This is a genomic window from Thauera sp. 27 (assembly GCF_000310125.2).
Taxonomy (GTDB): domain Bacteria; phylum Pseudomonadota; class Gammaproteobacteria; order Burkholderiales; family Rhodocyclaceae; genus Thauera; species Thauera mechernichensis.
On the sequence record NZ_AMXB01000030.1, the window covers coordinates 1 to 57,671 of the forward strand.

The 57,671-nt window shown below is 56.6% G+C and carries 54 protein-coding genes; 45 read left to right on the top strand and 9 right to left on the bottom strand.

Annotated elements, in window-relative coordinates; all coding sequences use genetic code 11:
* The 3 genes from B447_RS15440 to B447_RS15450 form a co-directional block, all read right to left on the bottom strand.
* Positions 1–375, bottom strand: a 375-nt coding sequence (locus tag B447_RS15440; RefSeq protein WP_037982955.1) for a helix-turn-helix domain-containing protein, incomplete at its 3' end; no start/stop codon positions are given.
* 104 nt (positions 376–479) lie between these two features.
* Complete coding sequence (locus tag B447_RS15445) at positions 480–2,264, bottom strand: ATP-dependent helicase (RefSeq protein WP_002942422.1); 1,785 nt, start codon at positions 2,262–2,264, stop codon at positions 480–482.
* Positions 2,264–3,010 carry a hypothetical protein gene (locus tag B447_RS15450; RefSeq protein ID WP_157384700.1) on the bottom strand — a complete coding sequence of 249 codons (747 nt, stop codon included), beginning with the start codon at positions 3,008–3,010 and terminating at the stop codon, positions 2,264–2,266. Before B447_RS15450 ends, B447_RS15445 begins: the two co-directional genes overlap by 1 nt.
* A gap of 875 nt (positions 3,011–3,885) precedes the next feature.
* On the opposite strand from B447_RS15450, the gene B447_RS22610 reads away from it, so the two are divergent.
* From B447_RS22610 to B447_RS15510, 14 genes are all read left to right on the top strand, one after another.
* The gene (locus tag B447_RS22610) at positions 3,886–4,029 is read left to right on the top strand and encodes a hypothetical protein (RefSeq protein WP_157384701.1); all 144 of its coding nucleotides are present in this window, start codon (positions 3,886–3,888) and stop codon (positions 4,027–4,029) included.
* A gap of 227 nt (positions 4,030–4,256) precedes the next feature.
* Positions 4,257–4,505, top strand: coding sequence for a hypothetical protein (locus tag B447_RS15455; protein ID WP_002942425.1), 249 nt, complete (start codon positions 4,257–4,259; stop codon positions 4,503–4,505).
* Entirely contained in the window at positions 4,502–5,053 is a 552-nt protein-coding gene (locus tag B447_RS15460) for a hypothetical protein (RefSeq protein ID WP_002942432.1), read from the top strand. The genes B447_RS15455 and B447_RS15460 overlap by 4 nt, the downstream gene beginning before the upstream one ends.
* A 56-nt stretch (positions 5,054–5,109) precedes the next feature.
* A complete protein-coding gene (locus B447_RS15465; RefSeq protein WP_002942433.1) occupies positions 5,110–6,036 on the top strand; it encodes an AAA family ATPase in 927 nt (308 codons plus the stop codon).
* Positions 6,037–6,047: 11 nt separating this feature from the next.
* Complete coding sequence (locus tag B447_RS15470; protein WP_002942434.1) at positions 6,048–6,782, top strand: hypothetical protein; 735 nt, start codon at positions 6,048–6,050, stop codon at positions 6,780–6,782.
* A gap of 47 nt (positions 6,783–6,829) precedes the next feature.
* A complete protein-coding gene (locus B447_RS15475) occupies positions 6,830–7,687 on the top strand; it encodes a hypothetical protein (RefSeq protein ID WP_002942435.1) in 858 nt (285 codons plus the stop codon).
* Positions 7,688–7,742: 55 nt separating this feature from the next.
* Positions 7,743–8,282 carry a single-stranded DNA-binding protein gene (gene ssb / locus B447_RS15480; protein WP_002942439.1) on the top strand — a complete coding sequence of 180 codons (540 nt, stop codon included), beginning with the start codon at positions 7,743–7,745 and terminating at the stop codon, positions 8,280–8,282.
* A gap of 74 nt (positions 8,283–8,356) precedes the next feature.
* Positions 8,357–8,575 carry a hypothetical protein gene (locus B447_RS15485; protein ID WP_002942442.1) on the top strand — a complete coding sequence of 73 codons (219 nt, stop codon included), beginning with the start codon at positions 8,357–8,359 and terminating at the stop codon, positions 8,573–8,575.
* A 10-nt stretch (positions 8,576–8,585) separates the two neighbouring features.
* Complete coding sequence (locus B447_RS22230) at positions 8,586–8,909, top strand: KTSC domain-containing protein (RefSeq protein ID WP_002942444.1); 324 nt, start codon at positions 8,586–8,588, stop codon at positions 8,907–8,909.
* 278 nt (positions 8,910–9,187) lie between these two features.
* The gene (locus tag B447_RS22615) at positions 9,188–9,343 is read left to right on the top strand and encodes a hypothetical protein (protein ID WP_157384702.1); all 156 of its coding nucleotides are present in this window, start codon (positions 9,188–9,190) and stop codon (positions 9,341–9,343) included.
* 367 nt (positions 9,344–9,710) lie between these two features.
* On the top strand, positions 9,711–12,563 hold the full coding sequence (locus B447_RS15495) for an adenosylcobalamin-dependent ribonucleoside-diphosphate reductase (RefSeq protein WP_002942454.1): 2,853 nt from the start codon (positions 9,711–9,713) through the stop codon (positions 12,561–12,563).
* Between the two features lie 362 nt (positions 12,564–12,925).
* On the top strand, positions 12,926–14,041 hold the full coding sequence (locus B447_RS15500; protein ID WP_051018828.1) for a DUF3150 domain-containing protein: 1,116 nt from the start codon (positions 12,926–12,928) through the stop codon (positions 14,039–14,041).
* Positions 14,042–14,061: 20 nt separating this feature from the next.
* Positions 14,062–15,843, top strand: coding sequence for a cobaltochelatase CobT-related protein (locus tag B447_RS15505; RefSeq protein WP_002942461.1), 1,782 nt, complete (start codon positions 14,062–14,064; stop codon positions 15,841–15,843).
* A gap of 281 nt (positions 15,844–16,124) precedes the next feature.
* A complete protein-coding gene (locus tag B447_RS15510) occupies positions 16,125–17,165 on the top strand; it encodes a DUF7146 domain-containing protein (RefSeq protein ID WP_002942463.1) in 1,041 nt (346 codons plus the stop codon).
* Between the two features lie 203 nt (positions 17,166–17,368).
* Here B447_RS15510 and B447_RS15515 read toward each other — a convergent pair whose 3' ends face one another.
* Both B447_RS15515 and B447_RS15520 read right to left on the bottom strand, forming a co-directional pair.
* Positions 17,369–18,166 (bottom strand): hypothetical protein, encoded by a 798-nt coding sequence (locus tag B447_RS15515; protein WP_002942465.1) that lies wholly within the window; start codon positions 18,164–18,166, stop codon positions 17,369–17,371.
* Positions 18,167–18,223: 57 nt separating this feature from the next.
* Complete coding sequence (locus B447_RS15520) at positions 18,224–18,868, bottom strand: S24 family peptidase (RefSeq protein ID WP_002942467.1); 645 nt, start codon at positions 18,866–18,868, stop codon at positions 18,224–18,226.
* A gap of 277 nt (positions 18,869–19,145) precedes the next feature.
* On the opposite strand from B447_RS15520, the gene B447_RS15525 reads away from it, so the two are divergent.
* The 12 genes from B447_RS15525 (at position 19,146) to B447_RS15575 (ending at position 31,649) form a co-directional block, all read left to right on the top strand.
* A complete protein-coding gene (locus B447_RS15525; protein WP_002942468.1) occupies positions 19,146–19,436 on the top strand; it encodes a flagellar transcriptional regulator FlhD in 291 nt (96 codons plus the stop codon).
* 2 nt (positions 19,437–19,438) lie between these two features.
* Positions 19,439–20,086, top strand: coding sequence for a FlhC family transcriptional regulator (locus B447_RS15530; RefSeq protein WP_002942469.1), 648 nt, complete (start codon positions 19,439–19,441; stop codon positions 20,084–20,086).
* 224 nt (positions 20,087–20,310) lie between these two features.
* On the top strand, positions 20,311–22,005 hold the full coding sequence (gene mobH, locus B447_RS21900; protein ID WP_002942470.1) for a MobH family relaxase: 1,695 nt from the start codon (positions 20,311–20,313) through the stop codon (positions 22,003–22,005).
* The gene (gene traD / locus B447_RS15540) at positions 22,002–23,891 is read left to right on the top strand and encodes a conjugative transfer system coupling protein TraD (RefSeq protein WP_002942471.1); all 1,890 of its coding nucleotides are present in this window, start codon (positions 22,002–22,004) and stop codon (positions 23,889–23,891) included. Before mobH ends, traD begins: the two co-directional genes overlap by 4 nt.
* Before the next feature lie 7 nt (positions 23,892–23,898).
* The gene (locus B447_RS15545; protein ID WP_002942472.1) at positions 23,899–24,483 is read left to right on the top strand and encodes a hypothetical protein; all 585 of its coding nucleotides are present in this window, start codon (positions 23,899–23,901) and stop codon (positions 24,481–24,483) included.
* Positions 24,473–25,111 carry a DUF4400 domain-containing protein gene (locus tag B447_RS15550; protein WP_002942478.1) on the top strand — a complete coding sequence of 213 codons (639 nt, stop codon included), beginning with the start codon at positions 24,473–24,475 and terminating at the stop codon, positions 25,109–25,111. Before B447_RS15545 ends, B447_RS15550 begins: the two co-directional genes overlap by 11 nt.
* A gap of 98 nt (positions 25,112–25,209) precedes the next feature.
* Positions 25,210–26,205, top strand: a complete 996-nt coding sequence (locus B447_RS15555; RefSeq protein WP_002942479.1) for a CpaF family protein — start codon at positions 25,210–25,212, stop codon at positions 26,203–26,205.
* A 54-nt stretch (positions 26,206–26,259) separates the two neighbouring features.
* Positions 26,260–26,634 carry a TrbC/VirB2 family protein gene (locus B447_RS22235; RefSeq protein ID WP_083491475.1) on the top strand — a complete coding sequence of 125 codons (375 nt, stop codon included), beginning with the start codon at positions 26,260–26,262 and terminating at the stop codon, positions 26,632–26,634.
* A gap of 33 nt (positions 26,635–26,667) precedes the next feature.
* Entirely contained in the window at positions 26,668–26,985 is a 318-nt protein-coding gene (locus B447_RS15560) for a VirB3 family type IV secretion system protein (protein ID WP_037982962.1), read from the top strand.
* Positions 26,919–29,471: a VirB4 family type IV secretion system protein gene (locus B447_RS15565; protein ID WP_083491476.1), complete on the top strand. Its 2,553-nt coding sequence runs from the start codon at positions 26,919–26,921 to the stop codon at positions 29,469–29,471. The genes B447_RS15560 and B447_RS15565 overlap by 67 nt, the downstream gene beginning before the upstream one ends.
* Entirely contained in the window at positions 29,461–30,237 is a 777-nt protein-coding gene (locus tag B447_RS15570; protein ID WP_002942490.1) for a hypothetical protein, read from the top strand. Before B447_RS15565 ends, B447_RS15570 begins: the two co-directional genes overlap by 11 nt.
* A complete protein-coding gene (locus B447_RS15575; RefSeq protein WP_083491477.1) occupies positions 30,234–31,649 on the top strand; it encodes a type IV secretion system protein in 1,416 nt (471 codons plus the stop codon). The genes B447_RS15570 and B447_RS15575 overlap by 4 nt, the downstream gene beginning before the upstream one ends.
* Positions 31,650–32,077: 428 nt before the next feature.
* Here the strand turns inward: B447_RS15575 and B447_RS15580 are convergent, their stop codons facing one another.
* Entirely contained in the window at positions 32,078–33,115 is a 1,038-nt protein-coding gene (locus B447_RS15580) for an IS5 family transposase (RefSeq protein ID WP_002942493.1), read from the bottom strand.
* Positions 33,116–33,631: 516 nt separating this feature from the next.
* Between B447_RS15580 and B447_RS15585 the strand changes: the two genes are divergently transcribed.
* From B447_RS15585 to B447_RS15660, 17 genes are all read left to right on the top strand, one after another.
* Positions 33,632–35,623, top strand: coding sequence for an AAA family ATPase (locus B447_RS15585; RefSeq protein WP_054967141.1), 1,992 nt, complete (start codon positions 33,632–33,634; stop codon positions 35,621–35,623).
* A 313-nt stretch (positions 35,624–35,936) separates the two neighbouring features.
* A complete protein-coding gene (locus tag B447_RS22240) occupies positions 35,937–36,644 on the top strand; it encodes a type IV secretion system protein (RefSeq protein WP_157384703.1) in 708 nt (235 codons plus the stop codon).
* The gene (locus B447_RS15595) at positions 36,641–37,462 is read left to right on the top strand and encodes a TrbG/VirB9 family P-type conjugative transfer protein (RefSeq protein ID WP_083491479.1); all 822 of its coding nucleotides are present in this window, start codon (positions 36,641–36,643) and stop codon (positions 37,460–37,462) included. The genes B447_RS22240 and B447_RS15595 overlap by 4 nt, the downstream gene beginning before the upstream one ends.
* Positions 37,462–38,811: a TrbI/VirB10 family protein gene (locus B447_RS22245; protein ID WP_083491480.1), complete on the top strand. Its 1,350-nt coding sequence runs from the start codon at positions 37,462–37,464 to the stop codon at positions 38,809–38,811. Before B447_RS15595 ends, B447_RS22245 begins: the two co-directional genes overlap by 1 nt.
* Positions 38,812–38,889: 78 nt before the next feature.
* Entirely contained in the window at positions 38,890–39,942 is a 1,053-nt protein-coding gene (locus B447_RS22620; protein WP_157384704.1) for a TrbG/VirB9 family P-type conjugative transfer protein, read from the top strand.
* Between the two features lie 20 nt (positions 39,943–39,962).
* Positions 39,963–40,661, top strand: a complete 699-nt coding sequence (locus B447_RS21910) for a toxin co-regulated pilus biosynthesis Q family protein (RefSeq protein ID WP_051018831.1) — start codon at positions 39,963–39,965, stop codon at positions 40,659–40,661.
* 3 nt (positions 40,662–40,664) lie between these two features.
* On the top strand, positions 40,665–42,311 hold the full coding sequence (gene pilN, locus B447_RS15620) for a PilN family type IVB pilus formation outer membrane protein (protein ID WP_002942506.1): 1,647 nt from the start codon (positions 40,665–40,667) through the stop codon (positions 42,309–42,311).
* A gap of 10 nt (positions 42,312–42,321) precedes the next feature.
* Positions 42,322–43,626, top strand: coding sequence for a type 4b pilus protein PilO2 (gene pilO2 / locus B447_RS15625; RefSeq protein WP_083491481.1), 1,305 nt, complete (start codon positions 42,322–42,324; stop codon positions 43,624–43,626).
* A complete protein-coding gene (locus B447_RS15630) occupies positions 43,616–44,089 on the top strand; it encodes a hypothetical protein (RefSeq protein ID WP_157384705.1) in 474 nt (157 codons plus the stop codon). Before pilO2 ends, B447_RS15630 begins: the two co-directional genes overlap by 11 nt.
* Positions 44,090–44,105: 16 nt before the next feature.
* Positions 44,106–45,857, top strand: a complete 1,752-nt coding sequence (locus tag B447_RS15635) for a GspE/PulE family protein (protein ID WP_198291820.1) — start codon at positions 44,106–44,108, stop codon at positions 45,855–45,857.
* Positions 45,844–46,923: a type II secretion system F family protein gene (locus B447_RS15640; RefSeq protein ID WP_037982963.1), complete on the top strand. Its 1,080-nt coding sequence runs from the start codon at positions 45,844–45,846 to the stop codon at positions 46,921–46,923. Before B447_RS15635 ends, B447_RS15640 begins: the two co-directional genes overlap by 14 nt.
* A gap of 66 nt (positions 46,924–46,989) precedes the next feature.
* Positions 46,990–47,538: a type 4 pilus major pilin gene (locus B447_RS15645; protein ID WP_002942515.1), complete on the top strand. Its 549-nt coding sequence runs from the start codon at positions 46,990–46,992 to the stop codon at positions 47,536–47,538.
* A gap of 236 nt (positions 47,539–47,774) precedes the next feature.
* Complete coding sequence (locus B447_RS15650; RefSeq protein ID WP_002942518.1) at positions 47,775–48,749, top strand: ATPase, T2SS/T4P/T4SS family; 975 nt, start codon at positions 47,775–47,777, stop codon at positions 48,747–48,749.
* A complete protein-coding gene (gene pilM, locus B447_RS23055) occupies positions 48,749–49,231 on the top strand; it encodes a type IV pilus biogenesis protein PilM (protein WP_083491482.1) in 483 nt (160 codons plus the stop codon). The genes B447_RS15650 and pilM overlap by 1 nt, the downstream gene beginning before the upstream one ends.
* Entirely contained in the window at positions 49,228–49,626 is a 399-nt protein-coding gene (locus tag B447_RS22625) for a hypothetical protein (RefSeq protein WP_157384707.1), read from the top strand. Before pilM ends, B447_RS22625 begins: the two co-directional genes overlap by 4 nt.
* Positions 49,623–50,732, top strand: a complete 1,110-nt coding sequence (locus tag B447_RS15655) for a type IV pilus twitching motility protein PilT (RefSeq protein ID WP_002942522.1) — start codon at positions 49,623–49,625, stop codon at positions 50,730–50,732. Before B447_RS22625 ends, B447_RS15655 begins: the two co-directional genes overlap by 4 nt.
* A 136-nt stretch (positions 50,733–50,868) precedes the next feature.
* On the top strand, positions 50,869–51,837 hold the full coding sequence (locus tag B447_RS15660; RefSeq protein WP_002942525.1) for a recombination directionality factor: 969 nt from the start codon (positions 50,869–50,871) through the stop codon (positions 51,835–51,837).
* 108 nt (positions 51,838–51,945) lie between these two features.
* Here B447_RS15660 and B447_RS15665 read toward each other — a convergent pair whose 3' ends face one another.
* The 3 genes from B447_RS15665 to B447_RS15675 all read right to left on the bottom strand — a co-directional run bounded on the left by B447_RS15665 (position 51,946) and on the right by B447_RS15675 (position 56,266).
* Positions 51,946–53,118, bottom strand: a complete 1,173-nt coding sequence (locus B447_RS15665) for a hypothetical protein (protein ID WP_002942528.1) — start codon at positions 53,116–53,118, stop codon at positions 51,946–51,948.
* A gap of 85 nt (positions 53,119–53,203) precedes the next feature.
* Positions 53,204–55,111 carry a hypothetical protein gene (locus B447_RS22630; protein WP_157384708.1) on the bottom strand — a complete coding sequence of 636 codons (1,908 nt, stop codon included), beginning with the start codon at positions 55,109–55,111 and terminating at the stop codon, positions 53,204–53,206.
* A 348-nt stretch (positions 55,112–55,459) separates the two neighbouring features.
* Positions 55,460–56,266 (bottom strand): KilA-N domain-containing protein, encoded by an 807-nt coding sequence (locus B447_RS15675; protein ID WP_002942530.1) that lies wholly within the window; start codon positions 56,264–56,266, stop codon positions 55,460–55,462.
* An 11-nt stretch (positions 56,267–56,277) separates the two neighbouring features.
* On the opposite strand from B447_RS15675, the gene B447_RS15680 reads away from it, so the two are divergent.
* Together B447_RS15680 and B447_RS22755 are read left to right on the top strand one after the other, a co-directional pair.
* Positions 56,278–56,829, top strand: a complete 552-nt coding sequence (locus B447_RS15680; protein WP_002942532.1) for a recombinase family protein — start codon at positions 56,278–56,280, stop codon at positions 56,827–56,829.
* Positions 56,830–56,940: 111 nt separating this feature from the next.
* On the top strand, positions 56,941–57,081 hold the full coding sequence (locus B447_RS22755; RefSeq protein WP_198291821.1) for a hypothetical protein: 141 nt from the start codon (positions 56,941–56,943) through the stop codon (positions 57,079–57,081).
* Positions 57,082–57,671 lie beyond the last annotated feature (590 nt).

The following is a 57,671-nucleotide window of genomic DNA, read 5'->3' on the forward strand; positions in this document are numbered from 1 at the left end:
CGAGAAGCACTTCACATCGGTCTCGCGCAGACCGATCGGGTCGCCGCGGCGCTTGAACTTCGGGTAGCCGCCTTCCTTCGTGAAAAAGCGCTGGAAGGCGCCATCGAGCGCACGCACCACGTTCTGCAGCACGTGCACCGGCACCTCGGCGAGATAAGCCGTTTCAGTGGCTTTGCGCCAGGCGGTGACCCACTTGGCCATGGTGACGTAACCGGCATACTTCGCACCCCGCTCGCGCCGAGCCTGCTGCTCGGCCAGGGCGAGATTCCACACCTTGCGGCTACACCCCGCCCAGCGCCGCAGCACCGCCTCGGCCTTGCGGTTACTCCGAAGCCGATACCGGTACGCACGATGGAAGCCCGTTCCCTCACTCATGCGATCAGGCTCACACATCCAATCCGGATTTCAAGCCCCAGTTCGCCTGCGGCGAACGCGCTATCCTTCCTCCCCGTGAACGGCGAGGTTTGACGCGCATTTGATCAGGGCGGGCTGGCGTTCGGGAAATGGCCCGATTCGAGCACGAAGGGGGAGGGTTCTTCGGCCATCACCGAGGACATCAGTAGGTGGTTCTTCGCCCGCGTCATGGCGACATACATGAGGCGCCGCTCTTCCTCGTGGTCGGGGGATTTCGGACTGGGGCAGGTGGTCGATTCGGTGCCCACGATCCACACCTTGTCGAACTCCAGGCCTTTCGAGCCGTGCATTGTCTGAAGCTGCACGCCTTGCGGGCGCTCCTTGCTGTCCGACACGGACGTGATGGCATTGACCCGCATCGAGATCGTGCCATTCAGCTTGCACAGGGTGTTTCCTGCCGAGACGATGCGCTCTTTCTGCCCTTCACCATCTTCAAGACCGGCGAACCAACTCGCCACGGCGCGGATCGCGAAGTTGAACCGACCTTCAAGGATCTGTGATCGCCATGCCTTGATGCGCGAGCAGAAGTCGAGGATGAAGGCGCCTTCGTCGGCCATCATCTTCTCCGTCGAAAGGGGCGTGCCTTCGAGGAGGGAATCGAACCGGCCGTGCAACTGCTCGTGAAGTGCCTTGATCGCCTCGGTCGCCTTGGACCTTCCGACCTTCATCATGAGCCCGTGGTTCAGGGCGTGGTCGATACCGCCCGTGTTCCCACCGTCCAGCGCGGACAGCAGGCTCAAGAGGAGCGACTGCGGAGCACGCGACCAGAACGATTCCTTGGGCGGCCGATAATATTGGATGCCCCTGGCCTGCAGCTCTTCCTCGATCGGGTCGAGCAGGCGACGGTTGCGCGCAAGCACCGCCCAAGAGCCCGTGGGAACCGTGAAGCGGAAGAGGGGGTTGTTGTTCTTGAGCGGGAGCGCGTCGGCCTGGATGGCTTCAGCCACCATCTGCGCTTCATCGTCACGCCCCGCAGCGCGCACCGCCTTCACCGAGCCTCCCGGGCCGCGTCCTGCCACGAGCGCCTTGTCGATGCGCGCCGTGTTGTGCTGGATCAGCCTATCCGCAGAAGAGAGCACCTCCGAGTAGCAGCGGTAGTTCACCCCGAGGGTAATCCGCTCGGCGCCGGTGGCATCCATGAAGGACTGCATTCCGCCGTAGCCCAGCGCGCCGCGCCAGCCATAGATCGACTGGTCGTCGTCGCCCACGACGGTGATGTTGCTGCCAGCGCGCGCATGCTCGAGCACCCATTCGAGCTGGATGTTGTCCGTGTCCTGAAACTCGTCGACGAGCATGAACTTCACCGGGTAGGCCCGGATTTCGCCCGTCTTCATCATCTTGACCGAGTCACGGATGACATCGTATAGGTCGCAGACGTTGTGGCTGGCGAGAAGTTTGGCGTAGGCCAGATAGACAGGGTGATCCTGCTCGGGTGCCTTGCCAAGGGCGCCCTTGGCCTTCTCAATGATCGCAGTCGCTTCCTCATACTCCATGCCGGGCTCGCCCAGCGCGATTGCGCGGCGCAGGAAGGTGACCTGCTCGTATGGGGTAGCGACCTTGCTGAGCTTATTGTGGTTGCGCAGCTGTCGTATCGCAAGGGAGTGGAAGGTGCCGATCCGGCACGCGCTCTTGAAGAGCGGCTCTCCGATCTCCTGAGTCACGCGGTGGGAGAGTTCGCCGGCGGCATCCCGTGTGAATGTTACGGCACAGATGCGTGCCTTTTCATGCCGCTTGAGCAACGCGCCGATCTTGGTCGTAATGACCCGAGTCTTGCCAGAACCCGGGCAGGCCACCACGAGGCAGTGATCATCGGTGTCGACGACGCGTTGCTGATCTGGGTTGAGTTGCATCAGGCAGCCAGGGCGGTCGCCTCTTCTTCGGCCTTCTCAGCCACCGACTCGGCAATCGCTTCGGCCTCGTCAGCCGGCAGCATCGGTACGATTCCGATGTCGTCGTCGCCGTCGGCTTCAACCGTCTCGCCCGCCTTGGCTTCGGACAGGGCCTTGTTGGCGCCGGGGAGAACCGTGCCGGTGGCCTTGGCTCGGGCTTCAGCTTCGACAACCTTCTCCTGCAAATAGACGCGCATCTTGCGGGTGGTCGAGGTGATGCCGCGCAGCGTGTTCTTCAGGTCGAGTTCGGCCTTGGACTTCTCGCTATCGGTGATCTCGCCTTCCAGCCACAGCGTGCTCACCAGGCGCAGGAACTCGTCGGCTTGCTGAAGCACGCGCAGGTACTTGCCCTGTGCCGGCACGATCACGCGGGCCACAACAGCTTCGTTCTGGTTGAACTCGGCCGTCTGCTCGATCCCGGCTTCGGTCATCACGGCACGCATGGCGCGGATCTTCGACTCGAGGTTCTTGCTGGAGGTCTGTAGGCGCTTGTAGATGCCGTCCTCGGCGTCCGACATCTTCTTCTCACCCAGCAGGATGCGGCCGAATACCGTGATGTAGTGGCAGTTGCGGCCGATCTGCTCGAAAGAGCGGCGGTACGAGTGGCGAACGGTGGGCGAGCCCAGCGTGATTGCCTTCTCGGCAACCGGACCGTCGAAACGCTTCATCCAGTCCGACTTCGCGTCGGTAAGAACCTTGTGAGCCATGTCGCTCTCCATGAGTGAGTGAGCCTCCATCATCACTGCAGAGCGAAAACCAGGTTTGCTCGTAAAACATGCGTTTTCGGCTGTTATACGAGGGCGTTCCCGTGTCCTTGTCTGACTTTTAGCAATTGCTTGACAGTCGAAAACGACGCGACATACCATGCAATCGCGCTGTACATGAGCAGTGCGGAGTAGCTGGAACTCATTCCATTTCGAGCCATGCAAGTGTAGCTACGACGGTAGCTCGTCTCCCCTACAAGTACGTCTGTACAACCGCGGGCATCCCCATCGAGAGCGATGCTCGCGGATCCTCAAAGCACGGTAGAGGCGGTTGCGCCATTCAGGGTTTGCACGAAGTCTGAATCGCTCAACGGTTTCCCTGTGCAGAGGATTGTCCTCGCACTTCGACTCCATTGCGGAGTCATGCGGACCATAGGGGGTCTGCCTGTCAACGACGCCATTGCGGCGCACCCGGGTCTCGAGCCCAAATCAAGGCACATCCTTGTGCCAGCACCTCCAGTGCCTCATCCCCACGTTGGGATTTCCGATTGAGCATGTATGCGTAAGACCGTGGATTCGCTCTCCTTGAGTAATACGGCAGCATGCTCCGTGAGCCCTGCGTCCGTTCCGACTTCAGTCGGCGGCTCTTGTTCATTCAGAACAAGAGAAAGGGAATTCAAGCCGGTGCCAGCGCAACCGTTCCGATAGACCGCAAGGCGGTTATCACAGGTTGGCTGGCACCCAGTACCCGCGCTCGGCGCAGGTCAGTTTACGACCCTATGGGATCCCATGCCCATAGGGGCATGGTGTCTCCTGGGGTCTCCCCTGCCGCGAAAGTGGCTTCCAACGGGCTACGGCCCACCACGAAGGAGATCATCATGTTCAAGACCGCTTTGGTCCTCGCCGCACTTGTCGGCGCCATCCAAGTCGCAGCCGGTACCGCCGGTGGTGCCAGCGCTACCGACGCCGTTGCTTCGGCAGCACAGAACCGTGCAGCTCAGATCGAGGCTGCTCTCAACTAACCGAACGCCCCCTTCGGGGGGCGATTTGGCTTCCAAGCCCTCTTCCGCTAACCGACTCGACATCGGATACCGAAAGCGGGTTTTTGTGGCAGCGAGCTGGCGCAGCCGCACGGGTAACCGTAGATCCAGCACTTCACAAGTCTTGTCGTTCTGACACGACATCCATCAACCCACCGGGGCTCTTCTCCGGTCGGGGAAGAGGTCTCCGGGAATTCTGGAGAACCAAGATGGGCATCCTTCTCGATATCGCGATTTGGCGCCAAGGGCGGCAGATCGATCGGGAGGTCGTCATCAATCGTCCTGATGGCATCCAGACGCATGTCTGGGGCCTGGGCGATGAGGTCGGCGTCATCGAAAAAAAGCAGGGTGGCGCGTTTCTCCGCTTTCGGGTGGAGGAGGGCAAGCCCTTCGGGCGAGTGGTCGGCGTCATCAAGCGCCAGATCAAGCGTCAGGCCAATCAGGGGGTGAAGCAATGATCTCCCTGGTTGAGCGCTTCAGCTTCACAGAGCAACTCCCCCTCTTCGAGCTGATCGAGAACGCCGGCGTATCTCCGATTACCCAGCCACGGCTGCGTGCTCGGCGAAACAAGGGCGATGAGGATCTCCTCAAATGGCTCGACATTCCGATGTTCGATGCCAAGGGAGAGCCGACAGCCGAAGCGGCCATCGCCGACGAGCTTATCGACGCCCCCGAGGCGGTCGATGTGTTCGCCGACGAGAATGCCGTAAGGACCGAATGGACCAACGAAGGGGTAATTCAACTTCACTCCGTTCTGCTTGAGCAGAGCCTTCGTGCCCTCGCGGGCCGAGGCAATCCCATGCAGAAAATGGAGATCCTCGACTGGATCTTCGAGCCCGACTACGTCGGAACGGTCCAGCGCGAAGGGCGTGAGAAGCCGGTCTTCAACGACCGGATCCCATTCACGTTCGCATTCTGCTGCCGCATCGAGCGTATGAACCCGGACACCATTCGGGACTTCCTGCTCTCAGTCATGCCGGCTTCAGTTCGCTATCGCTATCAATAACCCTCGGGGAGCGCTTCCCTGTGGGGGAGGCTTCCCGATTCATCTGGAGAAAGATGATGAATCACCAAGAAGTCCGTGAGTTTTGCGAAGCACGGGGGATCATGGCACTGGCGCAGCCGACGCAATACACCCCCAAAGTCAAGCCTGACTTCTCGTTCCGCAAGGAGCATGTGGTCGAGTTGGTCGGTTTCTGGTGCATGGGCGAGATCGGGATGATGCTGCGCGGCCCGAGCGGTTGCGGCAAGACGGCGCTGGTGGAGCAGTTCCACGCAGCGATGAACTATCCCTTGCTGCAGCCCATGACCCATGCGAGAACTGAAGCGCCTGACCTCAACGGTCAGATCATCCCTTCCGAGGGTGGCTTCAAGTATGTCTATGGTCTGCTCGTGCTGGCTGCACGCTATGGCTTGTCGGTGTTTCTTGACGAGTACAACGTGATGGACAGCAGTGTGACCACGAGCCTCAACCCGATTCTGGAAGGAGGCAAGTTCGAGATCCCCGAAACGGGGGAAACGATCTTCCCGAAGGAGGGGTTCCGTGTGTTCGCGGCCTGCAACCCCAATGACAAGGGGCTGGGTTTCTTCGGCCGGAACGAAGAGGATGCTTCCAACAAGGAGCGGTTCTGGGTGGTGGAGTTCGGTTACCCGACACCGGACCAGGAGGTGCCGATCGTCAGCACGATCCTCAAGAGCGTGTTCGACGATTCGACCGCCGATACCTACGCCCAGAAGATGGTGGAAGTGGCAAACCGGATTCGCCAGCAGTACATGGGCGAAAGTGGCGCAGCTAATGCACTGGAAGTGACGATGTCCACCCGTACGCTTCGGCGTTGGGCCAAGGGCATCACGGTGTTCGGCGGCCAAGGCGGATCGGCTAACCCGATCACCTTCACCCTGGCCAGGGCACTCACCAACAACGCGCCCCGCGAGTCGAGGGATGCCATTCACGAGATCGTGAAGGACATCTTCGGCGCAACGGCGTAAGGAGGTGGGTCATGGCTGAGTTCGTCATGGATGTGTACCACTATCTGGACGCATCCTCGGACAAGCTCTGGGCCATCTGCATCGACGGCCCCCGCGTGATCACTCACTGGGGGCCTCGTTCCGCGGATCGGCTTCAAGGCGGCGGCCCCGTAACGATGGGTGGGCGGCCTGCCGAAGAGGAGGCCCAGCGCCGTATCAGGGAAAAGCTGAACGAAGGCTACAAGGAAGTCGGGCGGCGGCTAATCGTCGATGGGGTGATCCAACAAGGCGATCCCGGTACGACGAGCGCAAGCGTCCCCGATGTACGCCCGCGTGCTTACACGCGGTTCGTAGCGGCGCCCGACTGGCTCGATCAGGTCAGGGCCGTATTCCGCGATCTCGATGCCTACACGGTCGTCGATTCCGGCGAGCGCGTTCAAATCCACCTTGGACCGGGTGCGGCCCTTGATTTGGACGTGCCGCGGCTGGACGCTGACGGGAAGCTCCGCATCAAGGCAGTGTGCAAAGAGGCTCACGGGCCTCGCGGACTGCTCGTGGTTCTTGCTCTCGCTAACCGCTTCAGCGCGAAGGCGTACGACACGGATGGGGACGAGCGCCGAGGCGACTGGATCAGTCACGAACCCAACCGGTTCCAGAAGGCTGATCTCTCCTACGAGAAGATGAAGGAAGAGGCTGCGGCGCTTGGCCTGATCATGCGTCCGCTCACCTTCAAACAAGGCGCTACCAGACTTGGGCTCTTTGCCTGAATCGGTGGCAGTGACCCTCCTCCGCAAGGGGGAGGGAAGGAGGAACGATGTATCCCAACAACCACGGAATCAGCGGGGTCGACCAGCTTCTAGGTTTCATGGCCGGCCTCGTTGGAATCATGGTGGGGGTGTTGATCATCGCGATCGGAGGACTCTGCAAGGTTCCAGTCCTGCTTGTGCAAACGCTCAAGCAGAAGCAGATCTCTTCTGGCGAGGCGACCCCTACTGAAGTCAGCAAGCGTCAGGAGGATGAAGGTCGATCTGACCCCAACCTTCAAGGCGGCGCAGATCGTGTTCAGATGTTCAAGCTCGGAGATCTGGCAACGGTGCACTGCCGGTTCTACATGGACGACGATCTGATCACCCGAACGGTCGTAATGCTCGACGCTGATGCAGCGAAGAAGCACGGACGACGGATTACCTTGGATGCACTCAAGCTGTCCGCAACGGACCAGGGCCGACTGGTTGATATGACCGAGTCGGAAGTCAGGAAGTTGGTGGAGGTTCAACTACCGCCGACCGCAAGCACAGTCGTCAGGAAGGAAGTGCCGGTAGCAGAGGAGGTCGTAGAGACCCCTGACGCGGTATCGGCACCCGAGCCTGAAGCACGCGCATTCATGCGTAAGCCCCGCAAGGGGCTGGCGGCGTATACGGGGGTACTGCTCTCGTGTGGTGTCGTACCACAGCGCCGGGGCAATCGGACGTTCGATTGCTACAGCATCACGATCGATGACGAAGCACTCGGAACGCATCAGCAACTCTCGGGAACAGATCTCGAGCGTGCGCTGGCCGAGTCGGGTGCATCGGCCGGAGACCGTGTCCGTGTGGAAGTGGTCGGTGAGACACCGACCGTCGTGAAAGGTAGGCCGGCCACCAAAAAGATTTGGCAGGTGACCAAGCTCTAAACCATCCCCCAGCCCTACAAGGAAAAGGCTGGGGGGAACAAACCGGAGAAAGAAAATGGCAAGCGTCAACAAAGTGATCCTGGTCGGCAACCTCGGTGCCGATCCCGAAAGCCGCTTCGCCCCCTCGGGCGACGCGATCTGCAACATCCGCCTCGCGACCACCGAGTCCTGGCGTGACAAGCAGTCGGGGGAGAAGAAGGAAGCGACCGAGTGGCACAGGGTCACTTTTTACGGCAAGTTGGCTGAAATCGCCGGGCAGTACCTTCGCAAGGGAAGCCAGGTGTATATCGAGGGCAGCTTGCGCACGCGCAAGTGGCAGGATCAGAGCGGGCAGGATCGCTACACCACCGAAATCCGGGCCGATGAGATGAAGATGCTCGGCGGCCGGGAAGGGGCAGGCAATAGCGCTCCCCAGCAGCCACGTCAGCAGCAAGCTCCCCAGCAGCAGGCACCGCAGCGTAACGCGGCGCCGACCCCTGCGAGAGCCGGTGGCGGAAATAGCGGCTTTGGTGATTTCGACGACGACATCCCGTTCTTGGCCAACGCCATTGGCATGGACGCGATCGCGAAGAAGCACCGTCGCGTCTTCGATTAAGCTGAATCTTCAACCCACAGCGGGGCACTTCCCCGCTGTGGGAGGGTGCTCCGCAACTCCAGCAGGAGCCAACCATGAGCACCCTCATCAACACCACCTTTGAACTGGAAGAGGCGATCAAGGAGCACCAGGTCGTTTCCGGAAACTTCTTCAGCGCGTTCAGCGGGGCCAACGGACATGTCCAGATCGGCTGGGACGGCCAGCAGTTCGTTTCCCGCAGCGCGGACGACGAACCGACCCTCCTCGAGGCGGGCGACATCCAGGTGATGTTGCCCCTTCGCACGCTGAACTAGGAGAAGGTCCATGCAGATGCATGAGGTGACGAGCAGCAACGTTGCCGAGATCGGCTATGACCCCGAATCGTTTGACCTAGTGGTCGTATTCAAGAGCGGGCGCCGGTACCACTACAAAGGGGTGCCGCCCACTGAGTTCGAAAATCTTCGGGCCGCTGGGAGCACCGGCAACTACTTCAACAAGAACATTCGTGACAGGTACCAGACGACCGAGCTTCAACCCGGCCAGCAGCCGGGGTCGGCAAGGCCTTCGACGCGCAAGGCAACTTCCATCTATGAGGAACTGCTTCACAGCGTCAGACCCGGCGTCATCTGCTACGCTCTGTTCGCTTAGCTCCCCTTCCAACGCCCCCAGGCGTCAGAAGGGGGCTTCCCCAAGCCTACGAAGGTTTCGGAAAGCCATGCTTGGCGCTAGAATTCGCGCATTCTGTCCAGAGATTGTCTCTGGCTGATACGGTGCTTCGGCACCCGTGGCACCTCGAGTGCTCCGTAGGGTACGTTAAACCCGGCCATGCAACGCGACCACCGGTCTCCGTCGGTGGACTTCCCCCCTGTGCCGCTCCGCAATGGGCTGCAGAGGGGGGAAGTCCCCGACATCCAAGGAGAGCGATCATGGTTGCAAATCAGCAGAAGGTTGATGTCATTTTCGACAAACTGACCCGGACTTATGGGCTTAACGGGGCTGCCGTTATCCATAAGGCGCTCGTGAAGGGCGAGATAACCCAAGAGATTCGCCGCAAGGTTCGGCGGGTTTGCGTTGTCCATTGAGCGAGTCAGGCGAGTGGCACTCTAACCGTCGAATCCGGCCCAGGCTTCGGCCTGGGCCAGTTCGGCTTCCCTAAGATCAACACCTTCAGTGCTACGTCCGCTGACCTTTCGACAGGGGTCAGCGGACGTAGGCATTGTTGTGCGTCCTTATGGCGCCGCAATCGTAGCTGGCAGCACGAGACACAGTCCTTGTGTCGAAGCCAGCCATTCAACCGGTCCCACGGAGGGGAGTCGTTCGCCCCGTGGGACGACGCTCCTCAGTTCGGACTTTTCAGTACTCCCCTTCACGGGGCCCACCCGAACGTGGCCCCTTGTGGGATCCGCGTTCCGGTGGGCCTCGTGTCGGGGGCTAACCAGGAGAGCGAAAATGAAACTCAACGAAACTTTCATGGGCCTTGAGCCCCAGCAGATCAGCCGCGAGGTGCTTCGCGAGAAGTACGCCAAGGCTGGCGAACAAGGCAGCATTGATGTCCGTGCGCGTGTCGCAAACGCGTTGGCAAGCAAGGAAGCCGATGCTGCCAAGTGGTCCCAAGCCTTCTTCGACGCTCAGGAGGCCGGATTCATCCCCGCGGGCCGCATCAATAGTGCCGCTGGCACCGACCTCCAAGCCACGCTGATCAACTGCTTCGTGCAGCCGGTTGGCGACGCAATCACCGGAATGGATGGCGAAAAGCCGGGCATCTACACGGCGCTCAGCCAGGCGGCCGAGACGATGCGTCGTGGTGGTGGCGTTGGCTACGACTTCTCGTCGATTCGTCCGATCGGAGCTTACGTGAAAGGCACTGCGAGCCGCGCAAGCGGTCCGGTGTCCTACATGAAGGTGTTCGACCGCTCGTGCGAAACGGTCGAGTCGGCCGGCGCCCGTCGTGGCGCTCAGATGGGCATACTGCGTTGTGACCATCCCGACATCGAGACCTTCATCCGGGCCAAGGATGGTGGGGATCTCACCAACTTCAACCTGTCGGTTTCGGTGACCGACGCCTTCATGGAAGCAGTGGAGGCCGGGGGGACTTGGGAATTGGTGCATGTTGCCGAGCCGAGCGACGAGCTCAGGGTCGCGGGTGCCTTCCAACGTGACGATGGGAAGTGGGTGTACCGCACTGTGCCGGCGAAGGATCTCTTCGACCTCATCATGCGCTCGACCTATGATCACGCCGAGCCAGGGGTCATCTTCATCGACCGCGCCAATCGTGACAACAACCTCGGATATGTGGAGTTGCTAGAAGCCACGAATCCTTGTGCGGAGCAATTCCTTCCCCCGTTCGGGTGTTGCTGCCTCGGTTCAATCAACCTGACACTGATGGTCAAACAACCGTTCAGCGCGCAGGCGAGTTTCGACTTCGAACGCTTCAAGTCGGTCATTCGGCCGGCGGTGCGCATGCTCGACAACGTATTGGACCTCACGGTCTGGCCGCTGCCCGATCAGGCTGCAGAAGCGCAGATGAAGCGGCGCGTGGGGCTGGGCTTTACCGGGCTGGGCAGTGCGTTGATGATGCTCGGGTTGCCGTACAACAGGGCCAAGGCACGCAAATTCGCAAGCAAGATCGCCCAGGTGATGCGGGACACCGCATACGAGGCATCGGTGGAACTTGCCATCGAACGGGGTCCGTTCCCGCTGTTCGATGCGGAGCAGTATCTGGCCGCTCCAAGGTTCGCCTCACGGCTGCCGAAGGAGCTGAAGGAGAAGATTCGAGCGCACGGGATCCGCAACTCGCACCTCTTGTCGATCGCGCCCACGGGAACCATCTCCTTGGCGTTTGCGGATAACGCGAGCAATGGGATTGAACCGGCGTTCAGCTTCACCTACCAGCGCAAGAAGCGCATGCCCGACGGCTGCAAGAAGGAGTACGACGTCGAGGATCATGCCTTCCGGCTCTACCGTGACATGGGAGGCGACATCACGACGCTTCCCGAGGCGTTCGTCACGGCGCTGGAGATCTCGGCATATGACCACCTGGAGATGGTCGCAGCGGTCGCACCGTACATCGATAGCGCCGTCTCCAAGACAGTCAATGTCGCCGCGGACTACCCGTTCGATCAGTTCTCCGACCTGTACCTGCAGGCGTGGAAAGCTGGGCTGAAAGGGCTGGCCACCTACCGTCCGAACAATGTGCTCGGATCGGTGCTGTCCGTGAAGGACGACAAGCAGTCACAGGCAGAAATGCCCAATGATCTTGTCGCCGACATGGACCGACGGGTGGTGATCACCGAGGCACCGACACCGGCGCTTGCCAGCTTGCGCTGGCCGGGCCGTCCTGAACTGCCCGAGGGCAACTTGGCCTGGACCTACATGGTCAAGCACCCGCGCCATAGCTTTGCTGTGTTCGTGGGGCAGGTCGAGGAAAGTGGGAAGGCATCTCCGTTCGAGGTCTGGGTCAATGGGACCGAGCAGCCCCGCGGTTTGGGGGCGATCGCCAAAGCGCTGTCGATGGACATGCGAAGCAGCGATGCGGCCTGGCTCAAGATGAAGCTCGATGCGCTGGCGAAGTCTGCCGGCGACGATACCTTCGAGATGGCATTCCCTCCTGGGGGTGAGTCACGCCAGATGCCCGGTATCGTCTCGGGCTTCGCGCAGATCGTCCGTTACCGTGCGGAAACGCTCGGTGCGTTCGATACGGAAGGGGCAACCCCGATGGTCGATGCGATGATCAGCAAGAAGGAGCCGAAGGCTGGCACCAATGGGACGCTGAGCTGGACGGTTGACATCCTGAACCCGGCAACGGGTGACGATTTCGTCCTCGGCCTGAAGGAGCTCACGATGCCTGACGGGCAGCGCCGGCCGTACTCGCTGTGGTTGAGCGGTGCGTATCCAAAAGTCCTCGATGGCCTGTGCAAGCTGCTCAGCCTGGACATGCGGATCGTTGATCCTGCGTGGGTTGGCGAGAAGCTTCGCAAGTTGCTCGACTACCAGGAGCCGATGGGCGATTTCCTCGCCTTTGTTCCTGGCAAGGACAAGCAGCAGAACTACCCGTCCACAGTGGCGTACATCGCGCACCTGGTGATGCACCGCTACACGATGCTGGGCATCCTCGATGAGACCGGGCATCCGGTCGAGGACATGGGTGTGTTCGACAAACCTGCGGCGGTCTACCAGCAGGTCAGCGATCCGGCACGCATCATCGCCGGTAAGCGTTGTGACGCATGCGGCGTAGCAGCCGTGATTAAGAAGGACGGATGTGATTTTTGCACCGCATGCGGCAGTATCGGAAGCTGCGGTTAAACAAATGCGTCGGGCATAGATACAGGCCAATTTAGCATGGTGAAGACAGGGAGAGGGCAACCTCTCTCTGTCGGATCCGATCCGATGAGCGAACTCATCGATTTGGTTCTGCAAAGGGACCAAATCGCTGCGTTTTCTGCCCTTGCATAGGGGCCTTGATCGTGGAATGATTCGAAGAGTGCGGGCGCCGGTGTCCTCCAGCGTTTTGACCCGCAACCGATTTTCACACCCACCCTGAGTGTTTCAGGGCCTGCGAAGCTCGTCTTCGCCCATCAAGCAGCGCAACGCTGCATCTACTGCAACCCATTGGGGACTCACTTCCCCACTGGGGAGTGGTGTTCCCGCTTTTGCTGGAGGACACCATGCAAGCACAAGACCAAACCCTCGACAAAGTCATCTGCTTCGAGTTGGGCGCGATCTCCCTCTGGAGTGGCCGCCGCAAGCTCAAGAAGGAGGACTTGAAACTCAAGTCGGAGGATGAGGTTCCCCCCGAAGCGCTTGCCTCCCTCGGGAGCAAGAAGGTCATCGACCCGGAAGAAATCTCCGACTTCGAAGCCATGAAGAAGGAGGCGCACCGCGAGTGCGCCAAGATCGGCATTCGTTTCCTTGGCGGCTATGCCGTCCCGGAACCAGCCGCGAAGGATCTTGCGGCCACGCTCGATGAAATCGGTGCGCGTTTTGCGAAGAAGAAGGCTGACTTCCTGGCCAACTACGACGCAACCGTCAGCACCTGGATCGCCGCTCACCCCGAGTGGTCCTCGATGCTCAACGCCGCGGCGCTCACCCGAGCGGATGTGGATTCCAAGCTGCATTACGGCTGGACTTCGTTCCGTGTCGTGGCGGCGGCGGCCGATGAGGCTGAGGAGAACAGCGCCCTGAACAAGGGTCTGTCCTCCGAACTCAAGGGGCTGTCGGGGCAGTTGTACCGCGAAATCGCCAAGGCAGCCGCCCTGGTGATGGAGCAAAGCCTGCTCGGTCGGGATCGGGTCTCGCAAAAGATCCTGTCACCGATCCGCACCATCCGCGCGAAGCTCCTGGGCCTGTCGTTTCTCGACACCCGAGTTCAGCCGCTGATCGGCGCGATCGACCATGCAACCGGCCTTCTTCCCAAAGCGGGATGGATCGACGGGATGTCGCTCAGTGCGCTGCATGGCCTGGTGTTCATCCTGTCCGACGTGGACCGGATGATCAGCTACGGTCAGATGGTCGTTGATGGCGCTGCAGTCGATAAGGCCTTTGAGGCTTCTGTCCCCGGCCTGGCCGAGGAAGAAGACGAGCTGGCCGAAGTGATTGTGGAAACCGCAAGCGAAGCTGCCGCCCCGGTTCTCACCCCGGCGCAACCTTCGCCCCTCGAGGATCTCTTCGGCGGTGCAGCCACACAGCCGACCTCAAGCACTCAATCCGATCCGTTCGCTGCTGGGATCGTTTCGCCGCCTCCGGTGAAGCGCCCCGCCCGCAGTCTCGGACTCTTCGCGTAATCCAACGTAAGGAGAACACCATGACGCACGCCCTCTTGAAGGGGGCGTTGCCGATCTATGCCCGGATGCTCGCAGAGTCTTGCGGCGTCCAGGTCGAGTTCGGCCACGCAATTCCTGAAACCGACGGGATCACGATCTTCCTGCCGGACCTTCCGGTGGATGATCCGACCTCCAAGGCGCTGGCCTTCGGCATGATCATGCATGAGGCTGGCCACGTCACCGAAACGGCATTTTCGGTCTGGCCGAGCAACCCCGTAGTCGACGACATGGCGAACCGTCTGGAGGACATCCGGATGGAGGGTTGCCAGATCAGGAAATACCCTGGCGGCCGGCAGCGGCTGTCGATGATGGTCGATGGACTTGTATCCACCGGGTACTTCGGCTCTCCGTCCGGCGAGATGACCCCGAATGAGGCCATGGCAGCATTCGTGCTGTACCGTCTGCGTGCCAACGTGCTTGGCCAGAAGGCAGTGGCTCAGTACGCGGACATCGCCGAGGAGCAGTGCCGCAAGCTACTTCCCGAGCCGGCGGTCACACGCCTCGACGTGCTGATGAACGAAGTGATCAGCTGCCGAAACACCGCTGATGTGGTCACGCTCGCCACCGAGATCGTCAAGATGCTCGAGGAAGAGCAGAAGAAGGCTGAAGAGGAGCAGAACCCCTCGAACCTGCCCGAGCAAGGCCAGCCTGACCAGCAGGATCAGTCTGGTTCGGCAAGCGGAGGCGCCGGGAACCAACAAGGCGATCCTTCGCAGCAGAGCGGGTCGAATCAGCCGCAACAAGGCCAGCCGGGCAAGCAGGATCAGTCCGGTTCGGCAGCGGGAAACGCCACAGGCCAGCAAGGTGACCCCTCGACGCAGAACGACCCCACGCAGCAGCAAGGCGCAGGGGCCGGGAGCGGGGCGCCTGACCCGACGAAGAAGGCGGAGAACCTGAAGAACATCCTGTCCGGTCAGGACAACAAAGGGATGGTCGATGTGGGTGATCTGCTCAAGGAGGCGCTGGGTCAGATCGGCAAGCAACGTCGCTACGAGAGCATCAAGTTCCCGAAATCGGTCAAGGCCACCAAGGGCGACGGCCATGCTTCGGAGATGTTGGCGCGCGTGTCAGCCGAGACGAGAGCACTTCGTCGCCGGCTGTCGAATGAGATGGAGGCGGTCGCTCAGTCGCATCGGCGGATCGGGCGCACGGGTACGCGATTGGCGACCAACCGGTTGTATCGGTTGGAGACCCTGAACCCCAGGGTGTTCGAGCGGGTCGAGCAGGGTATCGCGGTCAATACGGCCGTGACCATCCTGATCGACGCGTCCGGGTCGATGTCGAGCCGAATCGCCCTCGCGGTCGACGCCGCACTGGGGCTGTACGCCGCCCTCGACAAGCTCTACGGGGTGAGTGCCGCTGTTGCGACGTTCCCCGCGAACGTCGATGGGCATGAAGGGGTGAAGGTCCTTGCCGACTTCAACGACACATTGCGCACGTGTGCCGACTGCTTCACCGGTGTTTCGGCGGCAGGGGGCACGCCCATGGCGGAGGCCATGTTGTGGGCTGGATCGAATCTCGTGCCTCGCAAAGAGGAACGCAAGATCCTCTTCATCTGCACCGACGGCGAGCCTAACAACGGCGAGCGGGTAAAGCAGATGAAGCAGATGCTCGAGGAGGAGGGCGTCGAGATCATGTGCCTGGGGATCGGCCATGACGCTCACGACTACTTCCCCGACAGCCGAACCATCCACAGCATCACCGAGATGCCGCATGCGGTGTTCCAGATGATGCAGCGCAAGCTGCTTCGCCACGCCGCATAACCTTTCAAGCAACCATTTGGTTGCCCGCCCTTCGGGGCGGCTTTCTTAACCACCGCAGTGACGGTCGTTCAGAAAGCCGCTTGGAGGCTTCCCCTTTCTTGCAGTCCTTGTGGCTGCTGGCAGCTGGGCTCAACCAGCACATCAATGCGCCATAGGCGTCCTCACCTTCGGGTGAGATCTATTCAACCGCAAGGCTCCGTCCGGGGCCTTCCAAAGCGTTCGGCCATTACTTGAGCTCTTTGGTGGGCCCCCGCTGGGGAAATTGAAAGAAAGGAGGAAGCATGATGCAGCGTACCGACGCGCGCCAGTTGGCAAACAGCCACTGGTACGAAATTCTGGAGGCAGCCGGCATTGACGGTGACAGCCTCGACGGGAACCACCATCCGTGCCCTCTTTGTGGGGGTGTAGACCGGTTCAGGTTCGATGATCAAGAAGGGCGAGGAACGTACTACTGCAACGGATGCGGGGCAGGAGATGGATTCAAGCTCCTCATGGGCTTCAAGAGCTTCGCATTCAAGGACGCCGCGGACTTCGTTCGCAGAGTGCTTGGCGAGGGAGAGCGTACTCCTCCTCCGGCTGCGACGCCCAAGGCTCACAAACCGCCAGCGGGCCCTTCCGATGGTCAGCGGCGCATCGAGGATCTTCGCCGTGCGTGGGACAAGGGACGCCCTGTGCTCTACGGCGATACGGCGTGGCGCTATCTGACGCAGGTGCGAAAGCTCCCTATTGCTCAGATGCCCTCTTCGTTGAGGTTTCATCCCCGCCTGGCCTACTCAGTAAAGGTCAAGCACCCGGATGGAAGTGTCGGGTTCAAGGTGGTGGGGTACTTCCCCGCCGTTCTTGCCAAGGTGGTCGACGCCGCTGGAAAAGCGGTGACGATTCACCGGACCTACTTGAGCGATAGCGGCAAGAAGGCACCGGTGGAGAACCCCAAGAAACTGATGAGAGGACTTCCGCTGAATGGGGGGGCCATTCGTCTGATGCCACAAAAGGAGGTACTCGGTGTGGCGGAAGGCATCGAGACTGCTTTTGCCGCGCATGCCCTCACGGGCATCCCGACGTGGGCGACGATCAGCGCAAAGATCATGGAAGGCTTTCAGCCGCCCAAGGGGGTCACGACGGTGATCATCTTTGCTGACAACGACAGCCCGGATGAAAAGGGGCGAAGGGCAGGGCAGGACGCTGCAAAAGTCCTCAAAGAACGGCTCGAAGCCCAGGGCCTGAAGGTCAAGGTGATGATGCCGTGCAAGGCCGGGACCGATTTCCACGACGTGTGGATAGGCCATCTGGCTAAGAGAGAAGCCGCTAGACAGCGGGCGTGAGTTGCCAAACCCCTCGAGACAGTGATGTCACGGGGGGTTTTGCTTATGGGCGCCATGTCTGTGTCAAAAGGCATGGCCGCAACTCAAAGGTTTTGGGCCATCTTGCAGAGGCGCCGCGTAAAAAAGGGAGACATCATTGCCGCATGACACCCACGCCAACACGACGCTCCGAGATGCCCAACAGGCCATCACCCTGGAAAAGCTCAGGCTGCAACTTTCACGATTCGCACCAACTCGGTCTGTGGACGACGCTCGAAGTAAGCGGTGGCTATAACCGGCACAGCACGATCAAGCCCTTTTGCCGGAGCAACGATCACGTTCCACTCGGTCAATGTGGAGTAAAGGTAGCGGCCAGAGTACCCGTGTCGATCGATATCGCGACGACGCTTCTCGTCGCTCACAGCCACTTCGTAATCCAGCGTCCGGACAACGCGCCTGATCTGGTGCCAGGCCTCGGCAAGCGAGAGTCCGTTGCCACGGCGCTGGATCTGCTCGATCGCATGTACGCTGACGGCAGCAAGCCCCACCCCGGGGACATCCATCAAGTCATCAAGCGCGGGACCTACGGTGACTTCCTCGACGTTTTCCAACGCCCGAGGTTTGATCCACTGACGGTCATGGGAGACGCTGATGTTCGAGCCCGCAAACCGGGTGGCCAGGAAAAAGGAGTAGGGGCTCAAATGCAACTTCTTGGACTTTTGTTGCATCAACTTCTTGATTTGGCCAGACGTCACATGGAGCTGAACTCGATCAGCGTCCTCATCATGGATGATGCCAGCCCCTTGCTTCTGGGCAGCTCGCCCGGCACGGTCCTGGCCAAAGATACCCTTGACGACCAGCAAATGGTGCAATGCCCCCAGTTCGGCGATGACATCTTTGTCCGTGCCGTGGCTGGGGACGTTGACCCTCAGAAGCCCCTGCTTCTGGACGCCATTTGCCCAGTAGACCTCGAACTGATCGGCGTTGTCGGTGGCTCTCGCCAGTACGGTAAGGATGTTCATAAGTTCAAAATTCTATCGAAGAATGATGAACCCATCGTCCCATGCTTCTCTATGAGGTCAACGATTAACCAAGATTCGCGCGCAGACGACTCCGACGATCCTGACGCCATTTCGGCGCTTGACCTCTTCTGCGAGATCTACCTCTTCGGCTTCGTAGCGCGCATTCTCAGCAATCAACTTGACAGTGCCTCGAGTGGTGAGATTCACCCTGCGGACAATGTAGCGCTCCGCAACATGGATCACGTACACCCCATCGGTGTGGGCGCTCATCGCAGGCATGAAGCAGACCATGTCGCCATCAACGACGTACGGGCTCATCACATCCCCTTCGATCGGAAGAGCATACACACCATCAGAGCGGATGCTGGCCGGCTCATCCGGACAGATCGAGATTCGAGTCGCAGACCGAGTGCCGACCATGTTAAGCAACACGTTTTCCGCGCGTGCCGGAATGCGTCCTCCACGCGCCTCAGTGCGCCCCAGCAGATCGTCAAACGAGCAGCCAAGCCACTCCTTCATTCTTTCCAGCCGGTCGTATTCGGGGATCTGCTTGCCGCTTAGCCACTTTCCAGCCGTGGCAACCCCCACATCCATGGATGTAGCTACATGCTTTGACCTTCCGAAACCACTGGCAGGCACGCCAGCCTCGTCTAGAAGTGCGTTGAGGTTGATGGAGAACTGCTGCTGAATTGTGATTGTCATTGAGATAAATGGTGATTACACAATTAACGTGCTTTATGCCAAAAACGCAATAATTGGCAAATACAGTAGATGCACGCGTAAGTAAAATAATCAATAGGCAGCCATCCTCGGTCTGTGACGTAGATCACACATTGAAAGGCAAATCATGGTTGGAGGCAATGGTAAGGGGATGTATCCACATGGGATCTGCTGTATCGTTCTCCGCTCATCGCCATTGTTTTCTGCGCGTCAAACGATATAGTAAGCCCCAGGAACGAAACCCACGCCGGCACCAATTATGATCACGTCACACACTGGACATCTCTCCCACCTCCAAGATCTGAACCTATGGTTCATGCTCTCCCTGCGAGACGCCGCGAGCAAAGACCTGAACGCAGCATGCGCCGAGTTCGGTACTGATCAGAGGTTCGCGAAGTTCGTAACAGAGCTGACAATGTCACAGATACAGAAGATCTGCAGTACCGAGCGGGTTCTCTTCCGCCCAGCTATCGACATCGAGACGCTGGCAGCCCTGACGAAGATCCCGCAGGAGTCCAGCAGGGCGTACGCGACTATCGCAGGGGCCTGATCATGAGTCTGAAGGAGGCCGTCCTTGATCAGGAGACATTACGCAGGGTCAATGAGCTGTGTATCGCGGGCGCTCGCCCCCCGGTGATTCGTGCGCTTCTGCCCTCCTTCCCCACCGAGCTCATCGTTAACCTCTGGGTTGCACACAACGGCAAACGCCCCCCGAAGGGGCCTCTCCCGTCCAATGTTGAGCACTACCTCGCGGGGCCATCCCGACGCCTTCAATCCTCTCTCGTACTGAATATCTTTGAGAGATCCAGGGCAGCAGGCGCTCACGACATTGACGCCCTGCTTACAGCATACAAGCAGTACATGATCACATTCGGTGCGACGGAAGCAGACCCCTACTCATTCGATCGCGTCTGGGGGCTCTACCGCGAACTGATCGCGCTTCGAACGATAACCCTCGTGAAGTGCCCATGCTGCAGCGCCCGTTACGTTCACCGGACCCTCGAAGTAGTCAATCACCGGCACTGCCCCATGCGCCGCTTCTTGGCCAATCATGACAACTTGGTGGATGCAGTGCTCAATCCTGAACTTGAGACAGCAACCAGCGAGAGTGGAAGACGATCGTCTCAGTCTCAGATTGAAGTCGGCGTGATTGCGATGCCATACGAGGCGCCTCCGGCAGTCCATCAGCGCTACATCTAGGCAAAACCCATCACAAAACACCGGAAAATCGGTGTTTTGCAAGCCGAGCCACTCAAGCTGAACCGGGCATCATCTTCTCCATGATGCTCCGCAAGCTGGCCTCCTTTCTCACCGCGCGTCCGACTACTGCACCCTCATCGCAGCAGGTCACGCCAAGCCCAAACACATCACAGCGACCACGGGCAACCCCCTCAACACCGGTTTATCCCCCATCAGACACCGGGGTGACTTTCTATCCGGCACACCAGGTACTTGCTACACAAGCCGATCTACTGCACAGGCTTCGGCTAGCAACAGGTGTCGGCGATGATGAGTACCAGCGGCTCTATGGAACAGTCATCACGAATCTCGCAAACGGCGTGAACCTTTTGCCTGCAACTGAGACAGGCACCCACCAAGGCGCTGGTGGGCTGTTCAGGCTATCCCTTGAATTGGGGTTCTACTCGCTTCAGGCAAGCGAAGCCACGATCTTTGCAGCACGTGCCGGCGTAGAGCGCAGGCGCCTACTCGAGCCTCGCTGGCGCTACGCGACCTGGCTTGCTGGCATGTGTTGCGAACTGTACCGCCCGATCACGACCATGATCGTCACTGCCCCCGATGGTGACCAATGGCCCACATACAGACTCCCTCTTGGGGATTGGCTCGAAGAGAAAGGCGTAGAACGCTACTACATTCGCTGGATCGATCAGAGCCCAGGCAAGCAACGCCCGGGCCGCGGTGCGGCAGCAACCCTTGCCCACCGATTGATCCCTGACGTTGCCCTTCAGTACCTCCACGAGGGCTCCAACGACATCGTGCCGACAATGATCGATGTGATCACCGGATCGTTCGGCTCCCACAACCCTCATCCGATGGCAAGGATCATCGAGGTAGTTCGCGAAAAAGTCGTCGCACGAGACAACGCGATTCGACCTCAGACCTACGGGAAACTCACCGTCGGCCAACACACCGAGCCCCATCTGCTCGATGCGATGCGCCGACTCCTCAAAGCTGGCAAGTGGACCGTCAACGTCAAGAAGAGTCGTCTCTGGTTCGGAGATGAGGGCCTTTTCCTGATCTGGCCAACGGCCGCTAATGAGATGCTGGACATGCTGCGCCAGGAAGGCATGGCCGGTATCCCCCAGGACTCCCAGACAATCCTGGAAATCCTGGCAGAAGCACAGGTATTTGAAGCACATCACGACGGGGGCTATTTCTGGACGGTGTACCCCCCGTTGTCATCCAATGAGCTTGCGGCAGTCAAGTTTGCGAACCCAGACACGATCTTCGGAGCGCTCTTCGACGCCCCAGAAAGTGCAGGCGTACTGACAAGCCGTGTCGAGTCGAAGACTGCCTCGGATAACACGTCAGGCGTTCGATCAGAGGAACAGCCTACGGCCACATCGTCGTCTGTACTCGAGCAGGCCCCGAAAACCGGGCCAGAGAAGCCCTGCCCCTCCGAATCGGCTACGGAAGCCTCGCAAAAGCCGGCAACCATCGCACCGAAACCTTCAATCACTAGCTCCGCTGAACCGGAGCCGTGCACAAGGCACAAGTCTCGAGTTGCACCAAGCCAAAGCAAGGACCGACAACCAAAAACAGAGATCGATCTTGCCGAAAAGGTGAAGCCCGAGCTCGGCAACGGACTCGATGCGCTCACCCGCGATGTCTTCGGCGCACTACTTGATGATTTGCGGGCAGGGAAGATCACCAACGAGGCCGGCAAGTGCAAGGAAGGATACGCAATCGGTCTAGAGCATCTCGCTTCGTACGGCATCGACATCACAACGTTCGCTGTGGCGGTTCAGAAGGCGGGATGGCTATACACCCCCTCTGACAAGCCGAACAAGAAGATCATCGAGGTGCAGATCAATGGTAAGTCGCAGCGGGCAATCGTAATCAAGTTGCACGTCGCAATCGACATGGGGTTCGTAGCATGAGCATCGCGCTGAGACGGTTTGAGAACTCTGTTCGCCCGGCCTATGAAGCGATCGCAGCCGTCTGCTGGACGGCCGCAACACTGGTTATGGTCGTCATCATCCTTTTCAGTAGCCTGCCAAAAGCGGCGTTCATCTGGATGGCGGGGATCTCTTCGCTCCTGGCGTCGTGGCGCTGGTACCAGGTCACGAAGCTATGGGACTTCAAGCTGATGCTCTTCGGTCAGAGCTTCGCCTACATGAAGGCTTCCGTCCTGAAGAAACTGATGGGCTGTTCGCCCTCGGATCTTTGGATGGGCTTCGGCTTTGACTGGACGCCGGTGCACACTCAGCGTGCCCTCGATATCCGCAAGCGCGCTGACCACGAGATCCTGCCACCGTCCTGGTACCTCAAGCTCAAGGGCGCGACCCGTGCCAAACAGCAAGTAGTCGGCAAACCGTGGATCCACGGACTCGGCCTGGATGAGAAGGAACAGCACATCTTCGTACCTCTGGCGTCTGTCGAAGGTCACAACCTAGTTTTCGGAACCACCGGTGCCGGCAAGACACGACTGTTCGAAGCTCTGATCACGCAGGACATTCTCCGTGGCGATGTCGTTGTGATCATCGATCCAAAGGGAGACAAGGAGCTGCGAGACATCGCTAAGGCCGCTTGCAAGATGGCGGGGCGGCCAAATGCATTTGTCGAGTTCCATCCGGCATTTCCGTCGCGCTCAATCCGTCTCGATCCACTCAAGAACTGGAACAACGCCACCGAGATCGCGTCACGTATCGCAGCGCTAATGCCGTCGGAGTCAGGGTCGGATTCGTTCACTCAGATGGCGTGGAAGGCGGTGCACGTTGTGAGCGAAGGCCTCATCTACGTCGATCAGATGCCCAACCTCATGCGTCTTCGTCGCTTCATCGAGGGCGGACCCGAAGGGTTGATGGAAGAGGTGCTTCGCACCTATTTGAGTCGAAACGTGGATCGCTGGCAAACGCTTCTTGCACCGGTGGTTCAGCGTGCGCGCGACGGAAAGTTGCCCTCGAAAATGGGTGGTACCGCCGAGCTCATCGCATACGTGTACTACTACAAGCATGAGGTGCCTGAATCACGGCGGGAGCCTTCTGTTGATGGCCTCCTCTCGATGGTCGAACACAACCGGGAACACCTCGGGAAAATCCTGGCCAGCCTGGTGCCCTTGCTGGTCATGCTCACTGCCGGAGAGTTGGGGAAGATGCTTTCCCCCGACGCAAATGACATGAGCGACACCAGGTCGATCTTCGACACGAAAAAGATCGTCAATGGTAACCATGTCTTATATCTGGGGCTCGATTCACTCTCGAACGCTACTGTGGGATCGGCTCTGGGAAGCGTAATCCTTGCCGACTTCGCGGCCGTGGCGGGCGAACGCTACAACTACGGCTCTGACCATGAATTGAAGCAGAAGATCAAGCTCTACGTAGACGAAGCAGCTGAGGTCGTGAACCTGCCATTGATCCAAATTCTCAACAAGGGTAGGGGGGCCGGCTTCGTCGCAACGCTTGCTGCACAGACGCTTCCAGACTTCATTGCGCGTATGGGCGATGAAGCGCGTGCCAGGCAAATCCTAGGCAACTGCAACAACCTGATCGCCCTTCGCACGAAAGATCGCCAGACACAGGACTTCGTTGTGGAAACCTTCGGGACCACACACGTCCAATCGATCTCGAGATCAATCGGCTCAGGACAGCAAACCGACAATGCGGGGATGGACTACCGCAACCAGACCTCGCAGAGTCTTCAGGAAACAGAGGCGGAAATCTTTGCGCCTGAATTACTTGGCATGCTACCCAACTTGCACTACATCGCATTTATGTCAGGTGGACGCCTGATCAAGGGCCGTCTTCCCAAAATCATCAACGAATGAGCGCCATATGTCCATGAAGACCTTCTCCACCTATGACCTCCTGAGCTATGAAACCTCGCCCGACCAGTACGTCAGCGGCGAACACTCAGTCAAACAGGCGCTGCTGCAATCGGGAATGCAAGGCGTTGTACGCTCCATCTGGATGAACTGCCCCGACCTTGAGACTGTGTGTATCCGACTGGCGCGGATGTTCAGCCATCACTACCCGGGCTCCGCTGATGGCGCCACACTGCTCGCGGAATCGATCCTCGCCGGGGCAAACGCATACACGGAGAGCGCAAAGAACGGTAGCAGACTCGAGGAAAACGAGCAGGCTTTCCTCTCTGCTTTGCACAGGACCGCAATGTCGTTCCAATACAAGACGGCATTCGCAATATGGGAGGACGGTAGGACACAGATCTGGCTTCCGTTCGGACAACCGTTGATTGACTGGGTCAAAAAGGTCCATCCGAACAGGATTGGCTTTTACAACGCAGAAGAGCCACCTACAGAGAAACAGATCAAATCCGGGTCCATGATCATGGCGTCTTATCTTCTCCGGTACGAGCGTTCTGAAGAAATCTATGACCTGGTGACCGGGTATGTTCTTTAAACATGTATTCCTTTGGGTCGCGATTTGCTTTGCGTTGATGCTGGCGATCCCGATCGTGAGTTCTCCGCAAGCAATGTGGGAAAACGCCCGAACCGAACTTGGTTTGATTGAGTCTGCGTTCGGCACAAGCGACACTGTGGGGCTAGCCAGAAGCGCAACGGAAACCTACAACGCGCTCTTCATAGATACTGGCCTCATTCAAAAGACCCGTGGCGCGTATGTGACTCGTGAAGAGCAAGAGCTTGGGGAGGCCATGGTGGGCGGAGCATCACGCGCTGTCACAGGGCTGACCAACAACTATCTAGATACCTTTGCGGCACTCACCTATGTGATGATCCTACGGGTCATGATCTTCGTGAGCTGGCTACCGTTTATCCTTCCCTTCCTTCTAGCAGCGGTAGGCGAGGGCGTCACACGAAGAAAAATCAAGTTCGTAACGTTCGGGCAGTACGGCGCAGCTCTATATGCTGGCGCAATGCACATGAGTGTTCTCATCATGATGTTGCCAGTGCTGTACTTGATGGCCCCAATGCCTATGACGCCCTTCTTCATCCCATTCTGGGCCCTGATAGCTGCGATACCGATCATCATCAGCATCGCCAACGCCTCCCAGATCCTACCTCGATAGAGGCGTCAAAATCGAGTATGAAGCTTCGGCGTAAAACAGCCATTTTCGGCTGTTTTACGCCGAAGGAGTGTTTGCGTGGGTCGAATATAGTCAGCCTCATGGACTCACTGACTACAGCCTCCGCCCTCGCAGCTCTGATGCAGTCCCTTGGGCCTGTAAAGACGTTGCTCGAAGACCCCCAAGTACAGGAAGTCGAGATCAACGGTCCAGACGATGTGTGGTTCGAGCGCTGTGGCGTTCAACAGCCTGCGAACGTAAAGATAACGAAGGCGCAGATCGAAACCGCCATCACGGTACTGGCGCGACTGGACCACAAGGATGCAAAGGGTGGCACCAGAGACGGGATCATCGACGCTCGCATGGATGGGTTCCGTGTTGCAGCGGCGCTTGCTCCCACATCTGTGAGAGGGCCCTCAATGTGCATACGCAAACACAACCTGTTGCGACTCTCTATCGATGACTATGCAGCCGCTGGCACATTCACAACGGAATGGGCTGTAAAGCTGAAAGAGATGGTCCGTGCAAAGAAGAACATTCTCGTTGTAGGCGGTACCTCTAGTGGCAAGACCACCTTCACAAATGCATTAATCGCCGAAATACCAAACGATGAGCGTGTCCTCACGATTGAGGACACGCCTGAGTTGAAGGTGACAACACCTAACTGGGTCTCTCTAGAGTCGAATACACAAAAGGGTATTTCGACCAAGGATCTAGTTCGGTTGGCCCTCCGATACCGTCCCGATCGCATTATTGTCGGTGAAGTGCGTGGCGGTGAAGCCTACGACCTTCTTGATGCAGCTAATACAGGGCATGACGGGGTTATTGCAACACTACATGCTAACTCCTCCTTTGACGCACTCTCAAGGTTCGAGACCTTGATTCTTCAAGGTGGCGTGCAGTGGCCTCATCGAGCTATTTGCTCTCAAATCGCAAGAACTTTCGACTACGTGCTTTTTATGGCCAGGCGACGGGGAGTTCGTCGACTGGAGGAAGTGCTTGCCCTCAACGGATACAACAGCGAATCAGAGAAGTATCTGTATGAGATTCTTTACCAGTCAGAAACAAAGGAAGGGGGTAGATCGCAATCATTCTAGTCCCTTCATCGATGTACATCATTAAACTCTAAACACTTTAACGGAATTATCACCATGAAAAGCCTCAAGACTAATTTTTTCATCCACCTTCATCAAATCTACAACGCATTACGAAGTCACAGTGGCATCCACCTGACGATGATGATCGGTGTTGGTGTGCTCCTTGGAATCTTCGGAGCTGAAGCCTATGCAGCAGGCGGCGCCATGCCGTGGGAAGGACCCATCTGCTCAGTGGCAAAGTCCCTTTCTACTACTACAGCCAAAGCGGTGGCCGTGATCGCTGTTGTCTTCTGCGGCCTGTTGCTTGCATTTGGCGAATTGGGCGGCATCTTCAAGACATTCATTGGACTGCTCATGGGCGTCTCCATGGCAATCATGGCCGGACAGTGGGTCGGCTTCATCGATGGCAGCGGCGGCAGCTTCTGCTGAATGCCAATGCGGCCATGAAATGGAGTAAAGGCATTGGCATATAATCCGCGAGAAACAACCGTCCATAAATCGCTTCTTGAAGTCAAGAAGATAGGTGGTGTTGAATCAAAGATGGCAATCCTTAACGGCACGATTGCCGTTGCCCTCACGATGGGTATGGAAACGCTCTACATGGTTCCCATCGCTGTTCTTCTGCACATGTTTTTGCGATGGCTCACTCGTAAGGATGACCAGATCATCAAGATCTATGGTCAATACAAAGTCTTTGCGGATATCTATGACCCATGGCCGCGTCGAAAGATGCGCACGAACTCACGCCCGAAAGGATTCTCGAAGGGGATGCTGTGCTAAACGTAAGAAAGCTCGTCAAAAACTATGATGACTCCGCTCAATCGTTCGCCGAGCTGATTCCATGGTTAGGGCAGATCGCGCCAGACGTAGTCATCTGCAAAGATGGAAGTTTTCTTGCGTGCTTCGAGTACGAGGGCATGGATTCAGAGGGTGTTGAACAGCACCTGATCGACCGTGCGTCGTCTCTGACAGAGCATGCACTGCGTACGTTCGACGAACGATTCACAGTGTGGTGGACGCTCGAGCGAAAGAAGACGTATCGGTATCCAAACGGTAACTTCGAAAACGAAATTTCCAGTATGGTCGACCATGTCTGGAAGCAGAGTTTTGTAGCAAGCGGCCAGTACGTGAACCGTCATTTCCTTTCTGTTCTCTACACACCTCCCGGTGGTGTGGATGGGGTATTCGAGAAGATCGCGTACTTCACAAAAACAGAACAGATGGGACTCTGGAAGGCCATTGCGGAAACTATCCGCTCCTCCCTCTTCCGTCGTAACGCGTTCCACTATGAGTCGAGCCAACTCTCAATCTACCTTGACGAATTCACAGAGCAGCTAGCAGCTTTCGAGCAGATCGTTTCCGATCTAAGCATGAAACGGTTGCGTGATGAGGACTTGCTTGGCTTCCTATACCGCCGTTCCACACCGACCACATCCGCCGAGCAAATCAAACGTCCAAACGTTCCGTTTTACCTCGACAGCTACTTGAATGGTTCTACTTTAGTTGGTCGAGGTGACACACTGTATTTTCATGGTGAACGCGAGACGCACGTTGCGGCTGTGAGTATCAAAGATTGGCCTAACACAACATTCCCAGGGCTGCTTGATGATCTAATGGCCGTAACTGGTGAGCTCGTCATCACACAAGTTCTGCGCGTTGCCTCGACGGATGCATCTCGTAGGTTCATCCAGGACATCGAGCGCCACAACCGCAATATGGCGAAGTCTCTCAAAACATACCTTGTTGAGAGCTTCACAAAGGAAGAGAGCCGTCAAGTAGATGTGGGTCGGATCGCGATGGCAGACGATGCAAATGATGCTCTAACCGAGATAAGCACCGTCTCGAGAGTTTATGGTCACTACAACCTAACAGTTCTCACCTATGGATCTACAGCAAACGAAGCTGATGACCTAGCTAAGGTTGTCCACCGTTTGCTTAGTCAGAAGCGGTTCGTAGCGATACGAGAGAACATGCATCTTCTTTCATGCTTTGCGGGCGCGATGCCGGGTCAAGCTGGTGCATTGGTGCGCTGGCACTTCGTATCGACTGCAAATGTGTGTGACCTCGCACCATTACGCTCACTGGGTATTGGCAATCCAATCAACCATCACTTTACGGAACAGTTCAGCACAGAACAGTTCCCAATTCCTTCTCTAACGGTCTTTCCGACAGAGTATTCCACACCCTACTTTTTCAACTTCCATCAATCTGACCTAGCACACACGTTGGTAGTTGGGCCGTCCCGCAGCGGAAAGAGCATTTTCAACAATTTTCTGATTTCGCAGTTGCAGAAGTACTATCCTTGCCACACATTCATATTTGACAAGGACTATTCCTCAAGAATCCCTACGATTCTTCAGGGCGGTACGCATGTCGACTTGGCTGGAGATAAAGCAACGCGTATCCCTCTCAACCCAATGCTATTGCTCGAGGACAAGAAGCACTGGACATGGCTATCCAGTTGGATCGAGGACCTTATCGGCGCTCGCGGGTACGCCATCACTTCTGCTGACACCCGAGAGATCTGGCTCGCCATAGGTAGGTTGGCAGAGTTGCCAAGGTCGATGTGGCGCCTCGTTACACTTGGTTCGATGATTCCGTCGCATCTACACGAGCACCTTGAGCAATGGATCGGTGAGGGGGCCAAGGCACACTACTTCGACAATGAAGAGGATTCATTTGATCTTGGAAGCTTCACTTGTGTCGAGATGGGTAAGTTGTTCCAAGACACAACTGTAGCGAAGGCATTCATTGACTATGCCTTCTTCCGCATTTCACTCAAACTGGATGGAAGACCTGCTCTCATCTATCTGGAAGAAGCATGGTTCCTTCTGGAAGAGGAGGGCTTTGCGGCCAAAGTTAATGATTGGCTACGCACTCTCGGAAAGCGTAATGCATGGATACTGATGGCGACACAGTCTCTGGACGAAATCGCTAACTCCAAAATTTTCACGACAATTATTGACAACATTCCAAACCGGATCTATTTGCCCAACTCGAACGCGTTTGCACATTACGAGATGTACACGCAGAAATTTGGGTTGAATGACACACAAATCGGAAGGATCCAAAGCGCAGTACCGAAGTATAACTACTACATTGTAACGCCTGCCCTCAGCCGTATGGTCTGCGTGCCACTCCAACCAGAAATACTCGCGGTTGTTCGCTCAGACAGTAAAGCACAGCGTGTCTTTGACCGTCACTACACGTCAGGGGTAGATACCTGGAAGATCAATTACCTTGAGGAAATGGTCGATGGTCGATAAAACACTGTCCAAGAAGCTCCTCACGATAGCAATCATCGTCTTTCTCTTCGGAGCACCCCTCCGAACGTTTGCCGGCGGAGGTATGACGGGAGGAGCCACTGAAGTAACCCAACTTCTGAACAACGTACAGCTTGCAATTCAGTCGGTCAGTCAAGAGTTGCAGTACGCCACCCAACTTGAGCAGTACTACACTGAACTGCTCCAGCAGATGCCTGCTGAGTTGACCGGCGCATTAGACACGGTCAGACAAGCTAACAGCGTCATTCAGAAAGCCTCACAAGTCTACTCGAGTGGCCAGCGTCTCTATGGGTCGCTTGAGCAGATGAAAGGCTTAGCTGAGCGTCGATTCAGAGAATTTGGCGCAAGCGGACTTACCTGGGAGGACTACATCAATCGTTCCGCCCGAATGTCAGACCACTTCCGACAAACCGGGAACGTGATGACTGATCACGAGATACATGTCATGAAGTCCGTTCAAGACAACTATGAGCAGATGCGTGAGTACTCGTCCCAGATTCCGCGTACAGAAGGTAGCCATCAGGCAATGATGGTGATGAACGGCCAGATGGCCATGTTGAACGGCACTATCAATGAGATGCTGAGCTTTAACGCAGCCCAATCCAGAAGATTGACAGAACGTCAAATGATTGAGGACTCCGCGAAAGCTAGTGATGAGACACGAGCGCTTAAGCAGAACGTAATTATGGGTGCAGGGGCTGCAGCTGATCGCGCTTTCCTCGACTCACAAGAGAGGCAGCGGAAATGACTCACTTGGATTCCCGGCCTATCAACGCTCGACTGTTCGGCTATCTCATTGCGTTCTTTCTTGTGTTCTTCTCAGCATCGTCGTTCGGGCAACAAGGTGACTGGGAGCAAGATCAACTGAGAACATTCTCTGAGTCGCAACGAAATGCAGAACTTGCTGAAGCTCGTCAACGGGCGGAGGAAGCGCAGAAAAGAGCGTACGCGGCCGGGCTGAGTCTGCAGGATCAAGTCCGAAAAGTCATAGATGACCTGCGGAGCTCGATTAACTCAAAAGCCTCACTACTTGTCCCCGAGGGAAAGTTCCTTCTTTCTGCTCTTTCATTGATTGCAGTGTCGTGGTTAGGTATCAGATTGTCACTGCAAGGAGCAAGTGCTTCTGAGTCAATGGCAGAAGCTGTCCAGCTCATATTCATAATCGGGATTGCGACCTGGGTTGTGACAAGCTCCCAGCTTACCGGGGAGATCATGAAGGGGTTCGACGATATTGCTGGCAGAATCATGGGTGCAGCAACCAGTTCAGGGTCAGACACAAACCCAGCATTGAACAATCAAGTCGACATAGCTGTTCGCGCGTTGGTTGAATCCGTTATTCGTATATACGAGCAGCCAAATGGCTTTTCGTTGAAGGACCCAACATCATGGAGTGCTTTGCCGGTGATGATCATGAAAGTTTTCATGGCCATGTTCCTGCTAGCCGTAACACTAGCGTACATGGCCATGTTCGTCATGACTCAAGTCATGTTCGGTGTTGCCCTTATTCTCGCACCAGTCCTGGTTCCATTTTATGTCATTCAGCCCCTCAGCTTCATAGCTATAGGTTGGTTTAAGTTCCTACTGAGCGCAGGAATGGCCAAAGTAGCTGGCGCACTCATATTGATGCTGACAGTCGGCTTTCTTCAAGAAACGAGCAAGTATCTTTCTGCAATTAACCCAGACGAAGGAGCGCCATTGATCATCTACTCTGGGGTGTTTCTTATCACTGGGATCATGGCTGTGATGATGATGCAGGCGTGGAGTATTGGCGCCGCTATCATGACCGGTATATCACGTGTGAGCGGCGGTCTTCCGAGCAAACTACAGCCTGGTGGATTGGCGAATGCGACCTCGACCTCAATGCAAGGCGGGATGAATCAAGGCGCAAGGGCTATGAACATGACTGTTGGTACTGCGGCCGGCGCCATAAGTGGAGCTAAGGCGGCATCTAGCTCAGGTTCCAGCCGAATTGGTGGAGCTGCAGCAGGAGGACGTACCGGGCTCCAGGCTGCACGACAGACGATGGATGGTAAAGCTGCGAAGACATCGATGAGTCCAATCCGTGCAGCATTGAATGCAAGCGCAGCTGCGCGTGGGGGCTCGCAGTCACAAGGCCCCACACGTACTACAAACAACGCTGGGGCCAGCAATGACACGTAATACACGATGGCGCACCATGACTGACGAAGAGCTCAGTGAATTGCAGCTAGCAGCACGCGAGCGCAGACGCTTGAGATCTCCAGAGGATAAGGCCTACTATTCAGCACCTCAAGCCGCTGAGGAAACATACAGTGGCGCAATATACTGGGCACTTGCAGTTCTTGCACAAGACAACCCACTGTTTCTGTGCGTCAGCATCATTCTCATCTGCTGGGTGCTACTGCGTACTGCCCTCGGAGCAATCGGCATCATCATTCTATAAAGGGCACCTCGAATAACCCGAGGTTTTCAGTAAATCCCGCCGCGCAATGATGACCGCGACCGAATTCGACCCAATTTCTCTGGCAAACCACCGCGTTTCTCGGCGGGGTTGCCCCGTTTTCGCCTCGAATCGCCCCAGGCATCGGCGATTCGGCCCATTTCGGGCGTCAGAAGGCCTCGATTCCGGTCTTCTGGAAATAGACCAGCCGCTTCAGGTTGTAGCAGGCGGCCATCATCGTCATGGCAAAGTTCGCCCGCGCCTGGCCGATGGTACGCAGCAACTTACCGCCCATCTGCTCGATGGCGGCAAAGACATGCTCGACCCGGGCGCGCGTTTTGGCGATGCGCTGATTACGCCGCTGCTGGCACTCGGACAGCGGCTTGTTGCGTTTGCCCTTCCTCTGGATCTGATTGCGGAAGCCCTTCTCTTTGAGCCAGGCTTCGCGCGCCTCGGACGGGTAGCCCCGGTCAGCATAGACGTCCCGACTCGTGTTGCCCGCATCGAAGACGTTGTCGAAGTGCTGGCTGTCGTGCGTACTCGCCGTGTCGGTCTCGATCCGGCGGATGATCTTGTATTTCTTGTCGACGTTGATCGAGAGCTTGTAGCCGAAGTGGCTCTTGCCGTGCTTCTTGGTCCAGGTGGCGTCGATGTCCTTCTGCCGCCGCTTCGCAGGCTTCCAGTCGGCGGGCATCGCACCGTGCTCGATCAGCGCCTTCTCGCCTCGGCTGTTGTGCTGCTTGGGCGCCGGCACCAAGGTGGCGTCGATGATCTGACCGCCGCGCGCGATGAAACCCTTCCTGAGCAGTTGCGCCGAGACACCGTCAAAGAGCGCCTTGGCGCCCGCTTCACCGATCCGGTTCTCGAAGGTCCATACCGTGGTGCGGTCCGGGACGTTGGTCGCGTTCGCCAGTCCGCAGAAGCGCTTGTAGCTCATGCGGTCGAGCAGTTGGTACTCCATCTGCTCGTCGGACAGGTTGTACAGGCGCTTGAGCACCAGGATCCGCACCATCGTCTCGGTCGGGTACGGCGGACGCCCGCCCTGCGCGCTCACCGGGCGCGGCGCAACCTCATCCACCTCGGCCGCCAACGACGCAAAGTCGATGTGCGACTCGATGTCGGCCAGTGGGTCGCCCAGCGCGTCGATCTTCTTGCGGTGATGCTCGTCAGCGAACAGGTCAGTCTTGATAGCGCTACGCGGTTTCATCGGTGCAGGCTGCAGGGGTCAGGACGTCGTGATTTTACCAAGGGTGCGCAAGGCAGAGGTTTTTCGAGGCGCCCTAAAGTTGTGGGCGCACCGACTTGCTCCAACTTGAAGATGGTCCAGGTGATGATAGGATGATCTTCAAGGAGCAGATGATGAACACTTCCACTTCACTTACTTCGTATAGATTTGCTGCAGCTGTGGCTCTAGCAGCAGCGATCTATACTACTTTCACCTGGGTTTTTTCGCCCTTCCTTAATCAGACAGAAATACGGTCACAAGTTGGAGAAGTTTGCAGAAAGTCGAAAGCATGTCGAGAGATTGACGCAAGTCTTGTTATCAACCGTGTGAGCAACAGGTTGGAGCGCCGTTTAGTAGTCCGAATTGCGCGTGGCACACCGCCAAAGGAAGCGGCTGCGTTAGTCAAGGCCATCAACGAGTTAGTCCAGGTCGGTATCAATAAGACAGGCGCAGTTACGCGCTCTGCCAACTCGGGCCTTCTGCCACTGGAGGTGCGCCATGACTAAGAACCGTTCAACGCTCATTGAAATCGTGTGGCACAACATGTATGCGTGGGCACTTGTGCTGTCTCTCGCTATGGCTGTTCCAATGGCCTTTTCTCGATTCTTTCCCGGCAATGAAGGCTTTCCTGCAACAGATGGAACGTTCCTGTACCTCGCAGGTGTACAGTCTGTGCTGTCACTTGTGCTTATAGGCGGAACAGCTGCGATGGCGCTCGCAGGACGCACCTGGACAACCGTTCCATACGAGATCGCTCTTCCTTCAACCATCACCTCGATCCTTGCTCTGCCACATTTTGCGTGGTTTAGCGAGTTCTTCATTCTCGCTGGCGCAAGCTGGGTGCTGGTCACGATTGTCGCCATATACCTCGCAGAGAATCCGGAGAAGCGGATGTCACTTGCCCGCCTCAGCCATGAAGGTAAGAAGCCTATGGGGGACACCGGCAACTCTAACGAGGATGTCCAGAAGTACCCAGCACTTCGCCCGAAGCTGACATTCAAAGCTATTCAAGGCATGGATGCCTTGAAAAATAAGATGCTCGATGCCGGGCAGGAGGTGGTTGATGCTAAGCAGAGGAAGGGCGCGTCCCGCAATGGAATCCTTCTTTTTGGTTCTCCTGGCAATGGCAAAACAGCCCTTGCTAATGCACTCGCCGGCGAGCTTGGTCTGCCGATCATAACAGCCACGTTCGGTCAGGTTGCTTCTCGCTTTGTCAACCAGACTACTGAACAGGTAATCGCTGTCTTTCGTGCTGCTCGAGCGCAAGCACCATGCGTCCTTTTTCTGGACGAGATGGACAGTGTTCTTAAGGATCGTAGCCAGTCAGCAAGTAGTAACGATGAGGCCGATAAAACTACAAATGCGATCCTTACTGAGTTGGTAGACACACGCGACGCCGGCGTTGTCATCATTGGAGCAACGAACTACCTAGACAAACTTGACCCGGCCGCTATCCGAGAAGGTCGATTCGATTTTAAGATCGAGATAACACCACCTGACGAGATCGCTCGTACCGCGCTGCTACAAAACGGGCTTGCCCAATTTGAGCAGCTACGCATTGATCCGGGTGCCATCGAGTTGGCGGCTAAGCGCTGGGAAGGTTTCTCAGTAGCTCGCATTCGCGCTGTTGCTGACGAAACTGGTCGGATGGCACTGAAGGAGGGCTTCAACGAAATCTCCTATCTTGACTTGAAGGACGCGCTTCGTAATGTTCAGGGCCGCTCCGGCCGCATCCCCGAGAACACTCCACTGCTCAGCGAGCTTACGATGCCGGAGAAGCTGACCAAGCTTCTCCGGGGAATCGCCAATCGGATGGCTAACGTTGAGGAGGTGGAAGCACTTGGTGGCAAAGCCCCGAGTGGGTTGCTGTTTGCTGGGCCACCTGGCACTGGCAAAACTGTCACAGCCAGAGCACTGGCCAAGACAGCAGAATGGGCTTTCATCGGTGTGACTGGGAACGAGTTGCTCTCCAACCCTGACAAAATCGATAGCATCGTGCGCGAAGCAAGGGATATTCGCCCAACGCTGGTGTTCATTGATGAAGCGGATGACGTCCTCGCAGACCGCCGGTATGCGCGCCACTCAGCTAGTGTTACAAACCGCCTGCTTACTGCGATAGATGGGGCGGGTGGAAAAACCCAGGACATCATCTGGGTCGCAGCCACAAATCATCCTGATCAACTAGACCCGGCGGCGCTACGGGGAGGCCGCTTCACTGTCAAGCTCGAGTTTGAGCTACCCGATCGGGCAACGGTCGCGCGCTTCGTGCAAAAGTGGATGGCGCAAAGCAACGCCCGGTTTGACTCAAGCGCAACACCTGATCGGATCGCTCATGCTTTGGGAGAGCTCTCCATCGCCAACGTCTCGGCAGTCATGCAGTTGGCCGTGGACTGCATGGTGGATAGAGTCATGGAGAACAATGGCTTGATCGAAGCCGACTCGGTGACGCTTGCTGACATCCAGTCGGCACTGGTTCACGTAGTAGGCTGACCCGATGGTCCCGTGGGTAAAGGCTGCCTTGCGCAGCCTTTTTTTTGCACTAGCCGCCCTTGCTGTGTTGCAGCGCGAATCCTTCAATCAGCCAAGAACTGAAGGCGGCGAGATCTACCTCTCGCTGCACGTGCTTGCCTAGGGACCCCTTCACAAAACACCCATTTCAGCCTGTTTTGTTCAGGGGTGGCGCTTCCAGCCCTGTGGCCTAATCGATTGCATCGGGCGTCACGATCTACCGTCAAGCGCCAGTGACAGAGGGCAAGATCGCCGAACGATTTCCGCCCTACGGATAACCCCGGAGCAACGATCAGTGTTCAGGAAAAAACAGACCCCACCGCGGAACCAACAAACCGTCGAAACAATTGGCAATGTTCCCCCGACAGCATACGAAAGGGCAAGAGCTGAGTGGGCGGAGAGGAACGGTGATTCGACGGTGAATCAGAGCAGACTATTCGTGATTGCTGCAATTTCGTCCCTTGTAGCATTAGCTATGGCGTTCGCGTTTGGTGCGCTTCTTCCGCTAAAGGAAGCAATACCCTACGAGATCAACTTCGATCGTAATACCGGAGAAACGTCGGTAATTGCTATCAAGACGCGCCCCTTCGAGCCGGACGAGATTCAGAAGCGCTACTTCATCGCGAAGTGGGTTCAAGCACTGATGCGAATTGATCCACTGACAATCGAACGTGATCTCACAGAAGGATTCAAGTTGGTTCGTGGCAAGGGCATAGATCAATTCAAGGAGTACATAGCCAAGACGCAGCCCATAAAACGCGTACGAGAGAACAACACTCTCACACGTTCCGTGGAGATCTCAAACATTCAATTTCTTGGCGAGAACATTGCTCAGGTACGTGTCGTTTCGGCCGAAAGAACAGCCCAGGAGAAGTTCAATCCGCGTCGATACAATGCCATCGTACATTTTGTAATCGATCCGCCGAAGACTGAAGCGGAGATGTACGCCAATCCGATTGGTCTGCGAATCACCCACTTTGATATCTCCGAGGATCTTCAGTGAAGAAAGTCGCTCTGGGAGTCGCCATGACTCTACTCTCGGCCCTCTCCGTTCCACCCGCCCTGGCTGAATCTCGTCCGATCGCTTTACCGAACGATTCGCGATTGATCGAATTCGTCTACCGACCCAATGAGATGTACACAATCCTTTCACGTCCGGAGGCAGTAACAAACATACAGCTTTCTGATGATGAGGAGCTCGTCACCCTAGCCATGGGCGACACCGCACAGTGGGTTGTGTCGAACACACAAGGTCACATCTTCATTAAGCCCGTATTCTCGGACCTTGTGACCAGTGCAACCTTGGTAACAACCAAACGAACCTATCAACTGACCCTGCGCTCAAGCCCACCTGACGGCAAGTTCTACCAGCAAGTGTCATGGCATAACCCGCAACTGATCGCCTACCGCAATGAGCAGGCGCGAGCTAGGGTTGTTGCCGCTGAACTCGATACAAAGTTCCGCGAGGCTAGGCTTGCGTCAACAGTTGTGTCGGAGGACGTCAGCCTTGAGAAGCTCAACTTCGACTACTCCATTTCAGGCAAGGCCGACTTCGCCCCATCTACAGTATTTGATGACGGTAAGTTCACGTGGCTAAGGCTTGGAAACGTACAGCAGATGCCTGCCGTTTTCATGATCAACGAAAGCAAGGATGTTGAGTTACTGAACTTCACCCTGCGTGATAACTACATTGTCATTCCGCGTATCGTGCCGGGAGTGCTTCTGAAGCTCGGAAAGCAAGAAGTGAAGATCACACGCGGGAAGAGTAGAAGTTGGTTCGCAACTTCTAACGCTAGCGACTTCAACTTTGGGGGGTATTGATGAACACCCCGAGCGTCGAAGACTCCCTTATTGAACCCAACCGTCCTCACCTCGGCGCGAGAATTGCGAAGAACCTTCACATTGTTGGTCCGGTATTTCTCGTATCGCTAATTGGTGTTGTCCTCATCTTCCAAGCAAATGAACACGATCAGTCGCAAGTAGCGCCGACTGTCACGCCAACGGAAGAGGAGATCAAGGGACGGTCGCAGATCGATCGGGTAGCGCCAGAGTTGATGCTAGCTCAGGAGATCGAGTCGCAACGTAAAGCGGCTGAAGATGAGCGCCAACGGCGTGAATCAGATCCTCAATTCAATGATCTGGTATCAACTACGCTGCCCGCCATTCCAGGGGCGAGCTCGGCAGTACTGCCGCAGATTCCGCAGGGACGGCCTGTAGCCCCGGATGCAGATCAAGCAGCTGAGAAGGCTCGAGTTCGTCAGGAGCAGATTCGGCAATCCCAGATCATTGCACTCACTGGGAAACCCACTGCAACTGGAAGCAATCCTCGTGGGCCGGCTGAGGTGGATGAGCGATTTTCAAATTCACCGCAGGGTCGGATCGAGCAGATGCGTGCTGAGGCAGCGCAGATAAGGCAGGCCAACCAGGCTAAACAGGACCAGATCATCAAGGCCGTTCGGACCTCTGCACCTGCCCAAGAAAACGCTCACATGACTTCGCCGCGGACAACCTCGAGCAACCCCGATCAAGCCTGGCTTGATCAGCAGCAGGCCCAGGGCAGCTCCGGGCATGTCATCGGGCTTGATCCCGCGCATCCTGGCCCCGTGATCCATCAAGGAGTGATCATTCCAGCGGTGCTTCTCACGGCCCTTAACTCAGATCTACCTGGCCAGATCAGCGCACTCGTATCTATGGATGTGTACGACTCGGTCCGCAGCTCCACTCTCATGATCCCCAAGGGTTCCAAGCTCATCGGTCAATACAACGCTGATATCAGGATCGGCCAAGAGCGGATGATGGCTGCGTTCTCTCGGATCATCCGCCCCGATGGATCATCCATCAACTTAGCGGGAATGCCCGGGGCCGACCAAATTGGGCAGGCCGGACTACATGGTGACGTGAACAACCATTTCTGGAAGATGTTCAGCTCGTCATTCCTCATCGCAGGCGTGTCTTGGCTCTTCGACAAGAATAGCGACAACAGGGTGATTGTGAATAACAGTACAACCCAAACACCGATGGAGATGACCGGTGAGATCTTGAAGGACATTTCCAAGACGATACTTGATCGAAACACCTCGATCCCACCGACGATCACGGTCGAGAAAGGGCAGAAGCTCAACATCATCGTGAACAAGGACATATCGATCCCGGCTTATTCACCCCGATAAAACACCTCAAAACAGCTGTTTTACGAGGCAAGGCCCCACGACCACACCAGTCAGAATAAGCCCACGGACCTGAACACGATGACTCAACAGCTAAGTACCTTCCTTTGGGCAATCGCCGCTTCCTTGTCGCTTGCGAGCGGGGAGGCGGGCGCCCAGCAGAATCAACCGTTCGACTTCTCATACAGCGTGAGCGGATCGTCGCAACTACGTCCGTCCCTAATCTTCAATGATGGCCGTGATATCTACATTCAACCATCGAACCCGAGTGCACCGATACGGGCTGAGGGCGCCAAAAGCTCAAGGCAGGGCCCTTATCTCGTGATCGAGGGGTTGCCTGATTCTTTTGTCCTGGTCGGCGCGGGTAGGGATCGTGCCACGGTTCGGTACGAAGGGTTAAGCACGTCATCCCCGCAACTGAATGAGGATGCTACGAGCCCCCTCAAGACCGAGCCGATCAGTACAGCTATGCCGCCACCTCAGCGGATGCACGAGCATGTAAAAGCTGATGTTTCGAGCCCTGAGAGCACAGCAGATGTCCGCTCACCCTTTGCTGCACCCACTGGAACGTGTACGCCGAGCATGATGACCTCCATCACTTCAGTGGCGATCGAATTTGGCTCTGGAAGTACGTCACTGAATGTAATTGGGAAGCAGAAGCTCGAGGCTGAGGCGCTCCGACAGGGTCTTCAAAAAGTTCGAGTCCTGACCGCAGCTGAGGATAACGCAAAGGTCCGTACGGCACGGGGCATTGCGATTGGCAATGCGCTTGTCCAGGCCGGTATCACGCAAGGAATGCTCTCTCGAGATGGTCATAGCACAATTCCGGGCATGTACGAGATCGAGTTCGAGGTTTCTAAGGCTATCCCCTGCATCAAGAGCGCCACGATCGTTAGCTACAGCAACGATCGACTGACCGTTATTGCCAGCGAGTCTGACCTCACTGAACTCATGACCGAAGTGGCACAACAGATGAACCGTGCCCTTGTCATTGAGGGAGAGGGGAGGGCTCAGTCAATTTCCGTTCAATTCGCATCAGTCCCTTATCTTCAGGCACTAGCGCGCCTCGGCGATCAGATCAAGGGCAACGCAACCATTGTCTTGCGCGACAAAGAGATCGTGCTGAGATACTGATATCCAGTCTTGAGGAAGCCGTGAATACAAAGCTGATTGTCTCCGCATTCGTCATTGCACTTTCTACGGTCGCGCATGCAGGCTTCGTTGATGAGTCAAGTGCCAATCCGTTCTCCGTAAACATGCAGGTTCGGGTGATTGGAAGTGGACACGCCGAGATCCTTTATGGATTCGCTGACGGCGTCCCTCTCCATCAAGCTCTGACCCAGATAGTGCCCCGCACCTATCAACTACGGTCTGTTGGCATCGATCGTGTTGCCAATACCGCGGTTTCATGGAAAGGCGGCAAGGACTGGACAGCAGTGCTACGCGAGATCGCAGCACAAGTGCCTACGCTTAGCGGAGAAATCGACACGGCTTCGAGGATCGTGACTCTTACCCTCACGGGGGGTTTAGCCGATTCTGCACAGACCGGGGTCGTGAGCGAGACAGGCTCGATCGAGTCTGGTGTCAGTGCAGCCTCGGTTGTCTGGGATCTACGCTTTGAAGACAAGACCGTGCGAACGGCTCTTGAGCGCTGGGCAAGCGCAGCCGGCTGGCAGTTGATTTGGGATCTCAGCTACGACTACCCAATCGCCGCCTCTGCATCCCTTGAGCAAAGCTTCGAAGGGGCCATCGAGATTGTGATGCGGTCGATGGAGACGGTCGAGCACCCCCCGAAAGCGATCTTTCACCGCGGCAACCACGTTGTACGCATCGTCAATAAAGGCGTGGAGTAACCAATGACCATCTCACGCAAGGCTATTCTTGCCGCCGCTGTTCCACTTACGCTCGCCGGCTGCGTCACCACTCCCAACAGGATCGAGGCCGATGTCGAGCGCGTAGGTGCAAATGCCGATAGGTTGGGACGCCAAGTAGGCGTTGTGACCGCATCTCGTCAGGACACGCAACCTGTCGTCTTCAAAGACACTGTCTATATCGGCAGCGCTGCTATCAAGCTCGAGAAGCAGGAGGTGCTCCCGGCGATCTTCAACGAAGAGGCATCTTTCAATAACAGCGTCGCCGATCTTCGCGAGTTCGCGGAGCGGATCACGCTGCGCACACGCATCCCGGTCGCGATTGCCCCCGAGCTGTACATGAGCACGACCACGCATAGCACCGGGGTGAGCGCACAGTCGGCACCTGGTGGCACTGGACTTCCACCGATTCCAGGTGCATCAACTACGAGCGCGACCCTGCCAGCCGTCGGTGCTGCAAATCACAGTGCCAAGATGGACATCAACTTTTCAGGTGGCACCCTCAAGGCGCTACTCGACATGGTTGCTGCACGATATGGAGTTTTCTGGCGCTACAAGAGCGGCGAAATCCAGTTCTTCCTGAACGAAACCAAGACCTTTCAAGTTCGTGCAGTACCCGGCACATCAAAACTCGATGCGAGCGTTGCGACGACCTCTGGATCGAGCAACTCCTCAGGCTCGAGCAGCGCTGGTGGTGAAAGCTCATCCATGCAGCAAGGTAACAACAGCATCTCGACGAGCGTGTCGTCAGAATTGTCGGTTTGGGACGGCCTTGGTAAATCAATTGAAGCGATGCTATCCCCGACAGGCAAGGTAGTCGTTTCTGTAGCAACTGGGACCATCACCGTCACTGACACGCCGACAGTTATCAAGGCTGTCAGCAGCTTCATCGACCAGCAGAACGAGTCGCTATCGAAACAAGTGATGATTACCGTTCAGGTGCTCTCAGTCACCAAGAACGACTCTGATGACTATTCGATCTCCTGGGATCTGGTCTATGACAATCTGAAGAGTCGGTACGGACTGAGCAACCTAGTCAACGCAGCTCCCGGAGCTAGCTCACTGACGCTCGGCATCATTCGTCCGAGCTCGAAGTGGAACGGCTCTCAGGCGGTGATCAACGCCCTCACGGAACAAGGACAAGTACATCTCGAGACGACGGCCTCTGTGGTTGCTCTCAACAATCAACCCGCTCCTATACAGACTGCCAAGCAAGTCACCTACCTGGCCGAAACCACAACGACCAATACCCCTGATGTTGGATCATCGACGGCGATCAGACCTGGAACGGTAAGCAGCGGCTTCTCGATGCAGGTGCTGCCTTCGATCATGGAAGATGGAGCGCTCATACTTCAGTTCAGTGCTGACGTATCCGCTTTGCGCGAGATCCGGAAGATCACAAGCGGTGAATCGAGTATTGAGGCTCCTGAGGTGGACACAAAGAACTTCCTACAGCGCATCAAGATGCGCTCGGGCGAAACCCTAGTGCTATCCGGCTTTGAGCAAACGAACGGAAATCTGCGATACAGCGGCGTTGGTAGTGCGCGCTTTCCGCTCCTTGGCGGCGGCATGAATGCGCAACGCAACAAGGAATCGGTCGTCGTGCTGGTAACCCCGGTCATCGTCAACTGATGGCATAACCATGGCGCACAAAACCGTCCAGATTGGCAGGCACACCTTTGTTGGCGGGCTCACGTGGGTTGCTCTATCTCGCCCACGCGAACTAAAGAAAGAAGCCATCGCTTATACATCCAAGTTCAGCTGCGATCTCTACGTGATCCGTCACGGAGTTGGTACATCCCAAGTTGGCACTGCACTTACCTCCGACGGCGCGGCTGCCAGACAGCTATCACTTGCAGCCGCTGTTGCAAACTCCGTTGCGGAGTCACCAAACCTATTTCCATCATCACCTGGTCGGAGCCAGTCTATCAACGACTGGCTGGGAGTCTTCTCCTGTGGCAACGATCAATACGCGTTCATTGCCGTACGTGATGGTTCTATCCTTCCCAACGGGGACTTTATTGGCTCGTACGTCGAAGCTATCGAGCAACTTGAACACCATTACGGGATCGGTAGTTGGGCGGCCATCATGGGTAGCCCTGAAGTTGGACAGGCGGGTTACCACAACTTTCTCGCCATCGAGCTTGAAACGCTTCTCGCGCTCAAGGGGGGGAAGCTTAATAGTCCAGCCCAGTACCAACTTCAAGCGCTCAAGTCAGGCTTCACTCGCCAGCAGATCATTGTCTCAGGCCTCGCTCTTTCAATCGTCTCGATCGGTGGAGCCTTCTGGTACATGAAGAAGGTTGAAGCTGACCAACTGGCCGCCATTGAAGCACAGCGACAGGAGCTGCTTGCACTTCAGGACGGTGCTGCAGCTCAGGTCGAGCGTGATTACCCCAAGGGCTGGCACACGGTTGCGGTAACCGGCAGCTTCCTGAGCCTTTGCCAAAGCCACATCACATTTCCAGCTCCCGGTGGGTGGTACCTCGAGACGTTCATCTGCGACGGCGTGGCCTCCGAAGCACTCTACAGAGCAAATGGGGCGCGTGCTGACAATCTACTGGCTGCTATGCCGAGCGCAGACCTCAACCCGGATGCAACACAGGCGGTACTGCGCAAGCCGCTGGAGAACCTGACCTACAGGGAAGATGAGTTGCCCACCATTGGCGACGTTCAGCGAGGGTTTGTGAGCCTGCTACAGGGCCTCAAGGTTCCGTACGCCGTTGGGAATCCAGAGTCCCCACCGGCCCCACCCATGAGTGCCGAGGAAGCTAAGGTCACAAAGATGACTCCGGCCGAATGGCGCGAATACACGTTCGCTGTAGGCCCGATCGGCCTCGCACCCAATGCCATGCGAAGCGTCCTGGACTTCAATGGGGTTCGAGTCACGAAGGCGACCTACCAATCAGGAAAGTGGACTTACGAAGGAAAGATCTATGCGAAATAAGACCGTAATGATCGCAGCGGTTTGCTGCGTGCTATTGCCGCAGTTGAGCATTGCAAGCGATCCCGACGGAATGGATCTGACAAGGATCAACGGCGAAGTGGACATCCTGAAGGCCAAGCTCGAGCGAGAGAAGCTGCGCCAAGCCCTGCTTGAAGCCAGCGGTCAGAACCGTCGTGATGCCCCCGACGAGAAGCGCACCGAAGTCACGGTCAAGTGGGTGGAGGGATTCGGAGCTGACCGCTGGGCAATGCTCGTCATGCCCTCGGGTAATGCTGTCGAGGCGCGCACAGGTGATCGCCTCCCCGACGGGAGCATCGTTGCGGAGATCGGTACAAACCGGGTAACGATCAATCGCAGCGGTCGCGCAGTACCGCTCGAATTCCTAAACCGTTCAACCCCAACGAGTGCCACATCTCAGATGACTCAGAGCCTACCAATGGGTATGGCCCCGATGCCCAACTGATTAACCGGGGGTGATGATGAGCTTCTTCCGTAACCTGCGAAATGCGGTTCAGCCTAGTGGTCAGCAAGTCACCGTGGCAGGAGTAGGGGCAGCGGCCGCTACAGTGAGCGCCAGAGGCGCCGTGTTAGGACAACAATCTGTGCGATCTGCATCAGCACGAGATGTACAGAAAAAGGCCTTCTTCGAGGATGCCCCATTCGAAGAGAACATCGTCGTCGATTTCAAGCGAACAACAATTTGTTCTGCCGAGGGCGAACTTCATGCCAACCATGAAGCGGCTAGGCTCCTATGCTTCTTGTCCGACGGACGCCTCTTGATCGCCCGCGGTCAAGAGACCAACGCGCACGTGATGTCCTACGTCACGCTGCTGAGGCGCAAAGGGGTTGAGTACCGGATTGTTAGCACCACCTTGCGCTCAATCGCCAACGTCTACCAGGCCGCGGGTGTGGCCATAACAGACGATCAAGGTCAACACAGCAAGACCCAGATGCAAGTAGCCGGGATGAAGATCATCTCCGAAGCAGCTGCATCTTCAGCCTCAGACATCCACATCCGAATCGACCGGTCTGGTACCGACATCTTGTATCGAATTCATGGCGAGCTCGAGAAGGCACACGAGCGTGATCACGAGTACGGGAAGAAGCTCGTCCGTTACTACTACCAAGCCATGGCTGACGTCTCCGAGGAAACCTTCAAGGAAAACATCCGCCTGGACGCTCGGATCGGTGACACGTCCAAGTTGCCCCCTGGGCTGAATGGTATCCGTATCGCTGCAAGCCCGACTGCAGAGGCGACCGTGATGGTGTTGCGTCTGCTCTACAACGACGCACTCGATTCTCATGATCCTTGTGATCTTGGCTTTTCCACGGCTCATAAGTTCCTGTTCGAGCACATGCAGGAGCAACCGATTGGGCTGAACATCATCAGCGGTCCAACGGGATCGGGGAAGTCGACGACCCTTCAACGGTTGCTTCGCGCCTACATCTCTGAGACGCAAGGCCGAAAGCATGTACTAACAGTTGAGGACCCCCCTGAGTACCCGATCATCGGCGCAGTTCAAACACCAGTTGGTAATGCAACAAGCCAGCGGGAACGCGAGGAGATGTTCATCGCTGCAATCAACGCAGCAATGCGGCTAGATCCGGACACCATCATGATCGGCGAGCTTCGAGACAAGCCTTCAGCTGAGCTGGCATTAAGGGCTGCAACGACAGGTCACCAAGTATGGACAACGCTGCATGCAAACAGCGCACTTGGTATCGCTGATCGCATGATCAACATCGGCATCGAACCCGATATGCTGCTTGATCACACTGTATTGACAGGACTGATTAGTCAGCGCCTGGTGAAGAAGCTATGCCCGAACTGCAAGCAACCTCTTCGTGACCACCTGAACAAGATGCCCTCACGTACGCTGGAGCGCATCCAACGAGCTTTGGGTTCAGATTGGATCGACGTGTTTATCACTGGTGACGGCTGCGAGCAATGCAATCACCGTGGTTCAATCGGTCGAACCGTATGCGCTGAGATCGTGATCCCGGACCCAATGCTGTGCGAATACCTGCGGCGCGGGGAACGCGTTCTGGCTCGAAAGCACTGGCTTCAAGAGCAGCAGGGGCAGTCGATCGTTCACCACGCTATTGAGAAGGTCAAGTCCGGAGAAGTAGATCCGATGATGGCCGAGCGAGTTGTCGGCTCACTCCACATGGCAGAACTGCTCTACGACAACATGGTCACGGTTGGGGAGGTTGTTGGTGACAAGTTCTGAACTCGAACTTCGCCTTGCCAAGCTGGCATTTACAGCATCCCAACGTCTGCGTACGTGGCAGATGATGGCGGTCATGTTACAGAACAAGATCGGTATCGATCAGATTCTGACTGAACTCTACGATCGTGCTTCTGACGGCGGCAATAAGCCCAAGGACACACTTGCGATGATCTACGCTGAGTGGCGAAACATCATCCTTAATGGCGGCCGTTTTGCTGACGCAATCAACGGTTGGGTGCCGACCATGGAGCGAATGGTGATCATGTCAGGGGAGCAGTCAGGCAACCTGCCTCGTGCTCTCGAGTCGGTGATCGAAATCGTTGAAACAAATCGCCAAGTGCAGTCTGCTGTAATAGGGGGGCTCTTTTACCCAGCCATACTGATCACGGCAACTGTTGGTTACCTGCTTCTCTTTGGAATCAAAGTCATCCCGGAATTCACTCGAATCCTGGATGTAAGTAAGTGGGGACCGCTCGCAAAATCATTGCATACTCTTTCAACACTCACAATCGAGTACGGGTTGATCTCGATCGTGGCGATCGTTGCCCTTGCAACCTCGATAACCGTGACCATGCCAATTTTTACTGGCTCCATTCGAATAAAACTCGACAGGATCCCACCATGGTCGCTTTATCGGCTTGTCGTTGGCTCAGGTTTTCTTTTTGCTTTGTCAGCTCTTCTGAATGGTGGCATGCGCATCAACGACGCCCTCGTTTCAATCAAGGGGACAGGGACCCCTTACCTTAATGAGCGTATTCAGGCATATCTCTACGGTATCCACGGCGGCATGAACGCTGGTGATGCGATGAAAAACGCAGGTTTTGACTTTCCATCGAAAGAAATCGTCGCAGACTTAGGAATCTACTCTAAGTATTCAGGTGACTTTGGTGACGCCCTTGATAGGGTCGGGAAGCAATGGATGAGAATGGGGCTAAAAACGATTCAAGCGCAGATGAAAGTGCTCAACGGCATAGCCATAGCGTTCATGGCCGTGGTTTTAATGTGGATCGTTGCAGGTTTCTTCGCCATTCAACAGGAAATTGCATCTCTTAGCAGAAATATGTAAACCTTAATTCAACACCGTACATACCCAAGCCGCAGTACATAACCAATTCCTTTTCAGGAGAAAACAATGAGCAAAAACACCAATACCTCTCACATCATCCACCAACGGCAGCGCGGGGCGTCGTTGATCGAGATCATTTCCTACCTTGGAGTAGCTGCAATCGTGATCATCGGCGCGGTCATGCTGCTGTCCGGTGCATTCAGTTCCGCGAACTCCAATCGCGCTATCCAGGAGATTTCTGCTCTTCAACTGGCGGTGAAGAAGCTGTACATGGGGCAAACTGCCGGGTACGGAACAGCAAGCATGAATGAGCAGCTTATCAAGTCGGGACAAGTTCCTTCGACCCTGAACCACATTACAGCATCGCCATGGACTATCACCAATTCATGGAATGGAGGAGTTGTGGTCTCAGGGAATAGCACAACTTTCCAGATCGAGTACCAGTCGATTCCTCAAAACATCTGCATCGAAGTTCTGACAGGGCTCGGGACTCAAGGCTGGAACTCAATCACAGCGGGCACCACCGGGGCTACTGCAGTCACAGTTCCTGTGACTGTTAGTGCCGCAACAACTGCATGCACTGCAACCAACATCCTCCGGTTCCGCAGCACCTAATGCAAGAAGGAGGCTAAGAGGAAAAAGGCACCTCCTCTTTGCCTCCACTTTAGGTACATCCTGGGCAACAAAGTGTAGGTTAGCTCTCTTCTATCCGCCAGACGTAGATCAGCAACTTAGTTCAACTCTTAAACTGACAAGGGCACGAGCTGGCTCTAGACGATACCGACGCGGCTGACCATGGGTACGTGATCCGAAGGCCGTGGTGACAGTTCGAGAACCAGTGATACCAGACAATGATTACTCAGACGATTGAGGCGACTTGCGTCAGGGAAATGACGTTTGCTGATTTGTATCTTGGCCACCCCAGCCTGGGCAATCGTTTTTCCGCCGTACCGAGAGCGCCCGCTGATCCGGTATTAGCTTCACCGGCGCTGGATAACGACCTCAAGGCGCTCTACCAGCGTTGCGTCGACTCTTATTCCGCTATCAGAGACTCTGACTTTAAACTTGAGTACGACGGCGTAAGCTATCGAGTTGCAATCATGCAGTCGATGGGTGGGCTCGTCTTCGTACTCCGTAAGATGGTGAGTACCATCCGTAGTATGCAAGAGCTTGGGGTTCCGTCCGTATACACGCAACCGCTGATGCAGCAGAACTTACGCGGACTGCTATTGATTGCTGGGACAATGAATTCAGGTAAGACAACCACTGCGGGAGCAATTATTGCTGGTCGTTTGGCCAGGTACGGTGGGGTGGCGGTTACAGCCGAGGATCCGGTCGAGCTTCCGTTGGAAGGGGAGTATGGCCTGGGCGTGTGCTTCCAAACACATGCCAGCAGAGAGCGGGGGGGTTTTGCTGAGTCGTGTCGAAGCCTCGTGCGCTGGGGGGCAAAGATCATCTATCTCGGTGAAATCCGTGATGGCGACACCGCGGTGGAAGCACTTCGTGCAGGCGTGAACGGTCATCTGGTCATATCGACTTTACACGCCGAAGACATCCAAACGGCGCTGCGTAGAATGCTCGCGATGTCGGCTGAGCACTTCGACACCAGCAGCGCACAGAGCTTACTTGCTGATGGTCTCGTTGGGGTAATGCATCAGCGTCTTGTAGGAGACCCAAGGAGGCTTGAGGCGGATCTACTCATGCTCTCAGATGCTCCGTCTGCGACATCAATGATCAGAGATGGAAAGCTGGAGCGGCTGGCTTCTGAGATACGACTCCAGCAGGCAAGGCTAATCCAATCTGCTGCGATGATGGATCAACGCTAATGTACCCCTTCGTTTTCCTGGTTTCTGCGTTGGCGATCATTGGATCGGTCTCAACACTGTACTTTGCGAGAAATGAGCCATTGCCTCCAGTTGAGGGCACAGCGAACATCCTAGCCGATAACCTCATCGTATATGCGGACTCTGTAGCTCGGTTTGTAGCGCTTCAGCCCGTCCGCTATACCGCCCCGGGTACCGGTAATCGTGTTCCAGATACCTCACTCAATTTCCCAGCATGGTTCCAGCGAAATCCTAGATGGGATAACAAGGTCATCGACGGAATGGTGACAGTGTTCTCAGCCACCCCATACAAGGGACCGGGCCTCAGCGCCGAACTCGCAAAGCGCACACATGGCTCATATCGAGCAGGCATCACGGCGAATGATCGTGAAATCATTTCGTTCCAACATGGACGAACAGGAATTATCGTCCCCACGGGCATACCTGCGAATGTCCCCGTCTATCAAGTGATAGTTAAGCAGTGACCCGCTTTCTTACCGATCTGACAAAAGAACTCGCCGCAATAACAAAGATCGGCACAGATATTACCATCATGCTCTGGGGTATGAAGTCAGGTGCAATACCAGATCGCGACTCTAGGAGATGGATCATCATGACTCTCGAGGATCATCTGACTCTGGTGGATACTCTCCACCATGCTTTGCAATCAAGCGATGAATGCTATCAAAGAGTCGCGGCCAAACGTATTTATGACGTAATAAAGAACATCCAAGATTTGAGAAACAAACGCGTACATAGTGACGGCCAGATGATGGCGATTGACAAAGACCTATTATTCACGTCTCCACTCGAGCAAGCAGAGAAACCTGTTATCGACGTGCTGACTAAACTATCAACTAGGAAGAGGGCCGATCCATGACCCATTCAACGCAGTTGTCCGGAGCCGAATCAACCGCGGTTACTGAGGTCCTGCTTAAGCTGGCCAATAGTGAGCTTAATTTCTCTGATGTCCACATAGAGCTAGATCGCCCGATTAAGGTGAGGATGCCGTATGGCTGGGAGGAAATCGATGATAGTCCGTTGCTCACGCATTCAGATATCACGGACTTTCTACAGATCACAGATCCTGAATGGAAAACCAACATCGAGCAGCACGCCATCAGTCGTGCGATTGATCTTTACTCATGTCGCCTACGTCTGAACGCTTTCAAGGCAGGGGGTGGCAGGTCGTTAGTAATCAGTGTTCGTCGGCAGCCACTACAGCCATTGCCCTTGGAGGCTACAGGCCTACCGATGTATCTGAGAACGCAAGTGTCTCACCAACGCGGATTGATACTTGTGACCGGCCATACAGGTGCTGGGAAAACCATGACGATGGCTTCGTTGCTTGACAATGTGAACAGGAACCGTAGCGCTCATATCATCACGATTGAAGACCCGATCGAGTTTGTTCATGAACGGAACAGATCGATAATCTCATCCAAGGAGGTCGGAATTGATACCCCATCGTTTGCTCAAGGCTTGCGGGACTCCTTACGGCAGAAACCTGATGTGATCATGGTCGGAGAGATCCGCGATCATGAAACTGCTGACACCGTGTTCGCGGCCGCCGAATCGGGCCACCTGGTGCTTGCATCGCTGCATACCAATTCCGTCCTAGGAGCAATCAATAAAATGCTGAGCTGGTTCCCTGACGAGACGGCCCATCGGAGCAGAATGCTCGCGGACTCACTGCTTTGCGTGATCTCTCAAACACTCATTCCCTCGGCTGATGGCAAGCGACGCGTGCTGGCACCCGAGATCCTGCTGAATCAGGACAAAGCCGTTACGGAGTGCTTGGAGAAGCCCGAAAAGCACTCGATGCTGCGCGATTTCATGCATGAGTCCAGAGACAAGATGAGCCAATCGCTGAACAATGTGCTCGTCAATCTCGTTAGAGATGGGAAGATTACGGACCGTGAGGCTATGAGGAACACTAATGACCGAGTAGGACTAATGGGTCTGCTGAACGGTATGCCCCACTAGCTTCTCAGTACAATACGGCCGCACAACCGCACTTAAAGTGCGGCTTTTTTTGGGCTCTTGCACACAGGACAAGGTGCGGTACCTTAGTTCATAGAGGGCCGGATCTTTCACGCCGGCCAAACCACTGGAGTCCATCATGATCAAGAATTTCACCTACACCATTCCGACTATCGGTCGGATCAGCATCGGCGAGAAGGTCGATTGCAATGGTAAAAACCTTCCTTCGCGCTTGAATCATTTCGTCATCACTGCCCAGCACAAACGCGATGGGAAGTGGGTTCCGCATCCGATCACGGATGCCATCGCCAAGGAAACAAAACAGGAGAAGGACAAGATCACTGAAATCCCCGTCTGCCTTATGTTCAACGACCCCGATCTGTCGCTGAGAGAACGATTCGAGGCCTTCGATGACATGGGGCGCATGCTCTGCGCCGGGGACGGCGAAAAGGCACGTCGCATGTGCGGCGGGAAAGTCGAGTCAGTCGATTGCGCAGGTCCCGATCACTGCGAGTTCGCGCGTACGGCGCGCTGCAAGCTGATGACACGTCTCAACGTCCAGATCAATGTGGAGTTGACTGACGAGGCAAAGGCATCCTCGGACCCGCTGTCCTCTTTCATCCTGCGAAGCTCTGGGTTCAACACAGCTCGCACCCTGCACAGCAAGCTTCAAGCGCTGCATAGTCTGCTGGATGGCAAGCTGATCGGCGTCCCTCTCACGCTCAAGCTGCGCCAGAAGAGCACCACGCAGTCGTATCAATCGATTTTCTACTATGCTGACCTGGTACCCGCCGTGCCCTTACTGGAAGCGGCTGCGCTCGCTAAGGCTACGGCCGAAATGATGAAGGAAGCAGGCCTTAACCAGGAGAAGTTCGAGGCCCAGATCAAGAATGGGCTCGATAACGGCCCCTTCGAAGAGACCCTCGAAGACCTCGTGGAATACGAGGATTACCTCGGTGATGACTTCCGCACCGGCACGCCCGGAGAAGGTAGTAGCCCTACCGGTGACGACGCGGGCGATGGATTCGTCAGTATCGATACCACCCGGGAGGATACGGACGCCGGACTCGAAGGCCTCCGTAAGCTCCTTCAAAAGCAAGCTGCCTGACGGCTAGGTAGTCCGAGAGAAGCGGCGGCCTCTGTGGCCGCCGTTGTCGTTGATGGCTGTCATCAGTTCATCCGGACGACATGCCGTATATTCATGGCCTCAACTACCTCACGCGATCCCCTTTCGCGCCAAGGCCTCTCGCTCGGGTAGGAGTCGATTCGGATCTTCTAGTCTGTGGCTGTACAAGTCCTGCCAGTAGAAATCTGCACGCTCTCTGGGATCAACTGGCAGGTGCGGGCCAACAAAGCAGAAAGGGTCCTCCAAACCAAGACGGGGCCCGAGAATCGTCGGCAACTCGCTCAGCCTTGTCACGTCATCTTCAGTGTAGTTGAGTCTAGACAAGGCCTCGATCTCAAGCTTGTCCTGAATGAAAGCGCCTTTCTCTCGGGCCTGACGAATCACGTCATAATCGATCAAGACATGATTCAAACGTAAAGTAGCATTGTACTCCGCAATACCATACATCATTAGAGCGAACGCCATGCCGTATCCAAAGAGATTGAACCCACGATAAGGCATCGACCACGCAAAGTAGTCAAACGCAGCTTCGATAAAGATGAGTAAGATCTGAAGGAGAAACGCAAAGAGGAAAAAGAAACTGACTGATATGACGAAGGTAGCATATGGCACCGTTACGACTGAGAACGCCGACACTGTACGACCTTTCACCAACTGACTGACCCGCAACAGATTGCCGGAGAACCGACCCGGCGAGAAGGCAGCGATTTTAATAAGCACAGCAAATCCACTCGCGGCAAAGAACGAGTCAAATAGCCGGTTCTTTACCCCAGTGAGAGTGGAGTTCGCATACAAGACAAAATAGACAATTGTTGTCGGAAAGAAAGCGAATGGCAAAGACTTGACTACACCCAAGGGAAGCAGGTAGAGCAGCCTCCATTTATTCGTAGTCACCTCCGTGAGGTATAAAAACGCGAGCAAGGCATTGTGGGCGAGCCTGTAACCAATAATCATCGCAATAACCGGATACTCGAACATGCCTCCGTGTACACTCCAAAGGCTCCGTCTGATCTCGGCCCAGGGCTCGATATAAATGTATGAAGAAGCAATCAAATAGATTGCCAGGTAGTAACCGCAGAGTGGGAGACGATCATCAAAGAGATGTTTCGAAATATCGATTAACTTCGGATCATACTGATGATTGTTTTTCCGAAACTCTGCTAACTCCGCGGCGGAAAACTCTCTTTCATAGCCCTTAGCTTCATCCCCCATCACCATTGGGCTAAAAAATGGGTTGTACTGCGATGCCATGATGTTGCGCATGGCATCGCCGCACTCTCTGACCCGAAGGGTTATTGCCTCAATTATTGAAAACACAGAATATCTCAGCGACGGCGTCGATCTGAAATCATTCCCTACGCCTCCATGGTGCGTTCTCAAGTCCGCTCTTGAAGTCTGCCACGTTGTCCGCTTTCTGCATCACGCCATAGATTGCAAGGCCAGCCACCACAGCCGATTTCGAATTGCCTGTCAGACCATTACTGGCGGTGATAATGTGATTGACGTGACCAGGTGTCGTTATGGGCGTGCTGAAATAATCAGCGGCACGAGCAACCGTATTGAGATTGGCTGCAACATGACTTTCGAGGGCCTCTCGTGCTTTACGATTATTGAGCACGGTGGCTAGATTCTCACCGCGGTATTTACTCAGCAGCTTAACCCCTGACCCCACTGCAGGGATTGCCGCTGCGCAATCCAACACTCGCCCTGTCGTTTCTCCGAACAGTTCATCGGAATCTGTCTTGGCAAGGTCATAGAGATGGGCCACATAAGGCCGGGCGGCCGCGAGTTTTGGTCTGAGTGCAGCAACGACCCCCTCAGTGACGCCCTTGCTGGAAGCAGCACACCGGAGTCCAGATACCGCAGTGCCTGCAACAGGTAGAATGGTCATCATGTCCGCTACAGCTTCGCTGTCGCTATCAAACTCTTTGAGCTTCTTCGCAATTCGTGCGTCTGCAGCGAGGGATTGCGCAGATTGTACGACACCTTCCTCACCGACATAAAAGCTCTGCGTGTAGAAGATTCGGTCGGTCTTTCTCTCGGTGCAATCAACCTTTACAAACGCGGAGTAATTACCGAAGTATTTCTGCGCTGGGTACATGAGGGCTGTCGGGCGAGAAGGTGCAGGCCCATTCCTTCCGCCTGTAAGCCATTTGTCGAATTCTGCGTATGGTTCTGCGCAACCCTTGTTGTATGCGAAGTGAGCGGTTTTCGATGACAGTTCGGCTGCGAGACGGAACGGTGAATTGAGTCGTGCCGCTTCACGCTCCGCTTGAGCGTGGGCTTGTCTATCGGTCGTAATTCGTCCCATGCTGTCGAGCATCGGACCACCCGGATAGAAAGTTGTCCGTAAGTAGTGCGTGAAATGAGGCTCCGCTCCAATACTGATTCGCCTCCTCATATCGCTCGTCAGCGAGTCACCGAGGTTATAGAGGATCGGGCCGGCTGCCTGTCGTGGCGCTCTGAAGGGTGGGGGAGGGGGCACATACGCCAAGGTTCTCAGCGGCACCTCCGCGGTTCGATCAGTGGGATTATAGAATGCGTAGGTCATCCCCTTCGCCGTTTCCCTCCGCACCAAAACCGTCCCATTTTCGAGCGCAAACGGAATGTTAGCCGGAATCGCATCCAGGCCAAAGGTTGTGGCAGCACGGCCGGTGACCTGCCCCTCGGAACCCTTGCCCGTTGTCTCGGAGATGATCCGCATCGCCTCCAGGACTGCTCCGACACCTTTCGCCGCCACATCGACCGATGACCCTTTGGTCAGGATGGACTCGAAGGGGTTACCAAGTGAGAATTGCGCGCTTCCTTGCTGGGTCGGATTGTTGGCAAGAAGGACTACTACCGAGCCGGGTTGGAGCGTAAACGATACACCTTCAGTCCGCCCCAGCTCGTCGACGGCCTGTTGCGTGGCAACGTTGAGCGCGAGTCGAAGCGACGCGAACTGACCGTAGTAGGCATTCAGTACGCCTACGAGCTCGAACTCATCACGAAGGATCGCCTCCGTGATCTCGCGCCGAAGCAGCTTGGTTACCTCGCTCAGTGCCGCCACATCTTCCAGGCTTCCGTCGAAGGGGAGTGCCCCCATACCTGGGACGCGCACGTCATCGACTTGCGTGAGCTTCAACTGATTGAACGTGATCGACTCACGGGCAGGTTTGTTTGAGGTTCCAGTGGGAACGGTTGCGCAACCGCCGGCGGCCAAGGTAGCTGCGAGCAGTGCGAGTGTCGTGAGGCGTGGTTTGAACATAGATGTCATATCGAGGTAGTCGTTGGATCATGATTTCACACGTCGCCTTTTCTTCAAGGGTGCCTGTGGCGCCGCGAGAGGACCATGTCACGTTAGCACTCATCTATATGACGGCTACCCCCATAAAACACCGGTTCTTAAGCGTTGTTCGACCCAGCCTTATCCGAAGCACCTGTAGCTGTAGTGGCTTGCAATTGTAGCGGACCCGGCTCGCAATCCAGGTCTGTTCCCGGCTCAGATTATCTGCAAATGGCCAAGCCGCCGGCCTCACATTCCTTGCAACCCGGCTTGCAATCCATCCGGCGGGCTCGCAATCCAGCGCTGCCGGCTCACGCTTTCTGCAATTGACCCCGACCGTCACTCAGGGGACTGCCCCAACCGTTTGACGGCTGGAGCACTGAGCAAGGATCGCATCTGCGTGATGGCGATGCCGTTGAGCTGCGCCAGCCGCTCGGAGGTCGATAGCCCCTGATGGATCGGAACCGCGTTGATGCTCTCAAGGTTCGAGAGCACGACCAGTTGCTCCAGCGTCGCGCCGTCGCGCATGTTGCCTGGCTGACCAGGATTGGCCTGCCGCCACTGCGCGGCCGTCACGCCGAACAACGCGACGTTGAGCAGGTCGGCTTCGCTGGCGTAGACGGTGACGGTCTGGGCCTTGGTCAGTTGCGGCGGTATCTGCCGCTCCTTGATGGCGTCGGTGTGGATGCGGTAGTGGGCCTTGGCCAGCGTGCGCTGGAAGTTCCATTCCAGCGATGTGGCGCGGGCCTCGTCGTCCTTGAGGCGCTGAAATTCCTTGATCAGGTACAGCTTGAACTCGGGGCTGAGCCAGGAGCCGAATTCGAATGCGATGTCGCGGTGTGCGTAGGTGCCGCCGTAGCGCCCGGCTTTGGCGTACAGCCCGATGGCGCCGGTCGCGTTGATCCACTTTTTGGCCGACAGGTAGAAGCTGTTGCGCCCCGCCTCATTCCTAATTCCCTCGAATTCGAGGGAATTGAAGCCGCGGTTGTTGATCTGCTCCCACACCCCCAGGAACAGCACCGTGTCTTTGTTCTTCAGCCACTGCTCGATGAGCGCACTGCCACCATCGAAGTTCTTCAACATGTCGGTGAGCGAGATGTAATCCTGCTCATGGCGCGAGGTGATGGCGACATCGGTGCCTTGCACGGTGACCGCACATGCTCGTCGGCTATATGCGCGTCTCCACCGACAGTGATCGCCAGTCCACCAACCTGCAGCGCGATGCGTTGCTGGCAGCCGGCGTCGATGCGCGCCATCTGTTCGAGGACCGCGCTTCTGGCGCCAGAGATGACCGGCCCGGCTGGACCAAGGCGCTGGAATTCTTTCAGCCGGGCGACGTGCTGGTGGTCTGGAAGCTGGACCGGCTCGGTCGCTCGCTGTCACACCTGCTCGCCATCGTGAATGCGCTCAAGGAGAAGCGGGTAGCGTTCCGCTCGCTGACCGAGAACCTGGATACTACGACGCCCTCGGGCGAGTTCCTGTTCCAGGTGTTCGGCGCGCTCGCGCAGTACGAGCGCGCACTCACGAGCGCGCACTCACGAGCGAGCGCGTCATGGCCGGGCTCGCTGCCGCCAAACGGCGTGGCCGTCGCGGCGGCCGTCCGCCGGCGATCACCGGCGAGAAGCTCGACGCCATCCTCGCCGCGCTCGATGGCGGCATGTCCAAAGCGGCCGTGTGCCGCAACTTCGGTGTCAAGCGCACCACCTTGATCGAGACGCTAGCCCGGATCGGCTGGCCAGCGGGCCTCGCCAAGCAGCCACGTCGCGACACGCTAGACAGTGGCGACCCGAAAGATTCGCAGCGGTTGTAGGACACGCACGATGGGGCGCAAGCAGATTCCCTACGACTCGCTCCTGCAGCTCCGCCAGCGGCTGGACCGCCTGCCGCACAAGAGTCCGGAGCGAGTTGCCCAGGTCGCAGCGATGGCCACGCTATACGGTGTCTCCACCGATTCCTTCTAGCGCGCGCTGCGCGAGTTCAATCGACCGAAGGCGGCGCACCGCGCCGATCAAGGCGGGCCGCGCGTGCTGCAACAGGCCGAGTTGGAGCGCTACTGCGAGCTGGTGGCTGCACTCAAGCTGCGCACCACCAACAAGAACGGCCGCCACCTGTCCACGAAGCGCGCAAAGCCGACACGGTGACACATGCAACAACGATGATGAACGCCTATATGGGGGTAAACCGATCAGCGACCTGACCGGACGGCCAGCATCGGCCGGCCTTACTTCTTCGTCATGCCCGCTTCGGCGCTGCGCGCCAGACGGCAGTCGACCCTCAACGGCGGTTCGGGTTTTTCGCCCCAATGACCGGAGTGCAGCGAACTCAGTCACTCGGCGCCGCTCATCGTGCGCGCGGTGACGGACTCACTGTGGTCACCGAGACGTGAACCGTGCCCTGGACTGAGCGACCGCTTCACGAGTCGGAGCCGACGTTGCCCCGAAGCTCAACGGGGCGGTTGATCGGACGTTGTCCGCCCTTTGCTTCCCTGCCAACATCCCAGCTCCTCCTTTTCACAGTGCTTGCGGATGAGCCACTCTATAATGTTGGTCAT

Coding starts and splice junctions, on each gene's coding strand:
- B447_RS15445 (WP_002942422.1), bottom strand. CDS start 2,264: ATGCAACTCAACCCAGATCAGCAACGCGTCGTCGACACCGATGATCAC.
- B447_RS15450 (WP_157384700.1), bottom strand. CDS start 3,010: ATGGCTCACAAGGTTCTTACCGACGCGAAGTCGGACTGGATGAAGCGT.
- B447_RS22610 (WP_157384701.1), top strand. CDS start 3,886: ATGTTCAAGACCGCTTTGGTCCTCGCCGCACTTGTCGGCGCCATCCAA.
- B447_RS15455 (WP_002942425.1), top strand. CDS start 4,257: ATGGGCATCCTTCTCGATATCGCGATTTGGCGCCAAGGGCGGCAGATC.
- B447_RS15460 (WP_002942432.1), top strand. CDS start 4,502: ATGATCTCCCTGGTTGAGCGCTTCAGCTTCACAGAGCAACTCCCCCTC.
- B447_RS15465 (WP_002942433.1), top strand. CDS start 5,110: ATGAATCACCAAGAAGTCCGTGAGTTTTGCGAAGCACGGGGGATCATG.
- B447_RS15470 (WP_002942434.1), top strand. CDS start 6,048: ATGGCTGAGTTCGTCATGGATGTGTACCACTATCTGGACGCATCCTCG.
- B447_RS15475 (WP_002942435.1), top strand. CDS start 6,830: ATGTATCCCAACAACCACGGAATCAGCGGGGTCGACCAGCTTCTAGGT.
- ssb (WP_002942439.1), top strand. CDS start 7,743: ATGGCAAGCGTCAACAAAGTGATCCTGGTCGGCAACCTCGGTGCCGAT.
- B447_RS15485 (WP_002942442.1), top strand. CDS start 8,357: ATGAGCACCCTCATCAACACCACCTTTGAACTGGAAGAGGCGATCAAG.
- B447_RS22230 (WP_002942444.1), top strand. CDS start 8,586: ATGCAGATGCATGAGGTGACGAGCAGCAACGTTGCCGAGATCGGCTAT.
- B447_RS22615 (WP_157384702.1), top strand. CDS start 9,188: ATGGTTGCAAATCAGCAGAAGGTTGATGTCATTTTCGACAAACTGACC.
- B447_RS15495 (WP_002942454.1), top strand. CDS start 9,711: ATGAAACTCAACGAAACTTTCATGGGCCTTGAGCCCCAGCAGATCAGC.
- B447_RS15500 (WP_051018828.1), top strand. CDS start 12,926: ATGCAAGCACAAGACCAAACCCTCGACAAAGTCATCTGCTTCGAGTTG.
- B447_RS15505 (WP_002942461.1), top strand. CDS start 14,062: ATGACGCACGCCCTCTTGAAGGGGGCGTTGCCGATCTATGCCCGGATG.
- B447_RS15510 (WP_002942463.1), top strand. CDS start 16,125: ATGATGCAGCGTACCGACGCGCGCCAGTTGGCAAACAGCCACTGGTAC.
- B447_RS15515 (WP_002942465.1), bottom strand. CDS start 18,166: ATGAACATCCTTACCGTACTGGCGAGAGCCACCGACAACGCCGATCAG.
- B447_RS15520 (WP_002942467.1), bottom strand. CDS start 18,868: ATGACAATCACAATTCAGCAGCAGTTCTCCATCAACCTCAACGCACTT.
- B447_RS15525 (WP_002942468.1), top strand. CDS start 19,146: ATGATCACGTCACACACTGGACATCTCTCCCACCTCCAAGATCTGAAC.
- B447_RS15530 (WP_002942469.1), top strand. CDS start 19,439: ATGAGTCTGAAGGAGGCCGTCCTTGATCAGGAGACATTACGCAGGGTC.
- traD (WP_002942471.1), top strand. CDS start 22,002: ATGAGCATCGCGCTGAGACGGTTTGAGAACTCTGTTCGCCCGGCCTAT.
- B447_RS15545 (WP_002942472.1), top strand. CDS start 23,899: ATGTCCATGAAGACCTTCTCCACCTATGACCTCCTGAGCTATGAAACC.
- B447_RS15550 (WP_002942478.1), top strand. CDS start 24,473: ATGTTCTTTAAACATGTATTCCTTTGGGTCGCGATTTGCTTTGCGTTG.
- B447_RS15555 (WP_002942479.1), top strand. CDS start 25,210: ATGGACTCACTGACTACAGCCTCCGCCCTCGCAGCTCTGATGCAGTCC.
- B447_RS22235 (WP_083491475.1), top strand. CDS start 26,260: ATGAAAAGCCTCAAGACTAATTTTTTCATCCACCTTCATCAAATCTAC.
- B447_RS15565 (WP_083491476.1), top strand. CDS start 26,919: ATGGCCGCGTCGAAAGATGCGCACGAACTCACGCCCGAAAGGATTCTC.
- B447_RS15570 (WP_002942490.1), top strand. CDS start 29,461: ATGGTCGATAAAACACTGTCCAAGAAGCTCCTCACGATAGCAATCATC.
- B447_RS15575 (WP_083491477.1), top strand. CDS start 30,234: ATGACTCACTTGGATTCCCGGCCTATCAACGCTCGACTGTTCGGCTAT.
- B447_RS15580 (WP_002942493.1), bottom strand. CDS start 33,115: ATGAAACCGCGTAGCGCTATCAAGACTGACCTGTTCGCTGACGAGCAT.
- B447_RS15585 (WP_054967141.1), top strand. CDS start 33,632: ATGACTAAGAACCGTTCAACGCTCATTGAAATCGTGTGGCACAACATG.
- B447_RS22245 (WP_083491480.1), top strand. CDS start 37,462: ATGAACACCCCGAGCGTCGAAGACTCCCTTATTGAACCCAACCGTCCT.
- B447_RS22620 (WP_157384704.1), top strand. CDS start 38,890: ATGACTCAACAGCTAAGTACCTTCCTTTGGGCAATCGCCGCTTCCTTG.
- pilN (WP_002942506.1), top strand. CDS start 40,665: ATGACCATCTCACGCAAGGCTATTCTTGCCGCCGCTGTTCCACTTACG.
- pilO2 (WP_083491481.1), top strand. CDS start 42,322: ATGGCGCACAAAACCGTCCAGATTGGCAGGCACACCTTTGTTGGCGGG.
- B447_RS15630 (WP_157384705.1), top strand. CDS start 43,616: ATGCGAAATAAGACCGTAATGATCGCAGCGGTTTGCTGCGTGCTATTG.
- B447_RS15635 (WP_198291820.1), top strand. CDS start 44,106: ATGAGCTTCTTCCGTAACCTGCGAAATGCGGTTCAGCCTAGTGGTCAG.
- B447_RS15645 (WP_002942515.1), top strand. CDS start 46,990: ATGAGCAAAAACACCAATACCTCTCACATCATCCACCAACGGCAGCGC.
- B447_RS15650 (WP_002942518.1), top strand. CDS start 47,775: ATGATTACTCAGACGATTGAGGCGACTTGCGTCAGGGAAATGACGTTT.
- pilM (WP_083491482.1), top strand. CDS start 48,749: ATGTACCCCTTCGTTTTCCTGGTTTCTGCGTTGGCGATCATTGGATCG.
- B447_RS15655 (WP_002942522.1), top strand. CDS start 49,623: ATGACCCATTCAACGCAGTTGTCCGGAGCCGAATCAACCGCGGTTACT.
- B447_RS15660 (WP_002942525.1), top strand. CDS start 50,869: ATGATCAAGAATTTCACCTACACCATTCCGACTATCGGTCGGATCAGC.
- B447_RS15665 (WP_002942528.1), bottom strand. CDS start 53,118: ATGCGCAACATCATGGCATCGCAGTACAACCCATTTTTTAGCCCAATG.
- B447_RS22630 (WP_157384708.1), bottom strand. CDS start 55,111: ATGACATCTATGTTCAAACCACGCCTCACGACACTCGCACTGCTCGCA.
- B447_RS15680 (WP_002942532.1), top strand. CDS start 56,278: ATGCTCGTCGGCTATATGCGCGTCTCCACCGACAGTGATCGCCAGTCC.
- B447_RS22755 (WP_198291821.1), top strand. CDS start 56,941: ATGGGGCGCAAGCAGATTCCCTACGACTCGCTCCTGCAGCTCCGCCAG.